General features: G+C 49.9%; 49 protein-coding genes and 1 pseudogene (1 of these 50 running past the window's edge). 17 read left to right on the forward strand and 33 right to left on the reverse strand.

From position 1 onward, the window contains the following. Window positions 1-277: pseudogene (locus B156_RS0108200) on the forward strand (IS5 family transposase); the annotation flags it as partial. A 15-nt stretch (window positions 278-292) separates the two neighbouring features. On the opposite strand, the gene B156_RS0108205 reads toward B156_RS0108200, so the two are convergent. From B156_RS0108205 to radA, 3 genes are all read right to left on the reverse strand, one after another. Continuing rightward, a complete protein-coding gene (locus B156_RS0108205) occupies window positions 293-1180 on the reverse strand; it encodes an alpha/beta fold hydrolase (RefSeq protein ID WP_018619198.1) in 888 nt (295 codons plus the stop codon). 129 nt (window positions 1181-1309) lie between these two features. Then, complete coding sequence (locus B156_RS0108210; RefSeq protein ID WP_018619199.1) at window positions 1310-1741, reverse strand: DUF882 domain-containing protein; 432 nt, start codon at window positions 1739-1741, stop codon at window positions 1310-1312. Window positions 1742-1781: 40 nt separating this feature from the next. Continuing rightward, the gene (gene radA / locus B156_RS0108215) at window positions 1782-3167 is read right to left on the reverse strand and encodes a DNA repair protein RadA (protein ID WP_018619200.1); all 1386 of its coding nucleotides are present in this window, start codon (window positions 3165-3167) and stop codon (window positions 1782-1784) included. A 229-nt stretch (window positions 3168-3396) separates the two neighbouring features. Between radA and B156_RS0108220 the strand changes: the two genes are divergently transcribed. Beyond that, window positions 3397-4068 carry an outer membrane beta-barrel protein gene (locus B156_RS0108220; RefSeq protein WP_018619201.1) on the forward strand — a complete coding sequence of 224 codons (672 nt, stop codon included), beginning with the start codon at window positions 3397-3399 and terminating at the stop codon, window positions 4066-4068. 110 nt (window positions 4069-4178) lie between these two features. Here the strand turns inward: B156_RS0108220 and B156_RS0108225 are convergent, their stop codons facing one another. Both B156_RS0108225 and B156_RS0108230 read right to left on the reverse strand, forming a co-directional pair. Beyond that, window positions 4179-4598 carry a LytR/AlgR family response regulator transcription factor gene (locus B156_RS0108225; RefSeq protein WP_018619202.1) on the reverse strand — a complete coding sequence of 140 codons (420 nt, stop codon included), beginning with the start codon at window positions 4596-4598 and terminating at the stop codon, window positions 4179-4181. A 252-nt stretch (window positions 4599-4850) separates the two neighbouring features. Further along, window positions 4851-5282 (reverse strand): LytR/AlgR family response regulator transcription factor, encoded by a 432-nt coding sequence (locus tag B156_RS0108230; RefSeq protein ID WP_018619203.1) that lies wholly within the window; start codon window positions 5280-5282, stop codon window positions 4851-4853. A 355-nt stretch (window positions 5283-5637) separates the two neighbouring features. On the opposite strand from B156_RS0108230, the gene pheS reads away from it, so the two are divergent. From pheS to B156_RS0108250, 4 genes are all read left to right on the forward strand, one after another. Then, on the forward strand, window positions 5638-6675 hold the full coding sequence (gene pheS, locus B156_RS0108235; protein ID WP_018619204.1) for a phenylalanine--tRNA ligase subunit alpha: 1038 nt from the start codon (window positions 5638-5640) through the stop codon (window positions 6673-6675). Between the two features lie 88 nt (window positions 6676-6763). Continuing rightward, a complete protein-coding gene (locus B156_RS0108240) occupies window positions 6764-7960 on the forward strand; it encodes an exodeoxyribonuclease VII large subunit (protein ID WP_018619205.1) in 1197 nt (398 codons plus the stop codon). Between the two features lie 75 nt (window positions 7961-8035). After that, window positions 8036-8239: an exodeoxyribonuclease VII small subunit gene (gene xseB, locus B156_RS0108245; protein WP_245563702.1), complete on the forward strand. Its 204-nt coding sequence runs from the start codon at window positions 8036-8038 to the stop codon at window positions 8237-8239. Window positions 8240-8397: 158 nt separating this feature from the next. Next, window positions 8398-9720: a DUF937 domain-containing protein gene (locus tag B156_RS0108250; protein ID WP_018619207.1), complete on the forward strand. Its 1323-nt coding sequence runs from the start codon at window positions 8398-8400 to the stop codon at window positions 9718-9720. A gap of 78 nt (window positions 9721-9798) precedes the next feature. Here B156_RS0108250 and B156_RS0108255 read toward each other — a convergent pair whose 3' ends face one another. Beyond that, the gene (locus tag B156_RS0108255) at window positions 9799-10518 is read right to left on the reverse strand and encodes a LolA-like protein (protein ID WP_018619208.1); all 720 of its coding nucleotides are present in this window, start codon (window positions 10516-10518) and stop codon (window positions 9799-9801) included. A 188-nt stretch (window positions 10519-10706) separates the two neighbouring features. Here B156_RS0108255 and B156_RS0108260 point away from each other — a divergent pair, with 188 nt between their 5' ends. From B156_RS0108260 to B156_RS0108285, 5 genes are all read left to right on the forward strand, one after another. Further along, entirely contained in the window at window positions 10707-11927 is a 1221-nt protein-coding gene (locus B156_RS0108260) for an MFS transporter (RefSeq protein ID WP_018619209.1), read from the forward strand. A 213-nt stretch (window positions 11928-12140) separates the two neighbouring features. Next, window positions 12141-12641: a DUF6036 family nucleotidyltransferase gene (locus B156_RS0108270; protein WP_018619211.1), complete on the forward strand. Its 501-nt coding sequence runs from the start codon at window positions 12141-12143 to the stop codon at window positions 12639-12641. Beyond that, a complete protein-coding gene (locus B156_RS0108275; RefSeq protein WP_018619212.1) occupies window positions 12641-13417 on the forward strand; it encodes an exodeoxyribonuclease III in 777 nt (258 codons plus the stop codon). Before B156_RS0108270 ends, B156_RS0108275 begins: the two co-directional genes overlap by 1 nt. A gap of 39 nt (window positions 13418-13456) precedes the next feature. After that, window positions 13457-13897: a DUF29 family protein gene (locus B156_RS0108280; RefSeq protein ID WP_018619213.1), complete on the forward strand. Its 441-nt coding sequence runs from the start codon at window positions 13457-13459 to the stop codon at window positions 13895-13897. Further along, on the forward strand, window positions 13894-14493 hold the full coding sequence (locus B156_RS0108285; protein WP_018619214.1) for a pseudouridine synthase: 600 nt from the start codon (window positions 13894-13896) through the stop codon (window positions 14491-14493). The genes B156_RS0108280 and B156_RS0108285 overlap by 4 nt, the downstream gene beginning before the upstream one ends. A 32-nt stretch (window positions 14494-14525) precedes the next feature. On the opposite strand, the gene radC is transcribed toward B156_RS0108285, so the two are convergent. From radC to B156_RS0108300, 3 genes are all read right to left on the reverse strand, one after another. Further along, window positions 14526-15221: a RadC family protein gene (gene radC, locus B156_RS0108290; RefSeq protein ID WP_018619215.1), complete on the reverse strand. Its 696-nt coding sequence runs from the start codon at window positions 15219-15221 to the stop codon at window positions 14526-14528. A 121-nt stretch (window positions 15222-15342) separates the two neighbouring features. Then, a complete protein-coding gene (rpsT, locus tag B156_RS0108295; protein ID WP_018619216.1) occupies window positions 15343-15609 on the reverse strand; it encodes a 30S ribosomal protein S20 in 267 nt (88 codons plus the stop codon). A gap of 103 nt (window positions 15610-15712) precedes the next feature. Further along, window positions 15713-16111 (reverse strand): Dabb family protein, encoded by a 399-nt coding sequence (locus B156_RS0108300; protein WP_018619217.1) that lies wholly within the window; start codon window positions 16109-16111, stop codon window positions 15713-15715. Between the two features lie 91 nt (window positions 16112-16202). Between B156_RS0108300 and B156_RS0108305 the strand changes: the two genes are divergently transcribed. After that, complete coding sequence (locus B156_RS0108305) at window positions 16203-17303, forward strand: zinc dependent phospholipase C family protein (protein WP_018619218.1); 1101 nt, start codon at window positions 16203-16205, stop codon at window positions 17301-17303. 94 nt (window positions 17304-17397) lie between these two features. Here the strand turns inward: B156_RS0108305 and mgtE are convergent, their stop codons facing one another. Both mgtE and rsmA read right to left on the reverse strand, forming a co-directional pair. Next, complete coding sequence (gene mgtE / locus B156_RS0108310) at window positions 17398-18750, reverse strand: magnesium transporter (protein ID WP_018619219.1); 1353 nt, start codon at window positions 18748-18750, stop codon at window positions 17398-17400. 82 nt (window positions 18751-18832) lie between these two features. Continuing rightward, window positions 18833-19648, reverse strand: coding sequence for a 16S rRNA (adenine(1518)-N(6)/adenine(1519)-N(6))-dimethyltransferase RsmA (rsmA, locus tag B156_RS0108315; RefSeq protein ID WP_018619220.1), 816 nt, complete (start codon window positions 19646-19648; stop codon window positions 18833-18835). Between the two features lie 251 nt (window positions 19649-19899). Here rsmA and B156_RS0108320 point away from each other — a divergent pair, with 251 nt between their 5' ends. From B156_RS0108320 to B156_RS32480, 4 genes are all read left to right on the forward strand, one after another. Further along, window positions 19900-20538, forward strand: coding sequence for a hypothetical protein (locus B156_RS0108320; protein WP_018619221.1), 639 nt, complete (start codon window positions 19900-19902; stop codon window positions 20536-20538). A 161-nt stretch (window positions 20539-20699) separates the two neighbouring features. Continuing rightward, window positions 20700-20918 (forward strand): hypothetical protein, encoded by a 219-nt coding sequence (locus B156_RS0108325; protein WP_157626957.1) that lies wholly within the window; start codon window positions 20700-20702, stop codon window positions 20916-20918. Then, window positions 20915-21139 carry a hypothetical protein gene (locus tag B156_RS28920; RefSeq protein ID WP_342664408.1) on the forward strand — a complete coding sequence of 75 codons (225 nt, stop codon included), beginning with the start codon at window positions 20915-20917 and terminating at the stop codon, window positions 21137-21139. The genes B156_RS0108325 and B156_RS28920 overlap by 4 nt, the downstream gene beginning before the upstream one ends. After that, entirely contained in the window at window positions 21057-21248 is a 192-nt protein-coding gene (locus tag B156_RS32480) for a type II toxin-antitoxin system RelE/ParE family toxin (RefSeq protein ID WP_342664405.1), read from the forward strand. Before B156_RS28920 ends, B156_RS32480 begins: the two co-directional genes overlap by 83 nt. A gap of 59 nt (window positions 21249-21307) precedes the next feature. On the opposite strand, the gene B156_RS0108335 is transcribed toward B156_RS32480, so the two are convergent. From B156_RS0108335 to B156_RS0108450, 22 genes are all read right to left on the reverse strand, one after another. Then, window positions 21308-23683, reverse strand: a complete 2376-nt coding sequence (locus B156_RS0108335) for a M43 family zinc metalloprotease (RefSeq protein WP_018619223.1) — start codon at window positions 23681-23683, stop codon at window positions 21308-21310. Window positions 23684-23687: 4 nt separating this feature from the next. Next, complete coding sequence (locus B156_RS0108340; RefSeq protein ID WP_018619224.1) at window positions 23688-24182, reverse strand: hypothetical protein; 495 nt, start codon at window positions 24180-24182, stop codon at window positions 23688-23690. A gap of 30 nt (window positions 24183-24212) precedes the next feature. Next, window positions 24213-25073, reverse strand: coding sequence for a hypothetical protein (locus B156_RS0108345; RefSeq protein WP_018619225.1), 861 nt, complete (start codon window positions 25071-25073; stop codon window positions 24213-24215). Window positions 25074-25100: 27 nt separating this feature from the next. Next, entirely contained in the window at window positions 25101-26504 is a 1404-nt protein-coding gene (locus B156_RS0108350) for a RagB/SusD family nutrient uptake outer membrane protein (protein ID WP_018619226.1), read from the reverse strand. Window positions 26505-26507: 3 nt separating this feature from the next. Continuing rightward, window positions 26508-29543, reverse strand: coding sequence for a SusC/RagA family TonB-linked outer membrane protein (locus B156_RS0108355; protein ID WP_018619227.1), 3036 nt, complete (start codon window positions 29541-29543; stop codon window positions 26508-26510). A 312-nt stretch (window positions 29544-29855) separates the two neighbouring features. Then, window positions 29856-31505: a RagB/SusD family nutrient uptake outer membrane protein gene (locus B156_RS0108360; RefSeq protein WP_018619228.1), complete on the reverse strand. Its 1650-nt coding sequence runs from the start codon at window positions 31503-31505 to the stop codon at window positions 29856-29858. Window positions 31506-31571: 66 nt separating this feature from the next. Next, on the reverse strand, window positions 31572-34799 hold the full coding sequence (locus tag B156_RS0108365) for a SusC/RagA family TonB-linked outer membrane protein (protein ID WP_026260694.1): 3228 nt from the start codon (window positions 34797-34799) through the stop codon (window positions 31572-31574). A gap of 386 nt (window positions 34800-35185) precedes the next feature. Continuing rightward, window positions 35186-36460: a hypothetical protein gene (locus tag B156_RS0108370; RefSeq protein WP_157626959.1), complete on the reverse strand. Its 1275-nt coding sequence runs from the start codon at window positions 36458-36460 to the stop codon at window positions 35186-35188. A 69-nt stretch (window positions 36461-36529) separates the two neighbouring features. After that, entirely contained in the window at window positions 36530-37231 is a 702-nt protein-coding gene (locus B156_RS0108375; RefSeq protein WP_018619231.1) for a hypothetical protein, read from the reverse strand. A gap of 74 nt (window positions 37232-37305) precedes the next feature. Continuing rightward, entirely contained in the window at window positions 37306-39033 is a 1728-nt protein-coding gene (locus B156_RS0108380; RefSeq protein ID WP_018619232.1) for a SusD/RagB family nutrient-binding outer membrane lipoprotein, read from the reverse strand. A 62-nt stretch (window positions 39034-39095) separates the two neighbouring features. Continuing rightward, window positions 39096-42389, reverse strand: a complete 3294-nt coding sequence (locus B156_RS0108385; protein ID WP_018619233.1) for a SusC/RagA family TonB-linked outer membrane protein — start codon at window positions 42387-42389, stop codon at window positions 39096-39098. 391 nt (window positions 42390-42780) lie between these two features. Next, entirely contained in the window at window positions 42781-43557 is a 777-nt protein-coding gene (locus B156_RS0108390; protein ID WP_018619234.1) for a patatin-like phospholipase family protein, read from the reverse strand. A gap of 69 nt (window positions 43558-43626) precedes the next feature. Then, window positions 43627-44463, reverse strand: a complete 837-nt coding sequence (locus tag B156_RS0108395) for an MBL fold metallo-hydrolase (RefSeq protein WP_018619235.1) — start codon at window positions 44461-44463, stop codon at window positions 43627-43629. Window positions 44464-44517: 54 nt separating this feature from the next. Then, window positions 44518-46968, reverse strand: a complete 2451-nt coding sequence (locus tag B156_RS0108400; RefSeq protein ID WP_026260695.1) for a TonB-dependent receptor — start codon at window positions 46966-46968, stop codon at window positions 44518-44520. Window positions 46969-47738: 770 nt separating this feature from the next. Continuing rightward, window positions 47739-48392, reverse strand: coding sequence for a hypothetical protein (locus B156_RS31275; protein ID WP_157626961.1), 654 nt, complete (start codon window positions 48390-48392; stop codon window positions 47739-47741). 39 nt (window positions 48393-48431) lie between these two features. Next, complete coding sequence (locus B156_RS0108420; protein ID WP_018619240.1) at window positions 48432-49154, reverse strand: hypothetical protein; 723 nt, start codon at window positions 49152-49154, stop codon at window positions 48432-48434. 51 nt (window positions 49155-49205) lie between these two features. After that, window positions 49206-50414 (reverse strand): hypothetical protein, encoded by a 1209-nt coding sequence (locus B156_RS0108425; RefSeq protein WP_018619241.1) that lies wholly within the window; start codon window positions 50412-50414, stop codon window positions 49206-49208. A gap of 107 nt (window positions 50415-50521) precedes the next feature. Further along, window positions 50522-51772, reverse strand: coding sequence for a hypothetical protein (locus B156_RS0108430; protein WP_018619242.1), 1251 nt, complete (start codon window positions 51770-51772; stop codon window positions 50522-50524). 110 nt (window positions 51773-51882) lie between these two features. Next, window positions 51883-52536 carry a hypothetical protein gene (locus B156_RS0108435; protein WP_018619243.1) on the reverse strand — a complete coding sequence of 218 codons (654 nt, stop codon included), beginning with the start codon at window positions 52534-52536 and terminating at the stop codon, window positions 51883-51885. Window positions 52537-52952: 416 nt separating this feature from the next. Then, the gene (locus B156_RS30230) at window positions 52953-53720 is read right to left on the reverse strand and encodes a hypothetical protein (RefSeq protein ID WP_018619244.1); all 768 of its coding nucleotides are present in this window, start codon (window positions 53718-53720) and stop codon (window positions 52953-52955) included. 483 nt (window positions 53721-54203) lie between these two features. Further along, window positions 54204-54980 carry a hypothetical protein gene (locus tag B156_RS0108445; RefSeq protein ID WP_018619245.1) on the reverse strand — a complete coding sequence of 259 codons (777 nt, stop codon included), beginning with the start codon at window positions 54978-54980 and terminating at the stop codon, window positions 54204-54206. Window positions 54981-55243: 263 nt separating this feature from the next. Then, window positions 55244-56902 (reverse strand): 7TM diverse intracellular signaling domain-containing protein, encoded by a 1659-nt coding sequence (locus tag B156_RS0108450; RefSeq protein WP_026260696.1) that lies wholly within the window; start codon window positions 56900-56902, stop codon window positions 55244-55246. A 245-nt stretch (window positions 56903-57147) separates the two neighbouring features. On the opposite strand from B156_RS0108450, the gene B156_RS0108455 reads away from it, so the two are divergent. After that, a protein-coding gene (locus tag B156_RS0108455; protein WP_018619247.1) for an AraC family transcriptional regulator crosses the window boundary here: on the forward strand, window positions 57148-57671 show its 5' portion. It continues 352 nt past the right edge of the window; only the first 524 of its 876 coding nucleotides appear in the window; the start codon lies at window positions 57148-57150; its stop codon lies beyond the right edge, outside the window.

Here is a 57671-nt window from a genome sequence, read left to right on the forward strand (position 1 = left end):
GGAAAAAGTATACGGCGATCAGGCCTACAACGGTGTATTCAAAAAAGCACTTGGGGAATGGAGTATTGATTTTGAAAAAGCTTCGCGAGCGGAGTCAGCGAAAGGGTTTGTTCCAGTGGCAAAACGGTGGGTGGTGGAGCGGAGTATTGCTTGGACAAACTTCTTCCGTCGGCTAGTAAAAGACTACGAACACACGCTGAGTTCATCAATAAACTGGCTTTATTTGGCTAACATTCAGCTAATGCTACAGAGAATACCCTCAGAATCAAGCACCTAATTCCCCAACACGCTCTTAGTAGATAGTCGTTACACCAACCGATTCCCGAACGGGAGTGCCATCCTGCACGAATGAAATAAGGTCTTGTGTCAGGCGATCTTTTTCGAGCATAAATACGCCGTGTGCCGACCCTTCATACACAATGTACTGAGCCGTTGGCAGGGCGCTGGCTGTTCGCTCCCCCGATGCTTCAATGGGCACAGTCTGATCACTGTCGCCATGAATAACCAGAGCCGGCACCTTAATTTTCGCCAGATCGTCCCGGAAGTCAGTATAGGCAAATGCTTTGGCCGATTCCACAGTAGCCCGGTGTGAAGCCACGTAAGCCCGGTTAAAATCACCATCCAGGTGCGCCTGGCTAACGGGCTTACTGAGCACGCCCACACCATAGAATTTTTTACCGAAAGTCTGTAGAAAATCAGCCCGGTCTTTCTGCATACCCTCAATCATTTCATCGAATACGGATTGGTCTACGCCGTCGGGGTTGTCATCCGTTTTGAGCATGTAAGGAGTAACCGAACTTACGAAGACTACCTTCGATACCCGCGCACCGGCATGGCGACTCATATAACGCGCTACCTCACCACCGCCCATTGAGAACCCGACCAGCGTTACGTTCTGGAGATCCAGTTCGTCCATTACCGCTTTCAGGTCATCGGCAAATGTATCATAATCGTACCCATCCCAGGTTTGCGATGATTTACCGAATCCCCGGCGGTCGTAGGCAACCACCCGGAAACCATGAGCGGGTAGCTCGGCTAATTGATAGTCCCACATTTCGTGGCTCAAGGGCCACCCATGAATTAATACAATAGTTTGGCTGGCGTTTGGACCGCCTAAATCCTGGTAGAAAAGTTTAATATCGTCGCCGGATGCATCCGTACCTGCTTTAATGTAGCTCATAGCAAATTTTTGAGGGTTGAGTAAGCTTATTTACTACCTGTAAAACAGCGGGAGCCGTAAATGGTTTGTTAATAATTTATGCCTGTCGGTCAACGGATTCAGGAAGAACACAATGAGTGACAGCACATGTCAATAGTTCCAATGCCGATGATGCCCCGACACGTCGAAGTGGAACATGCGGGAAAACGATTTCTGGTAGAGCCCAACTCCTCCCTCCTGCCCGGGATTATTTTTATCCATTGTATCGACAGTTTTGGCCAGAATAGTCAAATCCAGGTTATTAAATTGCCCGTTGCCATCAATGTCGATAATGAATAAATCAATGGCTTTTCCCCGCTGGTGATCGCTGTTTTTGGCGGCTAATGGCATAAGCTGGTTTAGCCAGTGGGGTCGGTAGCCGGACAATAGAAAATAACGTGGTTTGTAGACTTGCTTCCGTAATGCTTTATTGAGTGCTTTCTCTTTCCGCTGAACCTCAAGGGAGAGTTTTGAGTAGCTGATCCAGTAATAGCCACCTGCCAGCAGGCCAACAACAAGCATACTAAAAGCGAATGCTTTCATCGGGAAGTGGAGGTGTGTAAGATTTATGGCCGTAAATACGCTAAATCAATACGCCCTGAAACACTTCATCCAGCCGGGATACGGGCTTGATCTGGATTTTGTAGTTCCGGGTGTCCAGCCCCTTCAAATTGTACTTGGAAATGAACATTTGTTTGAACCCGAGTTTCTCCGCTTCGGCAATCCGCGACTCGATTCGGCTCACAGCCCGCACCTCACCGCCCAGGCCAACTTCAGCCGCAAAGGCTACTGACGGCGGAATAGCAATATCTTCGTAGCTCGATACAATGGCTGCACATACAGCCAGGTCAATGGCGGGGTCCTCTACCCGTAATCCACCCGCTATATTCAGGAACACGTCCTGCTGCCCCAGCCGGAAGCCTCCCCTTTTCTCCAATACGGCCAGCAACATATTCAATCGTTTGGCATCGAAGCCCGTGCTACTGCGTTGCGGAGTACCGTAGTTGGCTACACTTACCAGCGCCTGCGTCTCAATCAGGAGCGGACGGTTACCTTCCATCATGGACCCAATGGTTACGCCACTCAGTGCCTCGTCACGCTGCGAGATCAGAATTTCCGACGGGTTCGTTACCTGCCGTAGCCCCGTGCCCAGCATTTCGTAGATACCCAGTTCGTCGGTGCTGCCGAAGCGATTTTTAGTCGTTCGCAGAATCCGGTAGGTGGTATGCCGGTCGCCCTCAAACGTCAGTACTGTATCCACCATGTGTTCCAGCACCTTAGGTCCAGCCAGTGAGCCCTCTTTGGTAATGTGGCCAATCATAAACACCGGCACGCCACTTTCTTTGGCATACTTCATAAACTCCGCCGTGCATTCCCGCACCTGCGAAACACTCCCCGCACCCGACTCTACCAGAGATGACTGCATGGTCTGAATAGAATCAATAATCAGGATTTCAGGCTCAAAGTGCTCCACCACCCGGAAGATGTTCTGCGTGGACGTTTCGGTCATCACATGGCAATCACTCGTGGGGGCATCGAGTCGTTCGGCGCGCATTTTTATTTGTTGTTCGCTCTCCTCACCAGACACATAGAGCACCCGCATACCCGACAGCGTAAGCGCAATCTGCAACAGCAGGGTTGACTTGCCGATTCCCGGTTCGCCCCCAATCAGGACGAGTGAACCAGGTACAATTCCCCCGCCCAGGACCCGGTTCAATTCGCCATCCGTCGTAGCAATACGGGGCTGTTCTTCAAAATTAATGGCGTGTAGTGCTTTTGGTTTGGCCGCTATTTTCACATTTCCCGGCCCGGACGATGGGCTTCGCCAACCACCCTTTTCGGGTTCATCCTTCTGGACTACCTCCTCCACCATGGTATTCCACTCGCCACAGGCTGCACACCGGCCTAACCATTTGGCCGACTGATAGCCACAACTTTGACAGAAATAGGAGGTTTTTAATTTGGCCATTTTTTCGGTTAGTAATACATGAACCCGTAAAGCATCAGGCGGTAACAGATTAAACCTTTTTACCGGCTGCACATCAAACCCGCATCAGCAGAAAACACGCGTTCTCGCTAACTCTGAACGGGGCAAATGGCTCATTATTCTAACGCCATTTACTCGAAATAAGTTGATTTTTGTACCGTGTTGGCCTGATTTTCGTTTAGCAATCAATACTACTCTTTAGACTACAACCATGAAAAAAATCCTGCTTTTCGCATCACTTACACTAGTACCGGCTCTAACATTTGCTCAGGGCTTCCAAATTGGAATTAAAGGCGGTGTCAACCTGTCGAAACTGAGTTTTGGCGACTTTGTCTCAACGGGCACAAACCCCAACGGCTCGCCCACGGTAGGCGTTGACGGGCAAACATTCCGCAATAACCTGAGCGATAGCTTCGATAGCAAGATTGGTACGTCGTTTGGTATTTATATGCGTTTGGGTGGGAACTTGTTCGTACAGCCCGAAGTGTTGTACTCGACCCGGTCGGGTCAGTTTGGTGTTATCCGGAATGGCCAGACAGAAACGGCAACGATAACCACAACTAGTTTTGATGTTCCTCTTTTGCTGGGTATCAAGGGAGGCCCTATCCGGATTGTGGCGGGGCCCGTGGCTTCGTTTCGCATCAACGATAACCAGTCGTTAGGTAATGCACTCAAGCAGTATACTCAGGGTAGTCTGAACGATGCTTGGTCGCAGGCCTACTACGGGTATCAGGTAGGTGGTGGTCTGGATATCGGCTCACTTGGCCTCGATGTTCGTTATCAGGGTAATATTTCCGATGTTGCTCAGATAGAGAACAGCGCGGGAAAATTTAGTCAGGGAATGAAATCCTGGCAGATAACGCTGGCTTACAAGATATTTTAGCCCCTGAATCGGAAAACGGTTTTTCCGAAAGAGAGCAAAAAAGAATGGGTGCCGTAAACCTCACAAGGTTTACGGCACCCATTCTTTTTTGAAGGTGGGATTAGACCGGTCTAGTTGTACAGGCGTTGCCAGTACTGGGCCAAGCGCTGCGAAATATCTTTCATCCGTCGGCGCGATATACCGACTTCACGTCCGTCGGCCAGGCGAACCTGACGATCCCGATTAAAAATGTTTCGCTGCACGTAAGCGAGATTGACAATGTAGGATTTATGAATCCGCAGAAACATGGCCACGTCCAGGGTCTTTTCAAATTCCTTGAGTGTTTTTGATACCAGAAACTTTTTACGGTCGCGGGTGTGCAGAAACGTATAGTTTCCCTCTCCCTGAAGACACAGAATATCGTCGACAGAGATGAAAATTGTACGATTCAGGTAGGGTAGTGAAATACGCTGTGTATTACGCTGGTACGAAGACGGAAAGTGAGGAACAACCGTTAGCGCCTGAATTGATGATAAACTGGTAGCGTCCATTGTAAAAGGGGGAGTTTTGGTTCAGCTTTTTAGCACTTAAATGATGAAACAAAACTACCTCATGAACGCCATACTCAAGAAAATACCCTGATTAGTAAGGGCTGAACCAAAACAGTCAACCAATTACTAATCAGGGCATTATGAATCTCATTCGTCTATTCTTCGGGTGAATGTACCCAACTTATTGCGTAAAACTACGTAGTGTGGTAGTGAGCAGTTTTTCCTCACACAATCAAAAACATACTTATACGATTAACTCAGTACTACGGGCTGAAAATCACGAAAGCGGTCCATGAACGTTTGAGCACGCCGACGTGATATTTTCACCTGTTGACCATCTATTAGTTCGATCTCACCTTCTTTTTTGATGAAGAATTTACGTACAAAACCCAAATTTACAATGCATGACTTGTGTACCCGAACAAATGCCTGACCATCCAGCAATGTTTCATACTCCTTCAGTGTACGGGACACCAGCATTTTGGTGCCATCTTTCAGATAGAAGTTTGTGTAATTACCGCATCCTTCCAACCGGACTATCTCATCAACAGAAACAGTACGTTTACGGTCGTAAAAAGGTATAAGTAATTTCTGCAAACAGACGGAATCGGCAATTTCCTCCACACTTTTGGGGAAATTAATGGACACTGGGTCGAAAATGGAGTCGCTGATGAATGCATTCATAATCTTTAGATTGAGTAAATGTATATAACGGTTTAGGCTGACAATCAGGAGCTTAGTGCCACTTTTTCATCTATATAGGTTACCTTTCAGTGTACCATGCCTGTTCAATTACTCTACAACAATCAATCCTATTATTAAAATGTTAATATATTACCGATATCGCTGTCTAACTAACTAAAAATCAGAGAAATATTACCGTTTAATCAACAAATAAAGACTAGGTCGTTTAGGGTTATCATCTGTTCTGAATTATATAAACAAGAAGGATACCCTACAAGGTCACCGTACCCTGGTGGCTTATGCTATTCCTAGTTTTGCCTACCTTTGTTTGAGCAAATTGCCAAAAGAATAGTCTATGCTGGATAAAGTAAGAGACCTACAACAACAGATTGAGCACTATACAATTACATCGCCGGAGCAACTGGAGCAGTTCCGAATGCGATTTATTAGCCGTAAGGGCGTCATAACTGAACTATTCGAGCAGCTGAAGCTTGTTCCACCAGCCGACCGGCGGGCGGTTGGGCTGGAACTGAATGCATTGAAAAATGCTGCTCAAACGCAGTTCGAGCAGTTCAGTCAGCTTATGGATGAGCAACAGACTATGACTGGTACTGCTCCCCCCATTGACCTTACTTTGCCAACGTTACCCAATCTGACGGGTACCCAGCATCCCCTCAGCCTGGTTCGTCAGCGTATTATTCAGATTTTTGAGCGAATTGGTTTCAACGTGGCCGATGGTCCCGAGATAGAGTCTGACTGGTACAACTTCGGTGCCCTCAACTTCCCCGACAACCACCCGGCCCGCGACATGCAGGACACGTTTTTTGTGGAGAAAGCAGCGTATGGCGGAACGGATATGTTGTTGCGAACGCATACATCCAACGTTCAGATTCGGTTAATGGAGCGTCAGTCTCCGCCTATCCGCTCCATCATGCCGGGGCGGGTATACCGGAATGAAACCATTTCGGCCAGGGCACACTGCCTTTTTCATCAGGTAGAAGGCATCTACATTGACCGTAATGTAGGGTTCAAAGACCTAAAAGACACGCTCTATCACTTTGTAAAAGAGCTGTTTGAACCGGGAACCCAGATTCGGTTTCGGCCCTCATACTTCCCCTTTACAGAGCCCAGTGCCGAGATTGACATTTCGTGTCAGATCTGCGGGGGCAAAGGCTGTAACATCTGTAAACATTCGGGCTGGGTCGAAATTGCCGGTTCGGGTATGGTTGACCCCCAGGTAATTGCCAACTGCGGCATCGACCCGGAAGAGTATACAGGCTTTGCTTTTGGCATGGGCATCGAGCGAATCACGCAGTTGAAGTACGTGGTCAATGACCTGCGGCTGTATACCGAAAACGATGTTCGCTTCCTCCGCCAGTTTGAAGGACTTTAATTCAAAGAGTAAAAGAGTGAATGAATGAAAGAGCAAAAATCAATGCGCTAATTATTCATTCGCTCTTTCACTCTCTCACTCTTTCACTATGTCTCCCATTCGTCTATCCGATTTAGCGTTTACCCTCGAGGCCGTCCTGGACGAAGCTTTTGGGAAGAAAGCGGTATGGGTAGTGGCCGAAAGCAGCGACATCAAAAACTACCCCGACCGGGGATACTGCTTCTTAACCCTCGTAGAGCGGGAATCCGCTACGCGCGAAACGCTGGCCAAACTCGATGCCGTTATCTGGCGACGTAACTACCATACCATCAGTGATTTTGAGCAGGAAACGGGTGTGGCCTTCGCCCGTAATATTCAGTTGCTACTGCTGGTTTCAGTGGGATTTAGTCCGGTGTACGGGCTGCGGCTGGAAATCCTGAAAATTGATCCGTCTTTCACACTGGGTAACCTGGAACGGGAACGGCAGGCTGTACTCGACTCGCTGGTACAGGATCACCCGGAGTTGGTATGGCTGGAAGAGGGGCACTACATTACGGCCAATCAGCTCCTGCCCCGCCCTGTCGTCATGCAACGCCTGGCTCTCATTACAGCCCCTAACTCCGACGGCTGGCGTGACTTCCGGCACGAATTGGCTCAGAACCCGTTCGGGTATGATTTTGTGGTGGATGAGTTTCTGACGCAGGTACAGGGGCAGGGGGCTGAAAAAGCTATTTGCAGTCAGCTGGAACGGATTCGCACCAGTGGCGTGGCATATGATGCGGTCGTGATCGTGCGCGGAGGGGGATCGCAACTGGACTTTGGCTCGTTCGATTCCTACCTGATGGGGTACACCGTAGCGGGTTTCGATATCCCGATTCTGGCGGGTATCGGCCATGAACGCAACGTAAGTATCACCGATTTACTGTGTCATCAAAGTGTGAAAACACCCACCAAAGCCGCTGCCTTTTTAATTGAACACAACCAGCAGTTTGAAGTAGCCTGTCTGCTACTTCAGGAACGCCTGAGCCGTGTGGCCCGCGAAGCCCTACAAACAGCCCGGGAGAACCTGGACCGGGAAACGGAACGATTACGGTTTGTAGGGCAAACGTATTTTCGGGAGCGCCATACCGATCTCACCGAAAAAACCGTAACCATTCGCCACCTCGACCCGTCCAACGTACTCCGCCGTGGCTATGCCCTTCTGCTTCGAAATGGACGGATACTAACCAATAAAACGGGCATCTATTCCGGCGAAACACTGCAGGTACAACTGCATGACGGAATGATTCAAGTCGTAAGTCAATAGGTCATACGTGGCGGATTGGAATGAGTAAAGCAATACGTAGCGTCAGCACCTTATGAATTACTGACTTACAACCTTATGAATACCTTACCTATGACTTATCAGGAAGCTTACGACCAGTTAACCACGTTAGTCTACGAAATTGAGACGGAGCAGGTATCGCTCGACGAGTTGCCCGATAAAATAAGGCTGGCCACCGGATTGATTACATTTTGTCAGGAAAGGCTGAGAGCCGTTGAGACGGAGTATCAGGAGGTTATTGAAAAACTACCAAAGCGATAAATCAGGATTTTATTGGCGTAGGTATGTACCGTTTGCTAAACCTTCCCTAATTTTATCCCCAAGGTAACTACCAGTAGTACGGATGCGGCCGGGTTTAGGTTGTGCTGTAAGTAGAGAGGCCCGTATCTGTTAAATCCCTGTTTGATTCTATTGACTCTATGAATTTATTTGCCAATATAACCCATGTACTGAGTTCTGATATACTAGCACGCATTGCGGTCTATATAGATGAATCGCCCGAAAAAACCGAAAAAGCCGTTCAGGCACTCGTCTACACCGTGATGGGCGGTTTTATGAGACGGACGACCAACGAAATTGGCGTTAATCAACTTTTCAACCATATTCAGAAAGGCCGTTACGATGGTACGCTGATCGAAAATCTGCCCGTCGTCCTGCAAGACCCAGCCCAGACCAATACTATTATTACCCAGGGAAATAACGTAGTCAGTCATCTATTACCAGCCATGAAAAGCTCCATTGGGAGCATGATTTCGATTTATGCCGGTATTCGTAACTCATCGGCTATATCGCTCCTAGGCCTCATTACTACCTTGGTACTACATATACTGGGGAAGCAGGTCAAAGACCAGAAACTGAATGCCGACGCACTGGCGGCTTCGCTGTTTGCCGAACGCGATACGCTGGTCAATGAAGTGCCGGAGGATTTAATGCCCCAGTTGGTAGAAAAAGTTGGTTTGCAGCAAATTATAATGGGGCTGGCTGCCCCTGCCCGGCGCACCGTGGTCGAATCCCCGGGCCGCTCCACTACCGCTGCTATTCGCCCTTCGGTCACCTACGAACCAGCCGATGAGACCGACGGCAGCAATGAAACCCTGACCAAGTGGGGCGTGGGTGCTTTGATTGCGGTGGCAATCGGTATTGGTGGTTATTTCCTCTACCAGAACACGCAGAAATACTCCAGCATGGGCGATGAAGCGAAGGTTACAACGGTTGAGAATGATACCATTCAGGCCGATACCGTTACGCGTTCACTAGCCGTACCAACAGAGCCGGTCGTTCAGCCAAAGTCAACATCGGTTACAGCCCCAGCCAGTACGGTTCCCGCGGCTACGGCTGCTTCTTCGGGTAATTTGTCGCAGCAAATGGCTCCGTATGTGGGCAATGCAGCCCTACCCAAAGGCCGTGTGTTCCCGCTGGCAGGGATTACATTCCAGCCAGGCTCGCTCTCCCTGACACCCACTTCGCAGCCAGTTATCAGTGAGCTAGTCACCCTGTTGAAAACGTACCCTCAGCTACAAATACAGCTCATTGGCTATGCCAATGACGCGAAGGGTAGCCTTACCAATAAGAGTCTTTCCTTTAAGCGGGTCAATCAAATTAAGCAGCAACTAGTCAATTCTGGTATCAATTACCTGCGGGTTGACGCTATTGGACGGGGAACGGGAGTCAGCAGACTGGATACATCGGCTGCTCCCAGACCAACGCTCAGCAAAATTGACCTGAAAGTGGTAACCAAATGAGTCCCGAAACAACTTGAGTAGTCAAACAAAAGAGACGCAATCGATGCGTCTCTTTTGTTATAACCTGCCAAAATCTGCCTATTTAGGCATGGCGAAAATGGAAGAATCAACTGTTGGATTGAAAACAATGTTCGACAGCTTCATAGTCATGGGTCCGGGCATGGCCGGGTTTTCCAACTCCATCGACGTAGGAATCGTTAATCCGTCAATCGTTTTGTAATTGCCATATTTGACCTTGACATCGCCCGATTGCCCTTGTACGTTAACCGTCGTTTTCATACCCACCAATTGATTTGTATTGGTATCGACAAAGTAATTGGCCACGCCTTCCGGCCGGGTCACTTTCAGGTTATATACTTCTTTATCGTCCATTTTTTCCTTACCTACCAGCTCTACCGGGTATTTGCCTTCTTTAGCAACGGCCAGATCGGCACCGATTATATGGGCATTCCCTTTCTGCATTTTCACCTGGTCTTCCGGTAGTGCCTGCGGTGCAGTTCCGCCCTGCATTGGGTTGATGGTCCATCCTTTATCGCCATCCACTGCGGTTGTAATCTGCTGGCCCATAACAGAAATATCCGTACGCAGAGACTTACCCACCACCACTGTTGATTTGCCGGTAAGGTCCATGCCCATGACGTTCATGCCCTGGTCATAACTAACTGCCTTCACAGCCGCCAGCTTGTCGGCCCCACCCACGGCGCTAATGTTTTTATCAATTATTTCCTGCGCCGTCTGGGCAAAGGAAAAGACTGGAATAGCTACCAGAGCTACCAGCGTAATCAGTTGTTTTTTCATGAATTAGTTTAGTCAAAAAATGGGTCGAATCTACTTCGGCCATCCGTAAAAGCGATACGAACTTCGTTATAACGCTGGGGAAAAGCGTTCAGTACTGCATGACCGGCAAGTTTTACGGCCAATCGGCTTGCAGGGCTGACGACTGTTCTCTACCTTCATTCGACAAACGTTAAACGCTTCCCTCTCCAATGCTGTCAACAACCCGCGTTAAGCTTTCCATCATGATGTTCCTCCAGTTTTTTGTGTGGGGAGCCTGGTATGGTCAAGTAACAAAATACCTCGAAACCCAGCTTAGTGCCACTGGTATACAACAGGGAGCCGCTTTTGCAACTTTTTCGATTGCCATGCTCATTGCTCCTTTCTTTGTAGGCATGATTGCTGACCGATATTTCTCCGCTCAGAAAGTTTTAGGAATACTTAATTTGGTAGGGGCAGCTATTTTGTATTTTCTTATTCAGGTCAACGATGCAGACCAGTTTTTCTGGATACTACTCGTTTATTGCTTCACCTTCGCACCTACCCTGGCCCTGACCACTTCCATTGCCATGCAGCAAATGAGTAGTCCGGAAAAGGAGTTTCCGGGCATTCGGGTATTGGGTACGGTAGCCTGGATAGTAGTCACAAACATTGTGGGGTACTACGGCTTCGGCGATCAGGTTACTATCTTTCAATTATCCATGTACTCCGCCCTGGCGCTTGGTATTTTCTCGTTTTTTCTGCCCGATACACCCCCCAAAGCTGAAAAATCAACCTCATTCAGTCAAATTCTGGGTCTGGATGCCTTTAAACTATTTAAAGACCGCTCATTTGCCATTTTCTTTTTATCGTCGGTACTGATTTGTATTCCGCTCTCTTTTTATTACGCTATGGCCAATCCCTCGCTAACGGATGGCGGGATGCAGAACGTAGAGAATAAAATGTCATTGGGGCAGGCTTCCGAAGTTATTTTTATGCTGCTCATTCCGTTGGCCTATACCCGGCTGGGAGTCAAGAAAATGCTGATTGTAGGCCTCATAGCCTGGATTGTACGGTTCATTGGTTTTGGGTATGGTGATGGCGGCCCCGGCGAGTGGATGCTCTACCTGGCCATCATTCTGCACGGCGTTTGCTACGATTTCTTCTTCGTAACGGGCCAGATTTACACCGATAACAAGGCGGGTGAAAAAATAAAATCATCGGCGCAGGGACTTATTTCGATTGCTACGTACGGCATAGGTATGGGCATCGGCTCTTATCTTTCCGGTTTTGCAAAGGATATGTTTACAACCGGTGATACGGTAAACTGGACTCAGTTCTGGCTGGTGCCGGCGGGCATTGCGGCTGCTGTGCTAATCCTGTTTATACTCTTCTTTACCGACAAGAAAGTTGTACTGGCGCAGGAGGATGAAGTAGTAACGGGGAGTTTGTAAACTTTGTAAAAACAAATCAATGGAAAGAAAGGCCAAACCCCGCATTACATTTTACAGTGACATGAACGGCCCCCACGAGGAGCAAGTACGCGAGAACGCCCGCCGAACACCCGAAGAATGCTGGGAGATTTATCGGCAGATGCGCAGACTTTATGTCGAATTCACGGGCAACTCTCAAAAATTAGAAAGAGGAATTACTATTTCCACTCCCTCATGGATGTAGATAATACCGACTTTCTTGCCTTTGTGGCCGCAGCCGATGCCCAAAAATTAGATTATATTCTAATCGGAGGTCTTGCCTTGATTCTCAACGGTGCGGTTCGCTTTACGCAGGATGCGGATATCTGGCTTCAGCCAACAAATGAAAATCGAGATAAGTTTGTCAAAGCACTTGTAGCCTTTGGCTACGACGAGAGTGATGTAGAGACCATACGTTCGACTGATTTCACGCAACCCCAAATTGTGCGCATACATGATATTCCAATGGATGTACTCACCCGCGTTCATCACCACTTCAACTATGCAGCGTGTCGGAAACGCGCAAAATCGGTTACCCTAAGTGGAGATTACACGGTATATTTCCTCCATATTAATGACCTGCGTGAAACGAAAGTACTGGCCCGACGTACAAAAGACCTAAATGATATTTTGATGATTGATGAACTCATTGCCGCCCGGAAAGAGCCCGATGAGTTCGAAACGGATAACTCGTAGTGCAACTTATTTCCTACAACCTCAACGGCATCCGGGCCGCTATGCGTAACGACCCAGCGCGGCCCGGCCTGATTGACTGGCTTTCCCAAAACGACTTCGATATTCTTTGCTTTCAGGAAGTGAAAGCGACGACCGATGTGGTAGACCTTTCTCCGTTTGAGCAACTTGGCTACCGATACCACTGGCACGCTGCCGAGAAGAAAGGCTACTCCGGCGTAGCAACCTTCTCCAGAATCGCACCAACGAACGTAGTACAGGGTTGCGGCTTAGCTGTGTACGACTGCGAGGGTCGTATCCTCCGCACCGACTTCAACGACCTGACCCTATTAAACTGTTACTTTCCATCCGGTACCAGTGGCGACATCCGGCAGGGTGTTAAAATGGCCTTTCTGCGGGATTTTTACGACTATGTTCAGGAGCTTCGGAAAACCCGGCCTAACCTGATAGTGGTGGGTGATTACAACATTGCCCACACCGCCATTGATATTCACGACCCCGTTCGGAACAAGAACACGACTGGTTTTCTACCCGACGAACGTGCCTGGATGGACCGCTGGTTTGGCTCCGGCATGACCGATGCGTTCCGGCACAAACACCCGGATGAGGTAGCGTATAGCTGGTGGAGTTACCGGGCTAATGCCCGAAACAACAATAAGGGCTGGCGTATCGACTACGCATCGGTAAGCGATTCCCTGCGTAATCAGATACTTGACTGCCGGATGCTGCCCGATGCCAGCCACGCCGACCACTGCCCGGTTTGGTTATCACTAACCTGATTATTTTTCGTACTTTAGTTTCTTAAACGGTTCATGAGTATGAAACGGGGTTGGCAAGAATTAACAGCCACGTCTTATGTCGATACAGTCGAAGAACTGCAAACGACGCTGGCAGAACAGGATTACGAACAGCTTTCCGAAGGGCTTCAAACGTTACTTACGAGTATGTCGCAGGAGCTGAAACGGGCGTTGCGCAGCCAACTATCGCGGCTAATGATGCACGTGGTAAAGTGGAAAATTCAACCCGAAAAGCGGTCCGGCAGCTGGGCAGTTACAATTCTGGATGCCCGCGAAAACATCGACGAGATCATGCGTGAGAAGCCCACCCTCAACCGCCGGTTTGTACAGGAAATATGGGATAAAACGCTTCAACAGCCTATCCGTAAAGCTGAGGAGGGAACACAATGCCGTACTACCCTGATGACGCTGACTTTTCAGGAAGTGTTTGACGACGAATATTCAGTCCTGAAAAAAGATTGACCCATTTGGCTACCCCACGCTACTTTCTTATCTACAAACCGTACCTGATGCTATCGCAGTTTAGCCGGGAGGGCGATAAGCCCACACTGGCGGATCTGGCGTTCGATTTCCCGTCCGACGTGTACCCCGTTGGCCGGCTCGATGCCGATAGCGAAGGGCTATTGCTATTAACCAGCGACAAACAACTGAACCACCGGCTGCTGAATCCAAAGTTTCGGCATGAGCGCACTTATTATGTACAGGTTGATGGCCAGCTGACCACAGAAGCCGCAGAGAAGCTGGCAACGGGCGTTACAATTTCGGTGGATGGCAAGCCTTACCAAACGCTGCCTGCCATTGCCCAAATCCTGCCCGAACCAAAGCTGCCCATTCGCAACCCACCCATACGCTACCGGGCTGCCATCCCCACGTCGTGGTTAGCCATTAGTTTGCACGAAGGTAAAAACCGGCAAGTCCGTAAAATGACCGCTGCGGTGGGTTATCCAACTCTAAGGCTGGTTCGCTGGTCCATTGAAACCCTAACCGCCGATGGGATGCAGCCCGGTGATGTTCGTGAACTCAGTCGGGACGAGGCAATGCGTGGGCTGAATTTATGAAGCGTACGGATGCCCGGTGGATAAATCAGGTATTACAAGATGCCCTCATCCGCAAAACTGTAGTACGCTTTATCAGTAAAAATCAGGTGATCGAGAACAGGAATATCCAGTAACCGACCGGAATCTTTGAGTTTTTTTGTGAGATCTTTATCCGCCTGCGAAGGCGTAAGGTTGCCCGACGGATGGTTATGAAACAAAATCATCGACGACGCCAGATGCTCAATGGCCTGCTTGAAAATCAATTTGGGGTCCGCTACCGTACCAGACACGCCCCCGGTACTGATATGAACCGGGCGCAGAATTTCGTTGGCGCGGTTCATGAGCAGAATCCAGAATTCTTCGTGCGGCTTATCGCTGAGGTGGGGAATCATCTCATTGTAGGCATCACGGGAGCAGGTCACTTTAGCCCGTATCGGGCGGTCCTGCTCTTTCCGTCGTCGGCCCAGTTCCAGAGCCGCAATGACACTGATGGCCTTTGCTTCGCCAATGCCCCTGAATTTGGACAGGTCTTTAATACTTAGCCGGGCCAGATCGTTCAGGTTATTATCGACACTTTTCAGGATAATTTTGGCTACATCGACCGCCGTCAGGTCAACGGTACCGGAGTTGATCAGAATGGCAATCAACTCCGCTTCCGACAGGGCTGCTTTCCCCTTAAGCATCAGTTTTTCGCGCGGGCGATCTTCTTCGGCCCAGCTTTGAATGGTGCCTGAACTGTGATAAGCCATGAGTATAAGTCGGTTACGGATTGATTTTGGTTACCAAGGTGCACAAAAAAACCTTACCCGCAAAAAGGTAAGGTTTCAGGATGGGTATCCCCACGCTAATCACTAAGCCAGATAGCTACGTTTACGCCGTTGCTACCTGCAGTCTGTTAACCAAACGAGCCAATTTCGATTTGTTATTGGCCGCTTTGTTCCGGTGGATGATGTTGCGTTTGGCCAGTTTGTCCAGTGCCGACGAAACCGTTTTGTACAGTTCAACAGCCATGGCGTGATCGGTTGTGGTACGAAGTTTTTTCACCATGTTCCGGGTCGTAACATGCTGGTAACGGTTCTGAAGACGCTTCTTAGCACTCGACCGGATTGCTTTTTTTGATGATGTATGGTTTGCCATTACTATATAAATAAGATCGTTGTCGCATTATGAGGGCGCAAAAATAGGAATTTCGGTTGGAACAATCAATAGTTCCAACCGAAATTCTTTCAAATTGGTATCCTTAGTGGCGGATATCAGCGTTAACAATCAACGTTTTTTCCCAGATACCTTTGTTGGTGGCTACAAACTCTTTGTAGGCATCACTATTCTCAAACGCTTTTATATCTTCTTCTGATTGAAACGTCAGGTAATGCACTACGTCATAATCAGAAATAGCCTGACCGGGAGAAATTGTCCTGCCAGATGTGTAACCAACGATCTGTGGAATTTCGTGCTTTAGCGTAGCAAAACCGTACATATGATGTTCGACTGCTTTACTTTCGACCCCATTCTTAAATTTAATGCATACAATTTGCTGTTTGTTAGCTTTACGGGCAGGTGAGTAAGCACCATATATTGTTAAAGCAAACGCGCATAAAAGCACAATAATGAGGGTGTAACCTTTTGTTTTGGCATTCATGATTAATTGTCTTTTTATTATAATTCCAAATTTTATTTCGATTCCAGTGGTAGTTTAATTGAATAGTTAATAATTTTCCCCTTAAAGTACCATGATCTATCAAATGTATAACAGTTTTATTTGGTTTTTAGTTTTAAGTCTTTTTTTTTCAGGAAGTTTAGTAAACGGGGGTACGTTCAATCCTGAAAAACCGAACCATTTCTATCACACAGAACCCTATCCTGGCCTGAATCATGGTCAAAATCACCAGCGCAATGTAACAGTCCCGTATGGAGCAAACCCCAACTGGGGATTTTACGCCCACCAGCAAATTAACCGACTGGCTGTTTTCACCTTGCCAGTCGAAATGCTGCCATTCTTTAAGAAGCATATTGACTTCCTCACCGATAATGCCGTTAATCCTGATAAGCGCCGGTATGCTGTTGTGGGCGAAGCACCCCGTCACTTCATTGATCTTGATGCCTACCCCGATACGCTTAGTGCTACTTTACCCCGGTATTACAAGGATGCCACGGATAAATACGGGGCCGATACACTGGCCTTACATGGACTGGTTCCCTGGCAAATTCAACTCACTAAGTACCAGCTTACCGAAGCGTTCAAACAACGGGATGTCCGGCGGATTTTGCGGGTGGCGGCTGATTTAGGCCACTACATTGCCGATGCTAATGTTCCGCTGCACACCACCCGCAACTATAATGGCCAGTTTACCGGTCAGCAGGGAATTCATGGTTTTTGGGAGTCCCGCCTGCCGGAACTGTTCAGTACCGGGTTTGATTTTCTAACCGGCCAGGCCGAGTACATCGAGTCACCCCAGAAAGCGGCCTGGCGGGCGGTGTTCAACGCTAATGCCGCCCTGGATTCGGTACTGACCTTTGAACAGCGCCTAACCAGTGAAATGGGCGAAACCCGAAAGTTTGGTTTTGAGGAGCGGAACGGAATAACAACCAAAGTTTATTCGGCCGATTTCTCCCGCCAGTATCACGATCAGCTCAGAGGGCAGGTAGAACGCCAGATGCGGGCGTCGGTCAGGATGGTGGGCGATTTCTGGTATACCGCCTGGGTAGATGCCGGCCAGCCCGACCTGAAAGTGCTGGCCAGGTACCAGCCTACCGAAGAGGAAAAGCAGGAAGAAGCGGTAGAGAAGAAAAGTTGGTTAAAACGGTTGTTTTCGGCCCGGGAAGAGGGGTGAATCAGGAACTGAAACCCCAAAACAGTAGAAAAGTCAACAGAGAATGACGGCTGGTTTTCAATTGAACCAAGCCGTTTCCATACGAACTGGTAGATCAAACTTCGGCCAGCAGCAACTGGGCAATCAGGAAATAAACGCCGATGCCAATCAGGTCATTGGCGGTGGTGATAAACGGTCCTGACGCTACCGCCGGATTGATACCGGTTTTATTGAGTAACAACGGGGTGACCGTTCCCATGAACGACGCCAGCATGACAACCGCCAGCAGGGATGTGGCAACCACGAAAAACAAGCGCGGCTCGCCAATGATGAACGTATAAACACCCGCAATGAGCCCTACTACCAGACCGTTTATAATGGCCACCATCAGCGTTCGCAGGAGTCGTTTGGCCATCGTCATGCTCAGACCCGATGTATCGGTAAGGCTTTGCAGAATGAGCGACGAAGTCTGAATACCGACGTTCCCCCCCGTTGATCCAATTATAGGAATGAAAGCCGCTAGTGCCGCTACTTTCCCCAGCTCACTCTGAAACCCGTTAATGACCGTTGCCGCCATCAAACTCCCGACAGCCCCCGCCACCAGCCAAGGCAACTGCACCTTCGAACGTTTCCAGATGCTGTCATCATCCTCGGCCTCTCCCGACAAACCCGAAATAACCTGAATATCCTCTTCGGCCTGTTCGGTAATAACGTCCACCACGTCATCAATGGTGATACGTCCCAGCAGTCGTTGCTGCACGTTCACGACCGGGATAGAGTCGAGATCATACTTTTGCATCACTTCGGCTACTTCATCAACGGGCCGGTACGTTTCCACAAAGACAATATCATCGTCGTAGATATCAATAATTTTAGCATCTTTACGGGCCAGCACAATCTTCTTCAGCGATACCAGCCCCAGCAGTTTACCCGCATCGTCTACGACGTAGATGGCGTACACGTTCTGGACATCTTCGGCTTGCAGTCGGATCTCTTCAATGCAGGCATTCACCGTCAGGTTGACGTTGATTTTTATTAACTCTTTCTGCATCAGGCTGCCGGCCACCCCATCCTCGTAGTGCAGCAGGTCCAGAATGAACCGGGCCTGTTCACGGTCTTCGAGCAGGCCAATCACCTCTTCCCGCATCTGAATAGGCTGCTCATTCAGCAAATCCACGGCATCATCGGAGTCCATTTCATTGATGAGCGGTGCAATTTCAGCGGAGGTAAACAGTTTGAGCAGATTCGTACGTTCCGTGGGGTCGATGTTAGCCAGTATTTCGGCCCCGACGGAGTCATCCAGCAAACTCAGCAGGTAATGCGCCGACTCGGGTTTCAGCTCATCCAGAATCCCCGAAATATCGGCCGGATACAGTTCCTCCATCTCCGCCCGCAGCAGCGTTTCATCGCCTGCCTCAATGGCTTCCTGAATGCGATCAAGGTATTCTTTGGTGAGTTCGAAAGTCATTTTTAAAGAGCGAAAGAATGAAAGAGCAGAAAAGTGAACGTAACTAACACTGGAAAACTGGCACCGGAAGTTTTTCGCTCTCTCACTCTTCTGCTCTTTCGCTCATTAAAGTAGTAAGTTCTACGAATTCGGCTACGCTCAGTTGCTCGGCGCGTTTTTCCATAAAGCGGCTGGCAAGAGCGGATTCGGGGGGATTCAATGGTTTGAGGGAATTCCGCAGCGTTTTCCGTCGCTGACCGAATCCGTGCTTCACCACCTGCGTAAATTTCCGGAAATCACAACCCAGGTCCGTAACGTCGTTACGCCGGAGGGTAAGCACGCCCGAATGCACCTTTGGCGGGGGATTGAACACGTCCGGCTCTACGGTAAACTCATACGTTATATTGTACCAGGCCTGCAACAGTACACTCAAAATCCCATAGTCTTTATTACCCGGCCCCGACGCGATACGCTGCGCCACTTCCCGCTGAAACATGCCCACTACCTCGGGAACCCGGTCGCGCATGTCCAGTACTTTAAAGAGAATCTGGGTCGAAATATTGTACGGGAAGTTGCCGATTACGGCGAACGACTCCGTGCTGTCGGGCTGTTTGGCGGGCAGGTAATCCGGACGTATATTCAGAATATCAGCCGACAGAATGCGTCCCTCCAGCGCCGGGAAGTGCTCCTTCAGGTACTCCACCGATTCGCGGTCAATTTCGATGACGTACGTCTCGAACGACGGTTGAGCTGAATCAGGTGGAGTCAGCAAGAACTGCGTCAGCACGCCCATCCCCGGCCCAATTTCGAGGACTTTTTTGTAGCCTCCGTGGCCCGTCAGGAGTCCGGCAATGCGCTGGGCAATACTTAAGTCAATCAGGAAATGCTGACCGAGTTCTTTTTTTGGCTTTACGAGCATGATAGCGGTGGGTTTCGGTCTCGTCGGCGAGCCGGTACAAAGGTACGGGGCTACGCGTGAATAATCAGCTATCTTCCGGAATGGGTGGGCTTCTTTAGGCAGAGTGGGGTAATTTGGCGGAAAACCCGCTTTATGACACAAAACGGCAGGAAGACAGTTGCCGGATTTTCCGTCGGAGTTGATTCAGGCTTACGAATCTTTGTTTACCATATCTCACCAGTCATATCCCCTGTAACAAACGAAAAATTGTAATGAAAAAGAGCGAAAAGACAGAAGAAATCAATTTGAAATACGAAAAGTGGCTGATCGCTTTTAAACTGAATACCCTTGTTTACTACAGTGCTTGGGGGGCTGATTCGACGGATGATCGTAATGACAAACTATGGATCGATGACCAGCAGCGCATTCTGTTGACAGAAGATTCGACCAAATCGATAGATGCAATCATATCAAAAGCGTTACCCGCCTTCGATGCAGAGAATCTAACGAACTGGGCATTGGAACACAAAGTCAACAAATCCTCATTCAAAGATAGCGCCCTGACCAATTTCGATAATTTAATACGGAAGGTAGACATCATCAGGTATGATAACTTACACAAGATCAGTCCTAAAGTCGCATCAGATGTTGTCAACTTCATCAACTTGTTTGGCGATTACACATACCAAACCAAGGATGATTTTTTGCTGAAAATTCACAGCAATCCTTCGGTTCGTATCTTTTGGGAATTCATGTATGACGCCTATTTCTGGACGATTCCACCAGAAGAACTAAAAGAAAGGCAGGAAGAACTTTTGAGGGGTTACGATGCTGGGCAATGCAAGGAAGCCTTGCAGGAAATGATACGAGTATTCATAAGTCGTTTTTTTATCATTTCGCCCGCCAACTGAACACGGTTTCGCTGAGCCTGACCTCCACGAAGTACACGCCACCGTGCGAACGCCCAACGTAAGGTCACCATATAAGGGGCTGTTGAACGAAACGACCATCTGCCCGCTAATGGGTCGTCAATAACTCCTTTTTGGGTTATTTTTACACTAAAAAGACCCTGATGGCTACGATAACGTTAGAAATAGACGACGAAAAACTCCCTTTTTTCAACGACCTGATCAAGCATTTTACGTTTGTAACAATTCAGGAAACAGAGTTGGATGAAGACACCGATGAGCAGGTAAAAGAAAATATTCGGGAGGGCATCAAAAATATGCACCTTGTTGAACAGGGACAGAGTGAAAGTCGCCCGGCCCGCGAATTTTTGACTAAACTATGAGTTATCAGGTTCGGACTATCGATAATTTCGAGCGGGAAGCAAAACGACTCAAAAAGAAGTTTCACTCGTTGAAAGACGAAATCAGTCAGTTGATTGACGCCCTGGAAGCAAATCCCTTTCTAGGTACGCCATTGCAGGATGGCTTCTATAAGATCCAAGTTAGGCATCAAATCGAAGGGGAAAGGCAAACAGGGCGGAGCCAGGGTCATTACCTGCGTTAAAATTATTGCTGAAACCGTTTACCTCGTCTCGATTTACGATAAATCTGAACAGTCAGACATTTCTGATAGCGAATTGGATACTCTCCTGAACGAGTTACCAGCATTATAAACTCTACTTTCGCAACGCAAGCGGGCCAGGATTTTTAAATCCTGGCCCGCTTGCGTTAATTACTGCTTCACCACCCGTCGCCTGAAGACGGCTTCACCGATCCTGACCTCCACGAAGTATATCCCACTGGGTGCGTATTTGAGGTCGAGGGGTTGCTGGAAGGTATCCGTCGTCTTCTGATGCGTTTGCTGGACGATTTCCGTACCTGCCACCGTACGAACGCCCAGCGTGAGCGCACCGCGCAATGGACTACTGAACATGACCATCATCTGACCATCGCTGGGGTTAGGCGTTACCTGAAGGGCCTGTTCGGCCAACGGCGTAGTAGCGGTGACCGCCCCTACCCGCACATTAACCGTTACCACCGCCGACGTGCTGCACAGGTCCGTTCCCGAACCCGATACGGTGTAAGAAGCGGTTTGTGTTGGCTGGGCTACTACCTGAGGTCCCAGCGTGGCATTCAGGGCCGGGCCCGACCAGGTATATAGACCGGCACCCCGCGCATTGAGCGTAACGGTTTCGCCGGGGTTGATGAATATGGATGAAGCCGCCACCTGTACCGAGGCTTTCTGTCCCACACGAGCCGTGATATCGTGCGCTACGTTCAAGCCCAGACTATCTGCATAGCGTAGCCAGTTACCCTGCCGGTTTTGCTGCCAGGAGGTAGCAAACAGCGATTGACCATTTTTGGTCGTGATAACGGCCACGGTATCGCCCGCTGCATACGGAAACGATACCCCGACGTGGAAGGGTAAACCGCTGACCGGCACATTCCGGTCGAAGGTTACGGTAGTGGCCCGGTTAGCGGCTACATCCGCCAGAATAGTACGCAGGGGTACATCTTTCTGGCCCAGTATGGCACCGGGGCCGCTCTGGAAACCACGCCCGTTCCAGACTGTTATCGTTACAACCGATTCAGAAGAGGCTCCTTTGGCCGCTTTGGCGACGCCGAATTTCAGGGCGGCACCAGCCAGATTCAGGTAACCCAGTTTGTTGGCAAAAAACTCCGAAACAGCCTGCACCCGACGGCCGTTCTGACCAGCCACGTAGCCTATCCGACTGGTGTCGCGCAGGATGGTAGGCGTTCCGTTGAAATTGGTGATGTCTGTGCAAAGTCCCTGATTCAATACTTCGATGTATTGTGAACGAACTAAGGGTTCTGATTTGCCAGCTGCGTTGGCAACTACCAGCGATACGCCAAACACCCCCGGTTGATTATAGGTAACTACCGGGTTTTGCTCGTTTGAGGTAGCAGGCGTTCCCCCCTCAAACGTCCACTGCCAGGATGTAGGAAATCCGCTGGAGAGGTCGTTGAACCGGACCGAGCCACCCAGCAACACCTGCTGGGCTTCGGCGCGGAAGTTGGCCACGGGAATTGTCGCCACCACAGAACCGCACACACCAGAGGTTAGCAGGCTATTTCGGCGGGGACTGATGTCCATCACTGCCCGCATCCTGGCTTTTTGGGATAGCGTGAAGATGTTCATGCACGCATCGTTCGAATAGTCCATATAATCCTGCACCAGATTGGTTGCTCCGCAACTGACCTGGCCTATTGGGCACCCCCGACTTTCGGAAGCTTGCGGAGGAGTATCATCGCAGAAATCGTCGCCACAATTAGTATCACCCCAGATGTGGCGCAGTCCCAGCCAATGGCCCGTTTCGTGAGTCATGGTGCGGCCCAGGTTGTACGTGCTGCGCATGGTGGGGAAATTCCCCTTCTCCGAGTTACCGAACGAACGATAGTCGATAACAACCCCATCCGTACTGGCCGGTCCCTCCGTCGGGATACCCGGCAAATTGGACTTACTCGGAAACTGCGCGTAACCCAACACTGACCCACCCCCGGCTACCGGTTCGTTCAGGTCTACTACCCATACGTTGTAATATTTGTCTGGGTCCCAGAAAGTGGTGGGTTTCAGGACGCCTTCAATGTCATTACGATTCCAGTTGGCCCGCGCTCCGTTGTACCGGTCAATACCCGGTTCGGCCATGGGCTTCCCCTGCCGGTCGAGCACGGCTGCACAAAATTCAATTTCAATATCGGCACCAATGGGGTTGGCATTGAATCCCCGGGTGTTGGGGCGCCGACGGAAATCTTCATTCAGGGTTTCAATTTGCGACTGCACCTGGGCCTGACTTAGATTTCGCCCGGCCCCCGTCACTTCACCGTTATGCACAATGTGAACGATAATCGGAATGGTAATGACGGGAGCCGCAGGCAACCGGCCCGACTTCCTTTGCTGGTCAATAACCGTTAATCGTTGTTGTAGCTGCCGCTCGAAATCGTTGAGCGTTCCCAGTTCGGGGTGGCGCGCCCGCAGCAGGCTATCCATTTCCATAGTGGCACACTGTGGCTGGGCTGGAATCGTTTGCGCCTGCATGGCTGGTTTCAGCAACAGGAGTAGCAACAGGCTGAGTAGTAGTCTGAACATGCGCCTATTTAGTCGTAACGGGGTTGAACGTAAACCGATAGCTGGCATTGATGTCCGGAAAATAGTATTCAACCGTCATCGTCTGAGCCGTTAGGTTTTTTATTTTCCAGGGATATACCCCGTTGAGCAGGGGAATGTAAAATTGCAGGGATGCATTGGCATTGACCAGCGTCCAGGTATCCGTTACGTATACATCCGGGTCTCCTGCATTACATTTTGTAGCTCCTTCACTGACTTCAAGTTTATGCTCTGCGTCGGCGTAAAACGTCAGCAAATCATCGGTAATGCAGGGATTGGCATTGAGTTGATTTACCGGAATTACCTGCGAGGCATTGCCATCGTCGATAATCTGTATCGAAACCATTTTCCAGGTTTTCTTTTCCGTCCCCGTCAGCAATTGTGAGTAGGTCGGAACGACGGGTTCAATCTTTTCTGAGCACCCGCCGAGTATCCAGCCAACCACCCCTGGAATTAGTAAAAAGCGTAAAAATTGTCGCATACTGTCAAATCGTTAAAAGTCAATTGTGCCTCACTGGGGCGTGTAGGTCTGGGTATAGGTAAGAGTCGTGTCTTTACCGCTATTGAGGGCCAGCGTAAACTGAAGATTCAGGGTAATCCTGCGGTCTTTGGGATTCCAGGCACCGGTTCCGGCGATTTTGTCCGTCGGCCCCAGTTCCGGATTGGTTTGCGAGGGTACCGTAAGCGAGTTATCGCCGTTGTCGATAAAGGTCAGGGTGGGACGCTGGGCATCGAAACTCAGGAACGGAATACCCAGGTTCCAGCTACTCAGGAGGTAGTTTTTGCAGTCGGTACTGGTAATCTGAATATCTCGCACGGTAGCGGTTTGCGCACCGTATCTCTGGGTTCCCGTGTACGTTCCTCCGAAGAGACAGTCGTCCTGGATAACGAAGGTCAACTGTTTCCCCACAATGTTATTCTGCCCAAATCCCACCTGTAACGTGCTGGGTGTAACGCTGGTGAGCGTGAACGTGAGCGACTGCGATTCGAGAATGTTGTTGGCGTTGTTAATGAGTTTCAAAACAATATTTCCCGTACTCTTATTGGCCGGAATAACCACCTTTCCTTCGGTGCTCTGAATGGTGTAATCCCTCCCGGCACGGGCGGTACCACTCACGGTGTAATTGATGGTGATGGGCTCGTTCAAAATCGGCCCAACGTTGTGAACCTGAATGGAAACGGGCTGGCTGTAACTTTCCTTGTACGTCACCAGCGTATCCGTAAAGCGGACAAAATAGGGTCCTTCGAAGACGCGATTGACATCACTGGTTTCGCAGGCAACCGATAGCCAGCCAATCAGCGCGATGGCAATTCCCGTTAGCCCCCAGTGGCTTATTCGGTATAAAAAGGTATGCTTTGTTAGGTTTTTCATGTCTCTGCAGGCAAGTAAGCCGTTGCGTTAGTAACCAGGATTTTGAACCAGGGCGGTATTTAGCTGAATTTCCCGCTGGGGTATCGGCCATAATTCGTAATGGCTGTCCCAATTGGGCGAAAAGGCAGACATTACTGCCTGTACCCGGCCCGTTCTGACCAGGTCGTACCAGCGCTGCCCTTCAAACGCCAGTTCGTACACCCGCTCCCGCTCCACCGCCAGCAACACATCCGCCTGGGCCGTGAGGGTTATGGCTGGAGCTTTGGCTCTGGTGCGTAGTACGTTCAGGTCGGCAACGGCGCCGGTGGCTCCCGTTAGCTTTCCCTGCTGCGCCCTTGCTTCGGCCCGAATCAGGTATAGTTCGGCCAGCCGTATGTACACAATATTGTTGTTATCTTCCGACGCGGTGCCATATTTCCGAACGGTCCAGCCATTATCGCTGGCTCGTTGCTGCTGGGCATTGAAGGTAATGGTCTGGCTTCGCGTACCAGCCTCGGTCGAGATGAGAGCCGCTACCAACTGGTTTGACGGGATAACTTCCCGGCGGCCAACGAGCAGGTTATTTAGGCCGGTGGCCGATGTTCCGGGGTCGTCGCTCAACGCATAGCCCACTTCCAGCACGGATTCAGTCGTGAAATCTTTGGTAACAACGTCCGAGTAATTGGTCAACAGGGTATATACGCCGGAAGTAATTACCTGCGTGGCGAGTGCTTCAGCCTGCGCCCAGTTTTTCTGATACAGGTAAAAACGGGCCATAGCCGCCCGGCAGTTTGTTTTATTCAGATAGGTAGCGTTGGTGGTAGCGTTCGTTGAGGTAGCATCCACAGCGGGCAAATCGGTGAGTGCGGCCTGGTAATCGGCGAGTACGGAAGCCAGTATGTCAGCTTTGGCCGTGCGGGCTATCTGCGTGTTGGTCTGGTTGTCGGTAGTAGTTACTTTGGGAAGGTCGCCGTAGGTATACGCGCCGATAAAATTAGCCCAGCCCCGCATAAACCTTGCTTCAGCCAGCACCTGTTTCCGCGTGTCGTCTTTTACTCCGCTCACGTTCGGCAATCGCTCCAAAATAAAGTTAGCCACGTAAATGGTGCTGAACAGGTTATTCCAGAGAACATCCACCACATCATTGGTTGCCGTAATTCGTTTGGTTCCAAACTGAATGTAGTCGTTGAACGTCCCGTTGGCCTGGATGTAATCGGCGGTGAAATCACCCGCAATCATGTTGGAGGCACCCATACTCCGAAACGCATTGTACAAGCCAATCCGAACGGGCTGCACATCGTTGGGTTCATTCAACACCAGGTCATCAACCAGTAAGTCGACTGGTTTAGGCTCCAGTATCTGCTGGCAGGAGGCCAGAACAGCGAGTGTCAGAACGATACTATATCGAAAAAAACGAATCATGTTATCCTTGTTGTCTTTGCCCGTGGGCATTTACTAAAAACCAATGGTCAGGCCTACAAACACCGTTTTCACCTGGGGAAGGGTGAAGAAGTCAATTCCCTGAGCAGCCGTTGAACCGTCCAGTGTACTCACTTCGGGGTCTGGCCCGGAGTAATTTGTCAGTGTCCACAGGTTAGTGGCCGATGCGTAAATCCGGGTGTTGGTTATCTTAAACCGCTCAATCCATTTTTTGGGCAGGTTGTAGCCAACCGACACATTTTTCAGGCGTAGAAAAGAGCCATCCTCCAAAAAGCGGCTACTGAGGTAGTTATTGTACGTATCCTGAAAAACGTAACGGGGTACACTGGTAATATCACCCTCTTTTTGCCAGCGTTTCAGGGCCTGCCGCGATTGGTTACTCTGAATATCGGCCCCGGTATTGACTAACGTTGTGTTCGTAAAATTAAGAATACTGTTGCCATACGAGAACTGCAGGAATACACTCACATCGAACCCTTTCCAGGAAACCCGGTTAGTCAGACCACCGTACAGTTTTGCCTGGGCATTACCAATCACCTGTCCATCGTCGGGGGTGATTCGACCATCGCCGTTTTTATCGTCGTAGATAGCATCGCCCGTCGCGGGGTCAACCCCCAGAAATTTCAGCCCCCAGAACGTTCCCAACGGCTGGCCGGGCAAAATGACGTTCGTGTTAGACACACCATTACCCGAATAACCCCGGAAAACGGGCTGGTCGGTAGCCAGCGATATTACTTTGTTCTGATTGTGCGAAATATTAAAGTCGGTACTCCAGCGCACCGCCTTGTTGATGTTCACGCTCGAAATCGTCAGTTCCACCCCCCGGTTGGATACCTCGCCAATGTTGCCCTGCACGGTACTGAAACCGGTTGTTTGCGGAATAGGCTGGGCAAACAGCAACTTATTGGTCAGGTTGTCATACGCATCGACGGTAAACGTCAGTCGACCGCTGAAGAACGAAGCATCCAGACCAATATTGGCTTCGCGGGTGCGTTCCCATTGCAGGTTCGGGTTCGCCAGGGCGGCCGGGCCAACGCCCGTGGCTCCGCTGTAGGTAGCCGAGGCCCAGGTACCCAGAAACTGGTAATCCCCAATCTGTTCATTCCCCGTAAACCCGAAGCTGGTCCGCAGTTTCAAATCGTTCAGGAAGCGGAATTGCTGCATAAACGGCTCAGACGATATGCGCCACGCAACGGATGCCGATGGGAATAAGCCAAACCGCCGGTTCTGCCCGAACCGCGATGACCCGTCGTAGCGCGAAGTGATCGTAGCCAGGTATTTTTCGTCGTAATCGTACCGTACTTCGCCAATGAGCGACACCAGACCATTACGGTTTTTGTAGGAGTCGCCCTGGTCTACAATCCCTGCCGACCGGATATACGTAAAGTCATCGCTGGGGAACAGGCGTCCCTGTAGGCTTCCTCTCCGTTCAAACTGCTGCTGTAGCTCAAAACCAGCCGTTCCGCTGAAATGGTGTTTTTCGGCCAGTTGGTAACTGTAATTCAGGGTGTTGGTATTAACAATTTTGGAGACGTTGGCACTGCTGAAAACGCCGTACCCCTGCCCGCCCACGCTGGGCAAAAAGCCCCCAATGGCCGTGGTGGATGGCTCGAACTGATCTTCGGTGATGTTATTGTAATCCGCACTTATCTTCGAGCGGAAACGCAGGTTTTGGAGGATTTCGTATTCACCGTAAAGTCCGACCAACATCTTGATAGTGTAGGTTTCAAAGCGTGGTAGCACTGCCTGACCAACGGGGTTAAAATTGGGAAACCCCCCGTATTCGGGGTCATTGGGGCCATACAGTCTGCCCTGTTCGTTGTAGGGTGAATAGTAGGGTAAACTCTTCAATGCACCCGAGTAAACCCCATCCAGGAAGTTATCGCTTTTCACCCGCTTGTTTTTCACCTGCGACAGTGTCAGGTTCATCCCAAACGACAGCTTGTCGGTGGCTTTATGATCGAACTTGAACTGACCAGTGTACCGGGTAAACTGACTGTTGAGCTGGATTCCCTGTTCATTGCGATAGCTGCCACTGAGGTAAAACTGCGTCTTGTCATTACCCCCCTGGGTAGATAACTGGTACTGCTGGTAAACGCCTTTGCGCAAAACGGAGTTAATCCAGTCGGTATTCTGCCCATCGGTAACCCCTCTTATGAGGCCCAGCTTGTCGGGGTCCTGACCGGCATTAATCACCGCTTCCCGCTGCAAGTCCAGCAATTCGGTAGCGTTCAGCAGGTCGGGCCGACGAATAATATCAATCATACCCTGCTGAACATCGGCCGTAAATTTCGTTTTCTGGTTGGCTTTCCCCCGTTTGGTGGTTATCAGCACCACACCATTAGCCGCCCGCGACCCGTAAATAGCCTTGGCCGACGCATCTTTCAGGACGTCGATACTCTCAATGTCATTGGGGTTGAACAGAGCCAGCGCATTATCCGTCTGGCCCCCAAATTCACGTCCGCCCAATGCGCCGTTTTCGACAGGTACCCCATCGACAATGAAAAGAGGACGATTACTGGCCGAAATAGAGGTGTTGCCACGTATGCGAACCATCAGTCCACCACCGGGCGTACCCGACGACTGCGATACCTGCACACCAGCCGCCTGCCCCTGTAGGGCCTGGTCGAAACTGGCCACCGGAATATCTTTGAACTTATCGGGTGAGACGGACGCAATGGAACTGGAAATATCCTTTCGCTGGGTCGTGTTATACCCCGTCACCACTACCTGCGTCAGTTCATTGATGGATTCCTGCATCTGGATATTAATCGTAGTGCGATTGCCAACGGCAATTTCCTGCGATATAAGCCCGATGGAGGTAGCAAGCAGTGTAGCGGCACTGCCCGGAACGTTGATAGAGTAGTTCCCATTGGCATCGGAGCTAACGCCATTGGTGGTGCCTTTCACCTGAATATTCACACCGGGCAGTGGTTGTCCATCCTGCACCGATATAACCCTACCCGTTATACGAACGCCCTGCGCCAGCAGGCAACCCGGTAGTATGGCCAGCATAACTGCCCAGATAATAGCCCTGTAAAATTTTCTCATGTATAGATTATACGCCAAATGAAAGCGGTTTGAGGCAGGTTTGTTAATCAGGAAAACAAAGTACTAAAAATAGGGTAAAAGCTACTTTTTTCAAACGAAAATAGTATCCTGCATCGTATACACCTGTTAATCTTCAATGGCGTAAAAAACAAATTCCCGCTTATAAACCAGTTTGTACACCCGTTAGTGGTCCATACTAACCCCGTCGATACGCCTTTCTGGTGGGGTAATTGCTTTCTGCTCAGGCTGGCGCATAAAAAAGCGACTCTCCCCGATACGAGGGAGAGTCGCCCAAAATAAATGGGGTTGAACTTACTTTTTGGGGTTTGTGGTTGGTGCGCTGCCCGCAGCGGGAGAGTTGTATTTTAACTCGTTGTCCGGCACATCCCAATAATCCAGGAAATTATATTCAATTGTAGCGTTTGTGTTTAGCTTACCCGCTTTGTCGATAACAACTGCTCCTTTACGACCTCCGCCATTGGCCACCGGTAAGATTACCCCCAACCGGCGGGCATCGTAGAACGATAGACCACGGAATATCAGCCCCACCCGTCGCTCCCGGCGCAGTTCTTCCTGCGCCTGAGCAAGCGTCAGACCAGTACCCGCCACCGGGGCCAGGCCAGCGCCCTGCACAGTCCGAACGGCATCAATCGACTTCAGGCCATCTTCAATACTACCCGTGTTGATGAGGGCTTCGGCTTTCATGAGTTCGTTTTCTTCGTAGCTACCGGCCAGGTATAACTCCGTAGCTCCCGGCGACCGGTCGCTGATGACCGTTACCCCCGCCAGTTTGTTACCCCCATCCACCAGCTGCCAGCGTGTGTTGAAGGTATTGCCCCGGCTGCTTTCGCCAATCCAGGGGCTAGTCCGCTGAATGAAGTTGTTGGCTAACCGCTTGTCGCCCGGTTTGAAATCCTGAATCAGGCGTTCGCTGATTTTGTAGGTAGCCCCGCCCGATGGGTCACCGGTCGATTTGGCGGCTACCGTACCCGTTTGGGGCGCCAGAAAGTCACCGTTAGTGTTGGAGCGTCCGGTAAACACATTGTCGGACGCCGTGATGCCGCTGTTGGTTAAGGTCAGAATCTGCCCCCACTGAGCGGCCGTCATGGCCGCCGTTGTGGTATTGACCAGCAGGTTACGAGCCTTGAGTGTATTAATGTTGTGTTTCCACATATCGGTTGTGGGTACTTTGCCTTTGCCAACCTGAATAAAATCGGGAATGAGTTGCGTCATCACGACGGTATAATCGGCCGATGTACCAATCGTTGTTAGTAAGGCTGCGGCTTTATCGAGATTGACATTGGCTTCGTCAATCATCTTTTCCTTCGTCACGTAGTTACCGTTCGTACCATTGGCAGCACTATTGATTATGCCGGCGTAATAGATTGACCCAATGTGTGAGTAAGCAAATCCTTTCCACCAGTATGCCCACGCCTGAATGGTGGCTTTTTTCACTTTGGCATCGCCCGTGTAGGCCACCTGCTCCGACAAATCCAGCACTTTATTCATCTGGCTATTGAGCGAGTACATGTACCACCACTCGTGAAAGAGGGGATTAGCACCCTGATTGGCGTTGACATTGACCTGACGGATAAGGGCAATCTGCGTGTTGGGGGCGTTGGGATTCAGCACTTTGGTACCATCGTCCAGAATAACATAATCCGGTGCGCCAATCTGATTACCAAACTGGTTGGCCGCTTCTTCGCCCACTACGTCGCCCATCAGGGCATGTACGCCCATGGCCCCAGACCAAAAGTACCCCGGGATACCGTCGTACAGGTCCGTTTTAATCTCACGGGAGCCATTCACGTAGGCTCCACCCTGCGCCAGGTTTATAATACCATTCTGCGTATTGGCACTACTAACGGTAGGCTGGTTTGGGTTCTTAACGTCTAATTGTTCTCTACAGGCGGTGGCTAAGCCTACCAGCAGTAAAGCCGTTATTATAGGTGTATTTTTCATCGATAAATCAAAGAAGTTTTTAGTAAGAGACAGTACCCCGAAGCCGGGGCGATGCCATAAACAAGTTTAGAGACCAATGTTCAGGCTTACCTGATACGAGCGCAGGTTGGGCATGGTGTTATGGTCCGTACCCCGGTCCCAGGCCGAGTTGCCCGTTCCTGAGCTAACCTCGGGGTCGTAGCCCGTGTACTTGGTAAACGTCAGCAGGTTACGACCCGACACCACCACCTGCGCCCGCCGAAGCACGGGCAGGTTTACGAGCTTGCTCAAGTCGAGACCAACCTGTACGTTCCGTAACCGTACAAACGAGGCATCTTCGTAAAAATAGTTTTTGGTGCCGTTGGCGGCCCGCTGCGCGTATACGCCCCGATAGAAAGCCGTCCAGGCACCCGTCTGCCCATCAATGGTGATGGGGTTGGCATAGTCCGCATGAATACCATCGCGGTACATCCACTCTTTAGTCTGGTTGTAGATATGACTGCCATTGACCCAATCGAACTGAAAACCAAACGTCAGATAGTTTTTGAAGGTAAAGTCGTTGATGAACGACATGTTGAACTTCGGGTTTGGGTCGCCGAAACTGTACTTGTTCGCCGAGAAAAACGGTTGCTTCGTTGCTTTGCTGACAACCAGTCCGTTGCTGGCTACGGTGTAATTTGTCTGCTGGTCGGGCGAGATGTAGAAGTTGCCGCTGGGGTCTTTCTCATCCACCGCGTGAATATCCACATAACCATACAGTTGCCCGATTTTTTCGCCCCCTTTCAGTACGTAGTTCGTACTACCCGCGTTGGAGAGCACAACCACTTCGGCTCCGCCTTTAACACTCGTAATTTTTGATGTCTGACGACCGAAGTTCGTCGTCAGGTTCCACGAGAAATCCTGGGTGCGTACAAGCGTAGCATTCAGCGATGCCTGATACCCGTTTGAGGCCAGGGAGAAGGCGTTGTCTTTAATCGAGTTGATACCCGAAGATGGAGCCGCGCTCACGTCGAAAATGGCATTATCGGTCGAGCGATCCCAGTACGTGGCCGATAACCGGACGTTGTTCAACCAGGAAGACCCTTTCAGCAAGCTTATCGTCAGGTCGGTACCAATTTCCAGTTCGGATGAAACCTCCACATCAAGGTCTGGATTTGGCTGGCTGGCTGGCGTATAAAACGAGTTTGACGTGCCCAGGGTCCGGGTGTTGAGTACCTGATACCGGTCGAACGGCCGGGGCTGAATACCCGCCTTACCAAAGGCAGCCCGCAGTTTTAATTCGGGAATAATATTGGTAATTGGGCTGTTTTCCCAGAATTTAAGCGCCGATGGCCGGAAGAAAATGTTTCCCCTCGGAAACGTAAAGGGTTTGGAAGCCTGCCCAAAGGCCGACGAGAAGTCGGTTCGGAACCCACCCGCAATACCCACAACATCCCCAAAATCAATCTGCTGATTAACCAGGTAACCGTACGTAATGAACGGCTCGGTATAATCCTGCACGATTTTGAACGTAGAGGCCTGAGCTGCGGTAAACGGTTCATACGTAGGCAACGACAGGCCGTAAGTGTAATACTGGCGATAGAGCCGGTTCCGGTAGTCGAAGGAAATCTGGGTAGAGGTCGTTATGGGAACGTTCATCTTAAAATCCTTCTGGAAATCAGTCGTAAAGAAGGCCGATGCCAGGAAGTTCTGATACGTTGTGTTCAGGCTGCGGTTGTCAACTTCACCCTTGGCATCTGTTGCGTAATTACCCCAGTAGTTGCTGCCGTTGTAATACTGTACGTTTCGGTTGGCCGACTGGTTGGGGTAAGTGGTAATGATTTCCTGCCGCGAGTAGTTGATACCATATTTGGCATCCAGCGTCACAAACTTATTAATCTTGTAATTCAGGTTCAGGTTCTGGATTACGTCGAGCCGGTTATCTTTTCTGTCGGTATACCGCTGCCAGTAACTTGGGTTGTTGTGGTTTACACCCACCGCGTCACCATAATAAATACCGGGATTACCATCGGTATCGAGGGCCGCAAAATCAGCAAAAGGCCGGGCGTTGTTCACCGCAAATAAAATACTGCGGTCGTTCGACTTTATGGTGCTATTGGTGTATATCAACTGGGTAGTGCTGCGGAAGGTCAACCCCTTTGCCAGTTCGACCCCCAGGTTGGTGGAGATATTGCTGCGCTGATACCCGCCATTGTTGATAATGTTGCTTTCCTGTTTGTTGTTGGAAGCCGATATGGAAAAGTCAAACCGGTCGCGCCCGCCCGACAGGGAGAGGGAGTTATTATACGTATTGGAAGGCCGGAAGAAATACGCGTAATGGTCCTGGTACTTCAGGTTAGCCGTGTAGGGCTTATCGGCTTTATTATTCACATCAAGCGGGTTATACTGCACGTTCGCACTATAAACCAGCGTGTTGGGATCAAAGGTGAGTGGGTTGCCTTTAGTGTCGACAACGTTGTTTTGAGCATCCACCACAAAGCCGTTGTACTGCGATTTGGCCACGCCCCCCACGTTCAGGTAGGTGTTGTTGGTAATACTGGACGAGGCATCGATATTTAGTTTTCCGGCTTTACCTTTCTTGGTAAATACCTGAATAACGCCGTTGGCTCCCTGCGCTCCGTAGAGGGTAGCTGCGGCCGCACCCTGTACTATCTCAACCCGGTCGATGGTGTTGGGGTCAATACTGCTCAGCAAGCTGGTGGGGTTGTTATTGAGGTTGCCGTTGGTATCATAACTGGAGGCATCCACCTGAACCCCATCAATGAGCAGAATAGGCGCTGTACCCCGGTTGATGGTGTTGATACCGCGCAGCACAATATTGACTGGTGAACCAGGGGTACCGTTGCCACTGGAAATCTGCGCACCGGCAATTTTACCAACCAATGCCTGATCGATGGAAGCTGTTGGCGTTTGAGGCAGGTTTTTCGATGAAACCGATTCAACCGCAATGCCTAACTTACGCTTGTCGGTAGCGACCCCGACACCCGTAACCACCACTTCGGAAAGCTGCCGGGAATCAGACGTCAAGCTCACGTTTATTTCTGATTCATTGCCGACCTTGATTTCCTGGGTGGCTACCCCTACAAAACTAAATACCAGCGTAGCCCCTTTACCCGATGGCATCGAGAGGTCATACAAACCGTTAGCGTCCGTTGTTGTACCCCTGGTTGTCCCTTTTAGTACAACTGCAACACCTGGTAGGGATGTCCCGTCTTCGGCTGATGTAACCTTACCGATTACCCGTCGGTCCTGCGCCCAGGCAGTTAAGCTAACTGAGCCGATTAACAGGAAAGTCATTAATAGAATTCTAATCATTGTTTTAGTTTGTGTTTAGCCAAGAAAATCCTTCTTCAAGCCACAAATTTAAACAATGAAAAAATCGCTTTAACATTTTATAAAAGTAAATTCTTACCAGAGGAAATTAGCAAACTAGCCACTACAAGCAGAATATTATTCTGTTTAAAGCCTTTACCAGTAGCAACGGAAAATTATATTATTTCAACTTAACCATTTAAACAAAATAATGTATGCAAAATCACGCTCAATCGCCAACATGGGGAATTTTAAATAATTCTATTTTTACCTCAATAAGTCGCACCCATTTAGATTAGCAAGCAAAATTTAATGGCTTATTAATCTAAATACGTAACCATCTGTTGACAGGAATAGACGATCATGCATCTATCTGCGCACCTAAGTGACTACCTTATGTAATAAAATACCAGGTTCATCATCTCATTGGTGGAGCTCCAGCCGTAACCCACGGTTCGGGCAGGGTGGTTCGGGTTTAGTGGATTTTGGTCCGTATTGTCATAATGGGCTTCGGCAATGATGGTCGAGCCTCTGGGCAGTACGAGTGGCTCCCGGAAGAAGTAGGTAAGTTGCCAGCGGTAGTCCCAGTCGGGAATGCTGACCAGATTGATGGCTTCACCCGCCGGTGTTATGGCAAAGGCCCTCACCGACTGACCCAGCCAGTGCATGTGGGGCAATACCGACAGTAAACGGACAGTATCGGGCAGCGGCCCATAGTTGATGTAGAACGTTGGCTTTGTATTGGCCTCCAGTCGAAACGGTTGATTGGTTACGTTATTTTCCGTTAGCGTAAGCGTTCGAACAATTCGCTCAACTGGCTTTTTGGCAAAATACAACCGCACCTCCGACTGGTCCTGCGCGGCATTGGGCGACGGTGAGTAATGAATATTCAGGATCAAATCGCTACCGGCCCGAATGCGTTTGGCCGACCCCGCCGGGAACGTTACACGGTCATTGCCGGGCACCCAGCCGTACAGGAATTCATCAGCCAGGGGTGTTCGCTGAAAACTGAGCAAGTTAGCATCATCCTCCGCTATGCCGTCAATACCGGCCATCGTTCCCGTTGAGTCAACCATTAACCGGCTGTGATGCAACAGTTTTCGGTTGCCGGGCACAAATTCGATGGCTTCTACCCACACATCCTTAGTCAGGTTCATGGGTACGTGGAAATACCGAAAATCCTCGCGACCATCGCCTTTGATGGTGTAAGGTTTCATGCGCAGAATAAGGTCGGGGGTGGGGGGTGAAGGGCTTGGGGCCTGGAGCGAAGGGGTACGGGCACTAGCATCCTTTGACTCTATGCTCTTTGCTACTAGCCCTTCGCCCTCAGCCCCGCGCACCATGCCTCCCTTTACCCATTCCTGAATCAGCTTAATTTCTATTTCGGAGAGGCCGCGCTCATTGGCATAGTGCTGAAACTGGCGGTCGGCCGGAAAAGGGGGCATATAACGACTCTGAGTTACTTTAGCTACGAACTTACCCCGCTTGGCAACATCCTGATACGTGAGTAAACTAAACGGCCCTACGCCACCCGGATGATGACAGGGGGCGGCACAATTTCGGATAACGATGGGTTGAATTGTAGCCGTAAACGTAGGGGTCTGGGCCAGTCCACATAGCGGTAACGCAACAGCCATCGATAGCAAACGAAGAATACGCATCATGTCCAAGATACATAAAAAAGCAGCAGATCCGACGCCGAATCTGCTGCTTCTCATGAATAGTTTACCCCTTTATTTTACGCTAAAGTTAAGGCGGCAGTTAGAATTAGCCTGCGACACCGGCGTGGGGTCAAGACAAATACTTTCTTCGTTCCATACTTTAAACACTGACCCGTCTGTAGTGGTCAACTCCCAGGTAACCACAAACGCATCAGCGTTGGCTACTGTCTTGCCAGCCACAACCTGCGGTCCCTGCAGACGTGCTCCTGCCGGACGAGGGCGGGCTGGGTTTTCGAAGACTTTCACGGCATTTACTTTGTCGTACTTTACCGTTGCATCTTTATATAGAGTATAAATCTCCGCAGGCGTAATGCTAAACATGTTCCACTGCCGATTGGCAGCTGGTGCCTCAATCGTTTTGACTATCCTGCCTCCGCTACCCAATGAAACCGTTTTGGGATTACCATCGGGATCGGTATAAGATTCAATCATGTCTATTTTAACAATTATCTTACTGACAGTCAAGATATTATCCAGCGTTACCCAGCGTATTTTAAAATCAATCTTCGAATTATCCTGCCCCGTTAGTGGGAACGTTTTAGCGTTCGTTGCAAAGTTGGCTTTAGCCGTTTCTGCTACGCCATCAAATACGCCTAATGCGTGTACGCCCGGCTCCCAGGGTTTGTTTGGATTAAGTGACTCGTCACGGCAACCTATCAGTAGCATGATGGCTGCTGGCAGACTGTATTTAGCGTTTTTAAAAAATTGCTTCATTGTGTTTGTTCGTTTGGTAGTTGGCCGGACTCTATCTGGCTTTTTACAGGTGGAGTCCGGCCAATCTTGGTTTGTTAGAATTCCCACTTCACCTTTACTTTATCCCAAAAAATCGGATCACGATCGAATACTACATCCGTAATATACTTTGCTGCGTTGGGGTTTAAGGCGCCTTCCGACTGTGGATAGGGTAACCGAAGCGCGTATTGACGGGGCGGCTTCGAGATGGGAGCCTGAATACCAACCGAGAACTGTTTGAACTGACTCTGAATTGGATAGCCTGTCCGGCGTTGCAGGTTCCAGAGGTCCATGCCCTGACCCCAGGAGCAGAACCAGATTTGCTTGGCTACTACATTTAGTTTTGCCTGGTTCGTGGTTGCGCCATCGTAGAGGTCCAGCCAGGCTTTTACGTAAGCATCCGTCTCTGCTGCTGCAGGAGCCTTCGCTCTGCTCGGATCTGATTTAAGGCCCTGGGCAACCACTACGGCAACCTGCTCACGCATGGCGGCTTCAAACAATGCCTTCGCATCGCCCGTCACGCCAGTTCCGTCAAGGATAGCTTCAATCTGGTAGAACTTCGTATTCCAGCTGTGTATCAGGGGCCACAGACCATTTCCACCGTAGTTAAGGGCGGCCTGACCGGTTAGTCCTACAGCAGCTGTAGTGCGGTCGGAATAGACACCACCCGCCGGATACGCTCCGGGAGTAGCGCGGAGTGGACCATCGGCAGCAGCACCCGACACATCAGCCCGGTCGCGCCCGAAAAATCCGGCAATATAAGCCAGGTCTGAACTGGGTATAGCCCCCGTAATATTGAACGCTTTCTTATACTCGTCCAGAAAAGAAGCCCGCAGGGGCAGGTAAGAGCCACCAAAGGGTGTCGATCCCCGGTCGGTTGGATTACTCTGATCCAAAATCCGCGATGTTTGCCGATAGAAATAAAATGGCAGACGAGGGTCTTTATTCAGAATCATTTCCCCCATAAACTGATGATTGATATAGGTAGGGTCGCCCTGTCCGGCATAGGTAAAATACCAGGGGTGGCGATTGTCTTCCGGCGACACCTGCGTTGAGTACAGGTATGACCAGTTGTTGGCCGGAGCCGTAATGTACCCACCCGCGTCAAAGGCTGCTTTCAGTTCAGCATTGCCATTCGCACGGCCTTTGCGTGAGGTTAGCAGCAGGCGCAGCTTCACTGTTTTGGCAATTCGGGTCCAGGTGGCGGCACTACCAGCGCCCATATAGTCATTAATAACGGCCACAGGCTGGGGTTTAGCCAGTTCCACAACGGCCTGATCGCACAGCTTCAGCAGGTCTTCGTAGATATCGGAATCCTTATCGAATTTAGGGGCCTTTATCGGCTCAGCCGCGTTGCCCTTCCAGGCTTCAGAGTATGGCATGTCCCCGAACATATCTACATAGTTCCCCATGGAATAGGCCTTAAGCACCTGGGCGATACCCCGATAGCGTGGATTCTTACCGTCTTCGGTAGCCCGTAGCATTTGCTCAATACTCTGGAGATTTAAGTAAGCCGTATTCCAGGTTCCCTGATAGCTTGTATTGCTCAGGTTATAAGAATCTGCCGAATTTAAAAGGCCGGCAAAACCCATTGCATTACTATTGACAGAGGTAAAGGCGTTGCGGGCCGCATTTTCAGCAACGGGCAACAGCAGCCCCAGCGAGCCCGTTGCTGGACGGTTGGGATCCTGGTTGATGTCCAGTTCGGTATAATTACAGGAACCGACTACACTAATGAGTCCAGTAAGCATAATCGCTCTGAACACGTTCTTATAGGTTATCATGTATTTTAGATGATTAGTTATAGGAGCCGTTGTGGCTGTTTGGCGGCTACAACGGCTATTGATTAGAACGAAGCATTGAGGTTAATACCAAAACGACGCGTTGAAGGCGCAGCACCCAGGTCAAAGCCCTGGATGTTCGAGTCGGAGAAGTTGGACAGAATCTCCGGGTCGAAATTCAAACCAGGTAACATATTCGGTGCGTAGAACCATAAGTTACGACCCGATGCCGACAGGCGCAGGCTGCCAAGCACTTTCGCATATTTTTGCAGGAATGCCTTTGGTACACTGTAGCCAAGGGTAACTTCCCGCAGGCGCACTACCGTAGCGTCGTAGATATTCACTTCGTCTGCTCCATAAGCACCGTAACCATCGGTGAAGTGGTACTGGAAAGCGGTCATAGCGATGGTATTTTTGATGGGTTGACCATCATCACCTACCAGCGGCTTGTACGTAGCCGGATCACCCAGTACACCCGGTATTACCCGTACTCCTTCGCGATCTTCCGAATTTTTCAACTGACCACGCAACAGCAACGACGCGGCTGTGCTCGAAAACAAGCTTCCGCCCGCTTTGTAATCTACCAGCGCGCTCAGGGTAAAGTTTTTGAAGGTAAACGTATTGGTCCAGCCCAGGGTGAACTTTGTGTTGGGATCACCAATGATAGCTGAACTGGCCGCCCGGATGGGTAGTCCCGTGCTGGGGTTGATGAGTAGGTTGCCCTGTCCATCGCGCGCATTCACCGAACCAATGATCTGCCCGTATGGCAATCCGTTCCGGAAAATAGTACCCAGGGACGAAAGTCCGGTTCCTCCAATAAAAATCTCTCCCCCCGGACCAGCATCTTCTACTTTTGACCGGATGCGCGTGTAGGCGGCAAATGATGTCCAGGTAAAGCCACTGGCTGTCCGGATGGGCACCAGGGTCAGGCCCAATTCCCACCCTTTGTTGGATATTTTACCGGCGTTGGTGATTTCAGTAGAAAAACCGCTCGTACGGGGTAATTCGCGCGTTACAATCAGATCGGTTGAAACCCGGTCGAAGTGGGCTACGTCAATACCAATCCGGTTATTGAAAAACTGCAGCTCGGCTCCTAACTCTACCTCTGATGTAAATTCTGGCTTCAATCCAATGTTATTCAGCTGGCTGGGTAAATTGGCGGTCGAGATAGCCGTACCGTTGTAAAACGTACGACCCAGGTTGTAGGCGGTGAACACCTGATAGGGGTCAGCGTCTTTACCTACCATGGCATAGTTAGCCCGCAGCTTACCAAAATTCAGGATGTTTTTGGGTATTTTCAGAAACTCCGTAAAGACCAGCGAACCGGCAACGGCTGGATAATAATAGCTGTTGTTGCTGGCTGGCAACGTCGAGGAATGGTCATTCCGAACAGACGCGGTCAGGAAGGCGAAGTTGTTGTAGCCCATTGTCAGTTCACCAAACACACCATACAAACGGCGGGTAAATTTATAGTCACTGGCGTTTTGATTCAGCGTACCACCAATTGTCAGTACGTTCGGGTCAATGACGGGTGATCCACTAACGTTGGATTCCGTATAGCTACGCTGATTGGGGTTAAAACCGACCAGCAACTTGGCATTGAAGCGTTCCGAAAAATCGTGCTGTACCGTAGCCAGGAACGTGAAGTCAACCTCGGTTCTGCTCAGGTCGGTGCGGGAAACCGTACCCAGGGGTAAAAATGAACCACCCGGGCGCAGCACGTTTTTGCGCGTTTCGGAGTAGGTATTCAAGCCTCCACGGGCCGTCAGGTTCAACCAGGGTGTTACGTCATACGTAAGGGTCATATTGCCATACACCCGGTTAACAGCAGAATTGTAGAGGTTGTATTTAGCCGTCCAGAGTGGGTTGTCCAGCGCCCGATAGAATACATTTGAGCCATCTACGGGGTTCTCGAACGGATAGCCATTCAGGTTATAGTTACGGGGTAGATAGAACAGGCGACTATAGATAGAACCGGCAGAAGCCAGGCCACCATAGTCAGCGTAATACCCGGCACCCGACTGCGGGCTTTGCTGGTTGGTATTCGTATACGCCACGCTACCGGCTATGTTTACTTTATTGTTCAGGGTAGCATTACCCCCAAAGCTCAGGGTTGTACGGTCCGTAAATGAATTGGGGATGATCCCTTCGTTTTTAGTCCGGGAAACAGACGCATTCAGTGAGGTTTTATCGCCCGTCGAATTAATCTGAATGCCATTTTCCATCACTCTACCCTGACGAAAAAACCCACCGATAACGTCGTATGGCTGGAGTGGCACGGCAATTCCCCGGCCGTTAGCCTGCAATAATTCCGGGAAAGCGTTTTGATAACGGGCCGCTCCGTACGGAACAGTCTGATCAACCAATGGATGCGGAACTGTACCGGCCGGAAAATCGGGGTCTACTACTTTAGAGTACCGATCAAAACCCAGACCGGCATTTACGCGGTCAACTTCGGCCGGGAAAACCGTTCCCCAGTTGCCAATAAATCCTCCGCTGTAGGTCTGATTTGACCCCTGTGTGTACGTATCCTGGTAATTGGGAATCGAGGATACATTTTCGACAGAATAAGACGTATTGAAATTAATTTCCAATCCTTTGCGCGCCGATTTGCTACCCGATTTTGTCGTGATGACAATAACCCCGTTGGCAGCCCGTGAACCATAAAGGGCGGAGGCAGCCGCGCCTTTCAACACCGTCATAGCTTCAATATTGTTGGGATCGATATCATAGGCGCGGTTTGTGGCTACGGTGTTCTGGTTGTAACCCTGCGAAGCGTTCACGGAATTGTCGAAGGGAATGCCATCCACAACGAACAGCGGCTGGTTATTGCCCGTAAACGAGTTGTTACCCCGGATAGTGATACGGGTACCGGCCCCCGGTGCGCCGTTACCGGCTGTGATGTTTACTCCTGGAACCTTACCGGCTAATGCCCGCAGTGGGTCAGGTTCTGAGCGTTGTTGAAGAAGATCACCTTTTACATTGGAAACGGCATAGGCCAGCGCTTTTTTGTCGCGCTGCTGACCTAAGGCGGTTACTACTACTTCACCTAACTGCTTGGAATCATTAGCCAGCCCAACGTCGATTTTAGACTTATTGCCAATCTGAACTTCCTGCGTGGCTGAACCAACAAAACTGAACACCAATGTACCACCGTTGCCGGGAACACTGAGAGTGTAGCTCCCATCAGCATCGGAGTTGGCCCCTTTTGTGGTACCCTTTAGCAGAATGGAGGCCCCGGGAATTGGAGTACCATCTTCGGCGGCCGTTACTTTACCCGTAATGGTTCGCTCCTGAGCCCATGCAGGGACCCAGAGTGAGCACGCAAGAAGCATACTCACCAGTAGAATTTTCCTCATAATTTAGTTAAGATAAGTTAAGATAAGCGTGCATTTAATGCAAAATTAACAAAAGGCTTATACTTACCAAGTATAAGCCTATCTAATTTGATAACATCTATATTATTCGCAACTATAACCAATTCGTAGAATATTATTCGGTATTGAATTATTTATCGATTTAATTATACTTACTTCCCAGGCGAAAGTACTATCCGTAAAAATACTTAATTCTTTTTCTGATTAATATGACTAATTTGGGAAGACGGGACGTATATACGTCGGTGAAATAGGTTCGTATTTCCCGAAGGTGTGGTTGCAATACCAAAGTCAACGTTTCCATAAAAAACGCCCGCCCGGCTTTTCAGCCGGGCGGGCGTTCGTTCTCACAATCCCTGCGTTATACTACGGCTCATTGCTCAGCCGCGGCCGTGTCGAGTGCTTTCTCAATGTCGGCCGCCATAGACCGGGTGTACTGGTAACCAATCCTAAACAGTTCCCGCGCTTTACTGATGTCGGTAGTGCTGTATTGGGCCAGCGGGGGCGGCTCAATGAGTACCTGACAGCGGGAAAACCGCTCTTTAGTTTTGCTCTGCACGGCGAGCACCAGGCTTCGCTCAATAACCCCGCGCATAGACTTAATCGGCTTTCGGGGACCCAGTACGTTACAGTGAGAACCAATCAGAAAATCGACTTTATGCTCAATAACATCAACGGGCAAATTATTCAGGACGCCCCCATCCACAAACTGACGCTTGTTGATAAGCATAGGCTCAAAAACACCCGGCAGGCAACACGATGCCAGCACGGGCCGGATCAGTTCGCCCTGGTCAAAAATGGTTAGCTCGCCTTCGTTCAATGCCACCGCTACCACATGTAGTGGAATCTGCAAACCTTCGAACGAATCGTGCGGAATGTATTTTCGGTATAAATCGACGATCGTGTCCAGTCGGAATAGCCCCATACGGTTCCAGGCAGGCCGCAAATGCCGCACAAAGGAAGAAGACTCAATAATTTTCAGGCTTTCGTCGGGCGTATAGCCCTGTGCCAGCAGAGCACCTGTAATAGCCCCGGCACTGGTTCCGGCTATCTGATCGAAGTGGATATCCATTTCCCTGAGAGCTTTGATAACACCCAGATGGGCAATCCCCCGCGCTCCGCCCCCCGATAATGCTAACCCTATTTTCATAAACTTCTCGTTATTGGTCAGATAACGGAAGGTATGATTTTTTGGTTTGTAAATAGTTGCCCGGCTTTTCTACAGTAGCTCCGTCAGCTTACCCGTTTCGCTAAGCCGAACGCCTTTCTCGGTCATTTCAACAGTGGCGGCTTCGGTGACAGGGTCATGTTCAAACACTAATATCCAATTCTCCGCAGCCGCCCGTTGCAACAGGCTCGTTTTTTCATCCATCGTCAGCAGTGGCCGAACGTCATAACTCATGACATAGGGCAGCGGTACGTGCGCTAACGACGGAATCAGATCGGCCAGGTAAGCCACTATCCGACCATTGATACGGAAAAGCGGCAAAGCCATTTTTTCGGTGTGGCCATCCACGTAATGCAAGTCAACATCAGTATAGGGAAACGAATGCTCAGTTAAAAACTGCAACTGACCACTTTCCTGTAGGGGAAGTATGTTTTCTTTCAAAAACGACGCCTTTTCCCGTGGATTTGGATTGGTTGCCCACTGCCAGTGTTCCGGATGCACCCAATGAGTGGCATTCGAAAAAACGGGAGCCAGTAGGTCGCCCGACCGCTGAACGGCTCCGCCCACGTGGTCAAAATGCAGGTGCGTCAGCAACACATCGGTCACGTCGGTTTCGGTATAGCCTGCTTTACGAATGGAACTTAGCAACGTCGAATCGCCGTGCAGATCGTAATGCCCGAAGAATTTGGCGTCCTGTTTGGTACCAATGCCGGTATCTACAACTAATAACCGATTCCCCTGCTCGTATAGTAAACACCGCATGGCCCAGGTGCAGCGGTTCTGCTCATCGGCAGGGTTGAGCCTATGCCAGAGGGGTTTAGGCACAACGCCGAACATGGCTCCGCCATCGAGTTTAAAGAAGCCGGTATCAAGGGTTTGTAAAGACATAATCGAGTTTTTTGGCAAGTTAGTTTTTTCTCCCATTGCCAAAAACCGCGGTAGTCAGAAGTTGACGCGGTAGTAAAACACGGGCAGAAACCCCAGCTGGTATTCCTGCTTCACGAAGGTACCATCGGGCTGGGGTGCATAACTCAGTGACAGCAGGTTTTTAATGCCCAACACATTGACCAGATCGACGGCTATGGTGTGCGTCAGGTTCGTCCGGTTGATTTTGTAGTCCAGCTTAACATCAAACCGGCGATAAGGGGCAAACTGGAGCGAGTTGCGCGTGGCACTGGCAAACACAATTTCCTGATTTCGACGCGATGCTTCTTCATCTACCGGGCCATACCATCGCCCGCCCGTTGCGGTAAACTTAGCCCCCAGGCTAAGGCTGGAACGCCGAAAGGGTATTTCTTTGGCAAACAACGCATTGAACGCGTACCTCCCGTTAAAATCCGTATTCCGCCAGATGTCATCCGAGCCTTTGTATCTGGCATCGAACAGAGAGCTGGTAACCAGGAAGTAGTAGTTGTCGCTAAAGAATTTTTCCAGCGTCAGTTCCACCCCGTAGTTTCGTCCCACCCCCATGTTCACCAGCGGACCCGGAAAGATTCGGGAGAAAGCCGCCCCAGTGTTCAGCATGGAAAATGACGACTGCACCCGCTCGACGGGTACCTGGAACAGATGCTGGTAGTAGGCTTCCAACAGCAGGCGCAGGTTTCGTCCCAGCAGCCGGTTGTACCCAGCCACATAATGCCAGCTTTTGGTCAGGCCCACGTTTTTATTTTCGGCTATCAATGGACTGGGGAAGGTGGAGGAAATCAGGTTTGGCGTTTTATAGAAGTAGGTATAGGTGGGCTGCATCTGGCTGTGTAAACCAACGGCTACACTTAGCTTCTGCCGGTTTGGCAAGTCATAGCTGAGTCCCAGCCGGGGTTCAACCGGCGAAAGGCTATTCGCGTTCAGCGTTAAAATGAGCGCATTCAGGCCGACAGTCAGGGTCAGATTCTCCGTCAGGCGGGTGCGGTAGCTCACGTAGGGCTGGAGTAACGCAAAAACGTCGTTGGCATTCCAGCGGCTTTGCCAGCGTGTGAACCGGGTAGAGGCAGGTGGCTCGAATGTTCGCACACTATCGAAGGCTGTGAAGTGAAAAACATCGGCATTGAGGCCCACTTTGAGCGTACTGCGCGACCCAATCTTATGATTGACGAAGGAGGAAAGTGTATACCGTAGCTCCTGAAACCGGTAATCCAGAATCGGGCGCAGCGAATCAATGACAAACCGGCTATTCTGTACCAATGGGTTACCGATATTATCTTTCCGAAGAAACAGATAATTATGATTTGCATCCTGCACATTCCCCGAAAGGGCCAGCGTCGTTTTCCAGAACGTTTGCTTGCTGACCGGGCGCGTGTAGGTTAGTCCGGCTACGCCCATGCGTGAGGTGTAATACTGGTCGCGGTCATTCTGGCCGAATATATTTCGGTCGTCGGCTTTTTGCTGACTAACCAGAATATCCACCGTACTTGTACCGCCCAGCGCCCACAAAGACACACTCCCCGCCGAGGTACCCGAACGTGTTTTGAGGGGAAAGTTCAGCCGAAAAAAGCCATCCTGATACGAGGGAACCGCCTGGGTGCCAATGTCCAGCCCAAGTTTACTGAACAGCCCCAGGTTAGCGTAGCGATAGGAAACCATGTACGATGAGCCGGATTTTCGGGAAAGGGGTCCCTCCACCATCGCTTCCGTACCCAGAAAACCGAACTGGATGGTTTTCTCGTGCCGTTCGTTGTTGCCGTTGCGGAGTTTCAGATCGAATACACCCGCAACGGTGTTGCCAAACTCGGCGGGGAAAGCACCCGTAAAGAAATCGGAGTTGGCCAAGTATCGGTTGTTGATGATACTGACCGGCCCACCGGACGTACCGGCAATGGCAAAGTGATTCGGGTTCGGTATACTTACGCCCTCCAGCCGCCAGAGAACCCCCTGGGGCGAATTTCCCCGAATAACAATGTCATTGCGGGAGTCGTCGGCCCCCTGCACCCCGGCAAAGTTAGACGCCATGCGGGCGGGTTCGCCCCGACTACCGGCGTAGCGGTCAGCTTCGTCGACGGTAAACTGTCGCGCCGACACAACCGCCATGTCATTCCGTGCTTCGCCCGTTCGCTGTGCCCTGACTGTTACGGCCGCCAACTGCTGCATGCTCTCTTCCAGTTCAACATCCAGGATCGTTTCCCGACCGGCGTCAACAATGATGTTATTGAGCAATACCTCTTTATAACCCACCAGTGTAACGCGCACCGTCCGCCGACCCACGGGGACGCCAGCAATCCGATAGCTCCCCGACGTATCGGTTAGACTGCCCATTTTTACATCAACCACCTGCACCGTAGCCCCAACCAGCGGATATTTCGACTCTTTGTCTACTACCCGCCCCCGGAGCATTTGCGTCAGCTGAGCGTGGCCGAATAACGGTATACATAAACTAAGTAACAGGAGACGTATAAACATAGCTATTCCTTTAATTCACAGGATCTTAAGGCCAAATTGTAGTCCAACGTTAAGTTGTATAAGGGAAAGGTCAATTTTTGAGAACTTAAGTGTCGTTACCGTAGTGGGGGTGGTGCTATACACATAGGCTTCTTTTTCATAATCCTGCGTAGCTGCGGGTAATCCTGCCCGAATGTCCGTTTTGATAGCCAATAACCAGGTCCGGCGATCAAAAAAACGAAACTGACTGCTCACATGCAGACCGGGTCGCATTTGACTGTGTTGGCCTGACTGTCCACGTAGCTCGTAGTCCTGAAATAGTAGTAAAGCGGGCCCTACACTGTTGACAAATCGTCCATTTCGAGAATACCAAGCCCATCGAATTGAGGTATAAAAAACTCTGCTTCTCAAATTGAGATAATTTCCGTCAGGTTTGCGACCCCTAATCTCCGCATTTTGTGGCGACCCAAAACCAAGCTGATAACCATAGCGCTTTGTTTGGCGATAACCTGCTTCAATGTCAAAGGATGCATAGCGACGTATGGCGGGATAGTCAGCAGGACCACCACAAAATATCAAAACACAGCCATATGACGTACTGGAAGCCCAACCTCTGGCGTCCATTTTCTGCTTAATATCCGTAGCTGGTCCAAAANCCTGCCAGTCCGGCAACGTGACCGATGCTGTCCATTTTGGGCCCAACGGTTGGGGTTGAGCCTGTGTCATAGGTTGTGGAAGAAGTGTCTCTTGAGCAACTACCCAAAATGGCATAAGAAACAGCAGGAACGTTTTCATGGCGTATATAACATAGCTTTCCTGACCTGATCGGTAATTGTGAACGTACGGAACCGCGCCGGTACTTTAGTGGCTATAGATTGTCCTTTGGCATTAACTTCCTGGGATGCGACCCCACCAACGATCAAACCAACCAATGAGAAAGTAATACCAAAAAACGCGGCTTTATCTCCCGCTGAAAAGGCCAGAAAACCAGGCTCATCGTCGCCAGCAATTAACCCGGATAAGGCACCAATTCCTGCACCAATTAAAAACCCTTTAGCCGCTTGTCCTCGACGATGCAGTGTTAACCGCTTTATCTGCGAATACCGATACGTACGTAATGGTAAAAACAGCCTGACGGTATCCATCGAAGGTAACCGCCCGCCGTAGTTGACCAGTTGTGTCCTCACCTTGTCATTTAGCCCATGAGCTGGCGCCAGTGTGAGCGTTGAATCATCCAGATCGAAGAGAATCCCGGACTCCGTCGTTTTTGAAAATAAATGTATGATTGTTACATAGTGCCGGAGCGCAGGCAACGACGATGAAGAAGTAGTTTGACTATGAGCCTGGTACCCTAGTAGCAAAAGCCCAATGATGCTTATAAATCTTAATTTCATCGAATTGATTAAGGTTATTGGGTTAATTGAACGATCAGCTATTGCCAGCATTTTCAACACCGGGGTTCTGTGAAGCGTCTTAACCTATTACTAGCGGCTATGTAAGCGAAAGCCGATGCCTACGGTGAACGAAACCCGGTTGAAACTCAGGTCAAATGGTATTGTTCGCTTTCCACGAATCGTATTGGTATAGGTTAGTTCATTATGTAACTGGCCAAATGCCACCTCGTAATGCCCACCTAACTCAGCAAAAAACGGCGTGTGGGCCGGAAACCGCACCGCTGCGTCGATGACAAATCCGGGCATAATACGGGCCTTTCCGACGAGAGGGGGTGAAGTACTAAAAAAACCGTAACTCTTTTCCCCGGCTTCGGTCTGCCCCCATTGAAGAGCGGGGCCCACGCTAATACGGGTGGTGCGTTGCCGTGAATAGTAGCTATAGAGTAAAGACAACGAAATGGCCCGCCACCGCACAAAGGCATCATCAGTTCCCAGAACAGAGCCCCCCATAACATTCAGGGCGCCACCGAAACTAGATCGGGGCCGGAAAAACTCAACGTGCATCCCAAAGCTGGGTATCGCCTTTTTAGTGGGATAAGTAACCCCTCCAGCATAACTGGAGGAAGAGCCACCCAGCCCATTATTCTCCATAAATGCTTCAATTGATGAAGAGGGGGTACTAATCGGTACACCTAGTTGAAACGTAACGGCCCTAGTAGCTGTAGAGGGAGCCAGATCCTGCGCATAGGCTAAACCAGCACTGACCAGATATGTACTCCAGAGAAGTACCGAAATACGTAGCGTATTAATCATCGTCTTGATCTGTTTAAACTAGTATGGAACCAGAGGTCTGTCGACCAACCGTCAGTTATTAGTGGCAATCGGAGAGCGCCAATGGAGCGTTTTATCCGGATTCGTTTTGGTTAGGCTGAATCCCCCGGACGAACTGGGGCCAACCAAAACAAACGAGCCATCCAGCAGGCGAATAAGGTCGCCGTTTTCTTTGGTAAGAGACCCACTCACAGACCGACGGCTTTGTTCATCACCGGTCAGCGTGGTAGTCAACAGTTCAACACTGTCGTTAGTAGCGTGGACCAGTACATAATCACTGCCCGATGGAAAGACGCCTAGTGGGGTACTAAATTGACCAGTAGGTAATGGATACAACTTAACCCATTCGATGTGCCCGTCTTTGGTTAATTTGTATAAGACGGTGTTGGCTGAGTTGCCGGTAAATCGACCGAATAAAACGAATCCTTTATCATTCGTTTCGCTCAATACCGGGCTGGCGATAAAGTAGCCGTATTTTTTGAGCCATTCCTGCTCACCGTTCGCACTAATTTTCAGGAACAAAGACTCATTATTTTGGGCACTTATATAGTTTGCCCATGAGAGCATAAAGCCTCCATCGGACGTAGCCGCCAAATCATAGGTATTGGCAATAGGGCCGTACGTTTGTTGCCATTGGAGATGCCCCTGCGCATCGAAGCGAGTCAGAACAGGAGCTGGACCAGCCGCAGTAGAGGTATAGCCACTGATAATAAACCCTTTGTCTGGCAGTGAATAAATGCCCACCGCCTTAAAGCTATCATCCTGCTTTAACCCTTCTACCGATTGCCGATTGATAACCTCACCGGTGCTACTGATGTGAATAAGTAGCATCTCAGGGTAATTACGCTCGTTTAAGTTCTGCCGAACCAATACCAAAACAAAGTAACCACCATCACTCAATGGGTGAATCAGTGGCCTGGAACTGCTGGAAGACGGCCCTGACCAGGCCATTTTTTTCCATAGTAGCTTCCCCTGTCGGTCCGTTTTAATAACTGCTACCTCAAAGCGTGATGCAGCGGGCGAACTGTAATTAGTAGTACCCGGTCCATAATTCGATGCTATGCGCAGAAGCACGGTCGTTAATCCGCCATCCGCAGCGGAACAAACGTTACCCGCGTTCTGATAGATTTTATGGGGCAGTTCCTCTTCCTGAATGGGCGCTTGATTAACGCCCGGTTTAATTGGAGTGATTGATTCGCAGGCAGTAAGTAGCCCAAAAAGAATATAGAGAAGATTTTTCATGTGGCTAGGATTTACTAAAAGCGTTTACCAATCGACAGACCCGGGCTTGGTTTCAACTACGTCTTCTTTTGCCAGACCAAGTCACCAGAACTGGCAATTGTATACACCTAAAGACTGGCTATTGTCCGTTGCCAGATCTCCTTACCATCCGCCCCAATACGGCGCAGCATAATGACTTTTGTCTGGAAACGCCCCTGATCGATTCGTTCAGCTATTAATATGTCGTTATTGGCAAGGGCCAGCATAACGGGCATGTTTAGCAGACTCAGGAGTTTGGTGGTTATCGGCATCGGTTTTGGAGAGCCACCATTGGTATCCAACAGGGTAAGCGTCAGCAGTCCATCTGACTTCCAGGTGGCTAGTACGAACCGGCCATCAGCTCGCTTCATGAGAATTTCACTTCTATTATCATACGAAGACGATCCTGTATCAAACCACTGTACCGACTCCGTGTTACCGTTGGCATCAACTTTTAGTAATACAACCTGACCCTGACCCTGGAGGAGCGCAGAGCCTGCCAACAGAAAACCTCCGTCGGCCGTGGCGTAAAGCTGCCGGGGCATTAACTGGTTCACACCACTGGCAAACTGTGTCCAGCGTACAATACCATCGGGACTTATTTTCCTGAAATAAACCTGCGACAACGAGTTTACGGGTTTTCTGCTGGCAATCAGCAAACTACCGTCATCGGTGAAATCGAAGATCGATCCCTCCGCCAGCAGCGTTGTTGAATCGGTTGATGACAAGGTCCAGCGCGCTGTACTGCCATCCGGACTAAGCCTGGTTATCAAGTCGGCCTGTTTTTTGGTCAGATCACCCGCTTTCGACTGGTGGCCCGCAAGAAACAAATCCCCAGTTATGCCGATTTTAAGGTCGCTCAGCGTTAGCCCGGTTCCCGGTTTAGCCAGCTGGCTGCTTGTCTGTTCCGCCCCGTTGGGGCCAAGTTCACTCAGGATAACATCCTGTAAGGTAAGGCCTTTGTTGCGCACATTACCGGCCAATAGGTAGTTGCCACCAGGCAATAGAACCAGTTTAGCACCTACCTGGAACTCAGGCTTTTCAAGTACTTTTTCCCACTGCCGATTGCCGCTGGCATCAGTTTTTATTACCGCCAAATCGGCGTAGGTAGAGGCTGGATAGTACTGGTAGGTTGGATGCAGCAGGTCGGTGGTTGTGGTAACGGTTGCTATCGAATGATATCGGGTTGCACCCAGCAGGTATCCCCCGTCCGGTGTGGCAATCAGGCCGAAAAGCTGCTCGTAATACAATTCCTCTTCTTGATGGGAACCCGCCAAATCAATGGGTTTACAGCCTGAGCCCAGCCAGGTCAGCAGGAGTAAGAGTAGAACCGCTTTCATGATTAGAGAAGTAAGGTGTGCAGTATGGACATGTGGTTGCTTTTTGACCGAATTTGGGGCAAAACCCTTTACATGTATATTCTTCTAGTTGAGCCTGACAAGTAGAACATCTACGTAGTACCAACAGCCACGATTGCTCTATAAAAGCGCGCAAAGACATTTAACCCGATTGTCATTCCACTAAACATATCCTCTTCAGCCCGAATAAGAATACCAGTTAATCCAACTGCTCCCAATACGATAGCTAAATCAATTGTCTTGTCAGGTGCGGGACGCTTCTCCACGGTATAAAGTGCATTGGGCTGGCCTTTCTGAAATAATCCATATACCTTGGTCAGTTCGCCAATTTGTATCACCTGAATTTTATCGACCCAGAACGAATGTGCGATCTGGTGCGGAGCCGTCAGGCTTGTATCGAACGAGTATGTTAGCTGATGGCTTAGGCGCAGTGGCGCGTTCTCTTTCGTATAGGTATATACTTTCTCTTTAGTTTTCCTATACAATACAACATGCTGAATGGGGATGTCGGCAATGGCTACAAACGTCTGCGGTTGCACTTCGGTTAGCTGACCATCCTGTACCGATCTTCGGTACGGCTCAACAAATGTATTGTTGTATATATACTTTACCGTATCGGCCACTCCTTTTTTAGAAGGTGCAGGAAGCTGGCTATAGCGAATGATACTGTCGTTACGCATTATAAAGCTTTTCGACCAGTCGATATAAATTGGCTGGTCCGTTTTGTTGAACAACAGAAAGCGCATCCGGCCACCCGGCTCCCACAGGTTGTAGGTGCCTTTAGGTGTTCATTCTCAAAGGCAAAATCCTTCCCCACAAGTTTTACCTGTTCGGATTGCACCGAAGAAACGTGGTAGATGGCGTTGGTACAGCTTGCTAGTAGCAAGACAAATGGCAGAAAGGGTAGGAGTTTTTTCATGGGACTTACTGGATTGCAGTCAATTTACCGATCACCCCCTATAGCATTGCGAAATAGGCAGGTTAATAAATGAGTTAGAAGTGTGGATAGAAGTCGATTCAAAAGTGCAGCCCCCCTTCCCCGAAAACTACCGGCAATTGCTAAATGCCGGGGTTGAGTTGACTAGCGGGGAAATTCTGCCAGTGACCGGCGACAAAAAACCAGCGTAGTCAGGCTTTCAAAGACTAGTGTAAGGTGGCTAAATCAATTAAAACCCCATCCCATATCCTGTAAAGTCAGCAGAAAAATACCGGCTAATCCAGCGGTTACAACTACGCCTACTATAGCTGTTTTGCCATGTGCCGTACGTTCCTCAACCGCGTATAAGGCATTGGGTTGGCCTTTCTGCAATGAGCCATATAACCTGGTTAATTGTTCATAGCGTACCACCTGAATTGTATCAACCCAGAACGAATGCTCAATCTGGTGTGTGTTCGTCCCGGTTTTATCCAATGAATAAGCCAATTGCTGCCTTATTCGCAACGGGGAATTCTGCTTCGTATAGGTAAATAGTTTCTCTTTGGTTTTTTTATGCAGAACCGTCTGCTGTATCAGGAAGTCGGCGATGGCAACGAAGGCCTGTGGCGGAACTTCGGTAAACTGATTTCCCCGCGCTGTTCTCCGGTAAGGTTGGGCAAGCAAATTATGGTAGAAATAATGGACGGTGTCAGCCGCAGCATGTTTGGCAAGCGGAGGAAGCTGACTGTACGATAGGGGGATGTCGTTACGCAGCAAAACGCTTTTCGACCAGTCGATGTACAGCGGCTGGTCCGTTTTGTTGAACAGCAGGAACCGCATTCGTCCCCCCTCTTCCCACAGGTTATACACGACTTTCAAGTGCTCATTTTCAATCACAAAGTCCCGGTCGATGAGCTTTACCTGCTCGGATTGCACTGACGCCACGTGGTAAATCGAGTTGGTGCAGCTCGCTAACAACAGGACAGGAACTAGAAGAGATAGTAATTTTTTCATAGATATTACTGAATTGCGATTCAATGAGCGTAATACATAAACTGATACGTATGGGTTGGGCAGGTTTAGACAGACGGGAGTGCTTAATAAATACACAGTCTGGTTTGATTAAGCTGCTCTCCAACCGTGTACTAACGGAATCGCCCTTTGGCTTGGGTGCTTGAATTGCATAAAAAACGTGTGGATAGAAGCAAAAATAACTCGATGTAAAGGGCCGGTCAGGTAGGGTATCCATGATGAAACGCCGGAGGGTTATGCTGTCACTGGCCTGGTCAACGGGCTACCCCTGGGCGAATCGTTGGCAATCAGCCAAACGGAGAACAATAAACCTATAAACTGTTGCATAGTCAGGGCAATTGGTCTCCGTCACTGACTCGTAAAGTAATACACTGCAGGCCCTAAGCTTAGCCAGCTATTAGCGAACAGTTGTGCGGTATTTTTCATGGTGTGGATAGAATTAATTCCTGTAAAGCCAGGGCTTTATTAGCAGCAAATTGAAATTGAGCTGAAAGCACTCTCGATTCCTTTCATGACCATATAGATGCTTACCGATACTACACCCAATCCCAGAAGGACAGTTCTTCCTTCCTCAGGGCGTGACTCGACAGTATAGAGGGCGTTGGGTTGGCCTGTTTTCCTGGATCCGAATAAGCGGGTTAGCTCGCTGATGCCTACTACCTGAATCTGATTTACCCAGAACGAATGCGCTATGGAATGAGCGTTTGTCCCTTCTTTGTCGAATGAGTAGCATAGCTGCTGTCCTACCCGCAGGGGCGAGTTTTCCTTTGTGTAGGTAAAATTTTTCTGGTTGGTTTTTTGATGCAGGACTGCCTGCTGAATGGGAAAGTCTGCAATAGCAACGAAGGTCTGAGATGGGATTTCGGCTACTCTATTGGCCCGTGCCGTCATTCTATAGGGCTCTACATACCCGCTCCTGTACACGTATCGAACCGTGTCGGCATATGCTCTTTTAGGAAGCGGAGGAAGCTGGCTGTAGGAAAGCGTAGTGTCGTTGCGTGTCAGCTGACTTTTTCCCCAGTCAATGTATATTGGCTGGTCCGTTTTGTTGAACAGCAGAAACCGCATGCGACCGCCGGGCTCCCACAGGTTGTAAACAACCCTGAGGTGTTCGTTTTCAAAAACGAAGTCTTTGTCAACCAGCTTCACCTGCTCAGATTGCACCGTAGCTACGTGGTAGATCGACTTTGTACAGCCAAACAGCAGTACCAAAAAAACAAAAGGTAGTAGCAGTTTCTTCATGATAGAGAGTAGGTTATAAGGGCCTAAAACTGATAAATAAAACGTACGAACAACCGCAGCCGCTTTAGAAGTAGATTCATTCCCGTGGGTAAGAGAACGAATCAAAATTATGCTCAACAATGCCTGAAAGCCACCGTCAGTTGCCTATTGGAGGGATTGAGTTGAATAACGGCGGGATTTTGGGACTAATCGGTAGGACAAAAGCCCGGGTATAGTCCGGGCTTCTTCTTTTTAGAGTTGATTTTACTGGCGTGAAAGGCAGCTCACTCCTCTCCCACCAACCGTTTCATCAGGTCGGGTTTGGCCCGTCGGGAAACGTCCACCGTAGCTCCATCGTTAAGTACTACCTGCCCTCCCTCTCCCCGCAGGTATTTGACAACGTGATTGAGGTTAACGATTGACGATTTATGCGTCCGGAAAAAGGCTTCCCCTTCGGAGCACAGGTGCTCAAATTCTGCCAGTCCCCGCGAGGCCAGTACGGTTCTCTGGTTCGAGAAATGAATGGTAGTATAGCTACCAGCCGCTTCGAGCCAGGTGATATCACCCACCGGAAAAAGCAGCATCCCATCCAGCGTTGGAATGGCTAGTTTACGAATCCGGTCCCGATCCTCCTTCATGGTGCGCAGCAGGTTCCGCATCTCAACGGGCAACGGCTCCTGGTGGTGTTCATACTGAAGTTTCTCCTCCAGCAGTTTATTATTTCGAACCAGCAACTGCTCATTTTCGCCCGCGCGCTGTAAGGCCAGCGCCTGCGCCGACTGGTAGTCGTCCTGGTAGGTTTGCAGCCGGTCGGCCAGGGCAAGGGTTAGCAGAGTAGCCTCGCAGGCGGCCCCAATCTGGTAGCCATACACGACCCAGAGATGCGTGAAGGGAATTATGTCCAATAAGCCCAGTACACTGGTCATTGCCCCTACAATGTAAAAACTCCAGGCCAGCAGGTAGTAGCGGGCGGGCCGGTAGCCCTGCCGATAGGTTCGCCCGCCCAGCACCAGCAGCGATAAGAACCCTATCAGGGTTAGGCCATAAAAAATACGCTCCAGTCCCGGCACATCCAGCAGGCGCAATAATGTGGTGAGCGCCACCAGACTCAGCAACCCGATAAAATAGCGATAGAATCCTGGCAGAAAATCGCGGGTACGCAGGAAGTTCATCGAGAACCAGATGGCCGCTCCAAACGTCAGCGCCGTAATGAGCAGGTACAGCCGCCCGTTATTCAGGGCCGGTGCCGAGCGCCAGAGCAAATTGTACAACAGACCCTCAAACGACAGAAACGTCAGACACGACAGGGTTATGTATACGGCATAGAGCAGATAAACCCGATCACGCACGAGGCCGTACACAAACAGGTTAATAACAACCATCACCAGCATCAGGCCCATTACAGCCCCATTGAAGAGGGTTTCTTCCTGAAGGTGCTCCACAACCGGCCGAACGGGGGCCAGCAGAACCGAGAAGTGAAGAATATTATCATCCCGCAGGGCTAAGAATACCGTACGGGGCCGCTGGCCGAGAGGTAGTACAACGGTATTGGTGAGAAAATAGCGATTTTCAAACGGACGTAACATCCCGGAATGGTGCGCGGCAACGGCTCCTGTTTCGCTGATGGTGTACAGGTCAACGTAGTCAGCATCCTGCGTCATGAACAACAGGAACAGCGATTCATTAAGAGGGTTGTCCAGGTGGAATTTCAGCCAGATGCGCGAAGTGGTATGCCCAAAATTCAGTTTTTGCTGACGGCTGAGCCGGAAGGCAGAATCAGGCATGGCCGCTACCTGGGCGAACGTCAGTTGCAGGGTGGGGTCGTCCAGGATAAATGCTTTTGGCCCCAGCTCCACCAACTGGTCAGGAACGGGCCTAACTACGGGTTGCGCTATAGCTGATAGCCCACCAGCCATAAGTAGTATCATTGTTAAACGCAGCATGGCTTTCAGAATTAATCAGCGCGCCGAGCCTATTGTCGTTGCTGGTGTGAATAAAGACAGTAATTATAGACAAATCTATAGCTATTTAGTTGAATAAAAGACACTTGACCCCCGCAAGATTCTTATGTACTATTGCCCGTCATACAAATTCCAATGAATTCTATTCGGAAACAGTACCGTGTTTAATTACGGGGTTATTTGCTTATGTTAGGATTCTGTTTGGGCTAATCCCATCAACCGTTTGTATGCGCCACTCCTATCACGAGCCCAAAGCAGGGGGTATTTTGTCACTCATTGCTCACGAACCCGGTTTTGAACGTTATTCTTTTCAGGAAAGGCAAAACCGAGTCCTGACTATCGCCTGGAACCAGGGCAGCGACCAGACAGTGAGTATTGATGGCATTGGTTATATATTCCCAGAGCAAACGGTGCTTCCGCTGATGGTGAACCAATCGTTTACGTTTGATCATCCTGAAACAATTGTGGCCTGGCAATTCGACCGGGAATTTTATTGCATCGTGGATCACGACAAAGAAGTTTCGTGTGTTGGGTTTCTATTTTATGGTGCTCACAACGCCCTGTTTTTACGGTTGGACAGCCCTGAAAAACACAAGTTTGACGCTTTGCTGCTAGTATTCGACGATGAATTTTCTACCCAGGACAGCATTCAGGGCGAGATGCTCAGGATGTTGTTGAAACGGTTGATTATCAAGTTGACCCGGCTCGCCAAAGAGCAGTATCTGGCTGATGAACTGACCGAACCTGACCT

Source organism: Spirosoma luteum DSM 19990, from assembly GCF_000374065.1.
Classification (GTDB): Bacteria; Bacteroidota; Bacteroidia; order Cytophagales; family Spirosomataceae; genus Spirosoma; species Spirosoma luteum.

What these genes read in the sequence shown, in the direction of transcription:
- B156_RS0108375 (WP_018619231.1), bottom strand. Translation starts at nt 37,231, where the DNA reads ATGAAGCAATTTTTTAAAAACGCTAAATACAGTCTGCCAGCAGCCATC.
- B156_RS0108380 (WP_018619232.1), bottom strand. Translation starts at nt 39,033, where the DNA reads ATGATAACCTATAAGAACGTGTTCAGAGCGATTATGCTTACTGGACTC.
- radA (WP_018619200.1), bottom strand. Translation starts at nt 3,167, where the DNA reads ATGGCCAAATTAAAAACCTCCTATTTCTGTCAAAGTTGTGGCTATCAG.
- B156_RS0108270 (WP_018619211.1), top strand. Translation starts at nt 12,141, where the DNA reads ATGGATGTAGATAATACCGACTTTCTTGCCTTTGTGGCCGCAGCCGAT.
- rsmA (WP_018619220.1), bottom strand. Translation starts at nt 19,648, where the DNA reads ATGCTCGTAAAGCCAAAAAAAGAACTCGGTCAGCATTTCCTGATTGAC.
- B156_RS0108350 (WP_018619226.1), bottom strand. Translation starts at nt 26,504, where the DNA reads ATGCCCACGGGCAAAGACAACAAGGATAACATGATTCGTTTTTTTCGA.
- B156_RS0108400 (WP_026260695.1), bottom strand. Translation starts at nt 46,968, where the DNA reads ATGTTTATACGTCTCCTGTTACTTAGTTTATGTATACCGTTATTCGGC.
- B156_RS31275 (WP_157626961.1), bottom strand. Translation starts at nt 48,392, where the DNA reads ATGCTGGCAATAGCTGATCGTTCAATTAACCCAATAACCTTAATCAAT.
- B156_RS0108385 (WP_018619233.1), bottom strand. Translation starts at nt 42,389, where the DNA reads ATGAGGAAAATTCTACTGGTGAGTATGCTTCTTGCGTGCTCACTCTGG.
- B156_RS0108250 (WP_018619207.1), top strand. Translation starts at nt 8,398, where the DNA reads ATGAATTTATTTGCCAATATAACCCATGTACTGAGTTCTGATATACTA.
- B156_RS0108300 (WP_018619217.1), bottom strand. Translation starts at nt 16,111, where the DNA reads ATGAATGCCAAAACAAAAGGTTACACCCTCATTATTGTGCTTTTATGC.
- xseB (WP_245563702.1), top strand. Translation starts at nt 8,036, where the DNA reads ATGAATACCTTACCTATGACTTATCAGGAAGCTTACGACCAGTTAACC.
- B156_RS0108395 (WP_018619235.1), bottom strand. Translation starts at nt 44,463, where the DNA reads ATGTCTTTACAAACCCTTGATACCGGCTTCTTTAAACTCGATGGCGGA.
- B156_RS0108280 (WP_018619213.1), top strand. Translation starts at nt 13,457, where the DNA reads ATGAAACGGGGTTGGCAAGAATTAACAGCCACGTCTTATGTCGATACA.
- B156_RS0108450 (WP_026260696.1), bottom strand. Translation starts at nt 56,902, where the DNA reads ATGCTGCGTTTAACAATGATACTACTTATGGCTGGTGGGCTATCAGCT.
- B156_RS0108260 (WP_018619209.1), top strand. Translation starts at nt 10,707, where the DNA reads ATGCTGTCAACAACCCGCGTTAAGCTTTCCATCATGATGTTCCTCCAG.
- B156_RS0108335 (WP_018619223.1), bottom strand. Translation starts at nt 23,683, where the DNA reads ATGTTCAGACTACTACTCAGCCTGTTGCTACTCCTGTTGCTGAAACCA.
- B156_RS0108325 (WP_157626957.1), top strand. Translation starts at nt 20,700, where the DNA reads ATGGCTACGATAACGTTAGAAATAGACGACGAAAAACTCCCTTTTTTC.
- B156_RS0108225 (WP_018619202.1), bottom strand. Translation starts at nt 4,598, where the DNA reads ATGGACGCTACCAGTTTATCATCAATTCAGGCGCTAACGGTTGTTCCT.
- B156_RS0108320 (WP_018619221.1), top strand. Translation starts at nt 19,900, where the DNA reads ATGAAAAAGAGCGAAAAGACAGAAGAAATCAATTTGAAATACGAAAAG.
- B156_RS0108205 (WP_018619198.1), bottom strand. Translation starts at nt 1,180, where the DNA reads ATGAGCTACATTAAAGCAGGTACGGATGCATCCGGCGACGATATTAAA.
- B156_RS0108430 (WP_018619242.1), bottom strand. Translation starts at nt 51,772, where the DNA reads ATGAAAGCGGTTCTACTCTTACTCCTGCTGACCTGGCTGGGCTCAGGC.
- B156_RS0108390 (WP_018619234.1), bottom strand. Translation starts at nt 43,557, where the DNA reads ATGAAAATAGGGTTAGCATTATCGGGGGGCGGAGCGCGGGGGATTGCC.
- B156_RS0108445 (WP_018619245.1), bottom strand. Translation starts at nt 54,980, where the DNA reads ATGAAGAAACTGCTACTACCTTTTGTTTTTTTGGTACTGCTGTTTGGC.
- B156_RS0108370 (WP_157626959.1), bottom strand. Translation starts at nt 36,460, where the DNA reads ATGATGCGTATTCTTCGTTTGCTATCGATGGCTGTTGCGTTACCGCTA.
- B156_RS0108210 (WP_018619199.1), bottom strand. Translation starts at nt 1,741, where the DNA reads ATGAAAGCATTCGCTTTTAGTATGCTTGTTGTTGGCCTGCTGGCAGGT.
- B156_RS30230 (WP_018619244.1), bottom strand. Translation starts at nt 53,720, where the DNA reads ATGAAAAAATTACTATCTCTTCTAGTTCCTGTCCTGTTGTTAGCGAGC.
- B156_RS28920 (WP_342664408.1), top strand. Translation starts at nt 20,915, where the DNA reads ATGAGTTATCAGGTTCGGACTATCGATAATTTCGAGCGGGAAGCAAAA.
- B156_RS0108255 (WP_018619208.1), bottom strand. Translation starts at nt 10,518, where the DNA reads ATGAAAAAACAACTGATTACGCTGGTAGCTCTGGTAGCTATTCCAGTC.
- B156_RS0108420 (WP_018619240.1), bottom strand. Translation starts at nt 49,154, where the DNA reads ATGATTAATACGCTACGTATTTCGGTACTTCTCTGGAGTACATATCTG.
- B156_RS0108240 (WP_018619205.1), top strand. Translation starts at nt 6,764, where the DNA reads ATGTCTCCCATTCGTCTATCCGATTTAGCGTTTACCCTCGAGGCCGTC.
- B156_RS0108435 (WP_018619243.1), bottom strand. Translation starts at nt 52,536, where the DNA reads ATGCGCTTTCTGTTGTTCAACAAAACGGACCAGCCAATTTATATCGAC.
- mgtE (WP_018619219.1), bottom strand. Translation starts at nt 18,750, where the DNA reads ATGACTTTCGAACTCACCAAAGAATACCTTGATCGCATTCAGGAAGCC.
- B156_RS32480 (WP_342664405.1), top strand. Translation starts at nt 21,057, where the DNA reads ATGGCTTCTATAAGATCCAAGTTAGGCATCAAATCGAAGGGGAAAGGC.
- B156_RS0108360 (WP_018619228.1), bottom strand. Translation starts at nt 31,505, where the DNA reads ATGAAAAATACACCTATAATAACGGCTTTACTGCTGGTAGGCTTAGCC.
- B156_RS0108355 (WP_018619227.1), bottom strand. Translation starts at nt 29,543, where the DNA reads ATGAGAAAATTTTACAGGGCTATTATCTGGGCAGTTATGCTGGCCATA.
- pheS (WP_018619204.1), top strand. Translation starts at nt 5,638, where the DNA reads ATGCTGGATAAAGTAAGAGACCTACAACAACAGATTGAGCACTATACA.
- B156_RS0108220 (WP_018619201.1), top strand. Translation starts at nt 3,397, where the DNA reads ATGAAAAAAATCCTGCTTTTCGCATCACTTACACTAGTACCGGCTCTA.
- rpsT (WP_018619216.1), bottom strand. Translation starts at nt 15,609, where the DNA reads ATGGCAAACCATACATCATCAAAAAAAGCAATCCGGTCGAGTGCTAAG.
- B156_RS0108340 (WP_018619224.1), bottom strand. Translation starts at nt 24,182, where the DNA reads ATGCGACAATTTTTACGCTTTTTACTAATTCCAGGGGTGGTTGGCTGG.
- radC (WP_018619215.1), bottom strand. Translation starts at nt 15,221, where the DNA reads ATGGCTTATCACAGTTCAGGCACCATTCAAAGCTGGGCCGAAGAAGAT.
- B156_RS0108305 (WP_018619218.1), top strand. Translation starts at nt 16,203, where the DNA reads ATGATCTATCAAATGTATAACAGTTTTATTTGGTTTTTAGTTTTAAGT.
- B156_RS0108425 (WP_018619241.1), bottom strand. Translation starts at nt 50,414, where the DNA reads ATGAAAAATCTTCTCTATATTCTTTTTGGGCTACTTACTGCCTGCGAA.
- B156_RS0108230 (WP_018619203.1), bottom strand. Translation starts at nt 5,282, where the DNA reads ATGAATGCATTCATCAGCGACTCCATTTTCGACCCAGTGTCCATTAAT.
- B156_RS0108345 (WP_018619225.1), bottom strand. Translation starts at nt 25,073, where the DNA reads ATGAAAAACCTAACAAAGCATACCTTTTTATACCGAATAAGCCACTGG.
- B156_RS0108365 (WP_026260694.1), bottom strand. Translation starts at nt 34,799, where the DNA reads ATGATTAGAATTCTATTAATGACTTTCCTGTTAATCGGCTCAGTTAGC.